Source organism: Halorhodospira sp. M38, from assembly GCF_022227985.1.
In the GTDB taxonomy this organism is placed as follows: Bacteria; Pseudomonadota; Gammaproteobacteria; order Nitrococcales; family Halorhodospiraceae; genus Halorhodospira; species Halorhodospira halophila_A.
Map to the genome: position 1 here is coordinate 56174 of NZ_JAJNQP010000009.1, position 41197 is coordinate 97370.

Annotated in this window: 32 protein-coding genes and 1 riboswitch (1 of these 33 only partly in view); of the genes, 13 read left to right on the forward strand and 19 right to left on the reverse strand. The window is 69.1% G+C overall.

What is annotated here, in order from left to right; all coding sequences use genetic code 11:
- Nucleotides 1-280: the 3' portion of a gamma carbonic anhydrase family protein gene (locus LRA98_RS07385; protein ID WP_201242679.1), read on the forward strand. It extends 251 nt beyond the left edge of the window; the window shows 280 of its 531 coding nt (coding positions 252-531); its start codon lies beyond the left edge, outside the window; the stop codon is at nt 278-280.
- A gap of 60 nt (nt 281-340) precedes the next feature.
- Here LRA98_RS07385 and LRA98_RS07390 read toward each other — a convergent pair whose 3' ends face one another.
- The 3 genes from LRA98_RS07390 to LRA98_RS07400 all read right to left on the reverse strand — a co-directional run bounded on the left by LRA98_RS07390 (nt 341) and on the right by LRA98_RS07400 (nt 3381).
- Nucleotides 341-1702, reverse strand: a complete 1362-nt coding sequence (locus tag LRA98_RS07390; RefSeq protein ID WP_201243102.1) for a sodium-dependent transporter — start codon at nt 1700-1702, stop codon at nt 341-343.
- A gap of 72 nt (nt 1703-1774) precedes the next feature.
- Nucleotides 1775-2608: an endonuclease/exonuclease/phosphatase family protein gene (locus LRA98_RS07395; RefSeq protein WP_201173534.1), complete on the reverse strand. Its 834-nt coding sequence runs from the start codon at nt 2606-2608 to the stop codon at nt 1775-1777.
- Between the two features lie 128 nt (nt 2609-2736).
- Complete coding sequence (locus tag LRA98_RS07400; RefSeq protein WP_201243101.1) at nt 2737-3381, reverse strand: c-type cytochrome; 645 nt, start codon at nt 3379-3381, stop codon at nt 2737-2739.
- Nucleotides 3382-3561: 180 nt separating this feature from the next.
- On the opposite strand from LRA98_RS07400, the gene yihA reads away from it, so the two are divergent.
- Nucleotides 3562-4182, forward strand: coding sequence for a ribosome biogenesis GTP-binding protein YihA/YsxC (yihA, locus tag LRA98_RS07405; RefSeq protein ID WP_238633397.1), 621 nt, complete (start codon nt 3562-3564; stop codon nt 4180-4182).
- A gap of 242 nt (nt 4183-4424) precedes the next feature.
- Here yihA and LRA98_RS07410 read toward each other — a convergent pair whose 3' ends face one another.
- From LRA98_RS07410 to LRA98_RS07425, 4 genes are all read right to left on the reverse strand, one after another.
- Nucleotides 4425-4670, reverse strand: a complete 246-nt coding sequence (locus tag LRA98_RS07410; RefSeq protein WP_201173519.1) for a hypothetical protein — start codon at nt 4668-4670, stop codon at nt 4425-4427.
- A gap of 265 nt (nt 4671-4935) precedes the next feature.
- Complete coding sequence (locus LRA98_RS07415; RefSeq protein ID WP_238633398.1) at nt 4936-5508, reverse strand: porin family protein; 573 nt, start codon at nt 5506-5508, stop codon at nt 4936-4938.
- Between the two features lie 185 nt (nt 5509-5693).
- Nucleotides 5694-7172, reverse strand: coding sequence for a sensor histidine kinase (locus LRA98_RS13160; RefSeq protein ID WP_238633399.1), 1479 nt, complete (start codon nt 7170-7172; stop codon nt 5694-5696).
- Nucleotides 7169-8536, reverse strand: coding sequence for a sigma-54-dependent transcriptional regulator (locus LRA98_RS07425; protein ID WP_238633400.1), 1368 nt, complete (start codon nt 8534-8536; stop codon nt 7169-7171). The genes LRA98_RS13160 and LRA98_RS07425 overlap by 4 nt, the downstream gene beginning before the upstream one ends.
- Before the next feature lie 608 nt (nt 8537-9144).
- Between LRA98_RS07425 and LRA98_RS07430 the strand changes: the two genes are divergently transcribed.
- Nucleotides 9145-10380, forward strand: a complete 1236-nt coding sequence (locus LRA98_RS07430) for a hypothetical protein (RefSeq protein ID WP_238633401.1) — start codon at nt 9145-9147, stop codon at nt 10378-10380.
- Nucleotides 10381-10461: 81 nt separating this feature from the next.
- Here LRA98_RS07430 and LRA98_RS07435 read toward each other — a convergent pair whose 3' ends face one another.
- Nucleotides 10462-11094: a hypothetical protein gene (locus tag LRA98_RS07435; RefSeq protein WP_238633402.1), complete on the reverse strand. Its 633-nt coding sequence runs from the start codon at nt 11092-11094 to the stop codon at nt 10462-10464.
- 267 nt (nt 11095-11361) lie between these two features.
- Between LRA98_RS07435 and LRA98_RS07440 the strand changes: the two genes are divergently transcribed.
- Nucleotides 11362-13410, forward strand: a complete 2049-nt coding sequence (locus tag LRA98_RS07440) for a BCCT family transporter (RefSeq protein WP_238633403.1) — start codon at nt 11362-11364, stop codon at nt 13408-13410.
- 56 nt (nt 13411-13466) lie between these two features.
- Here the strand turns inward: LRA98_RS07440 and LRA98_RS07445 are convergent, their stop codons facing one another.
- Genes LRA98_RS07445 through LRA98_RS07480 form a run of 8 tightly spaced genes read right to left on the reverse strand, consistent with a single transcriptional unit; the run spans nt 13467 to nt 24133 of the window.
- Nucleotides 13467-14582, reverse strand: coding sequence for a glycosyltransferase family 4 protein (locus LRA98_RS07445; RefSeq protein WP_238633404.1), 1116 nt, complete (start codon nt 14580-14582; stop codon nt 13467-13469).
- Between the two features lie 53 nt (nt 14583-14635).
- Nucleotides 14636-16426 (reverse strand): allophanate hydrolase, encoded by a 1791-nt coding sequence (atzF, locus tag LRA98_RS07450; protein ID WP_238633405.1) that lies wholly within the window; start codon nt 16424-16426, stop codon nt 14636-14638.
- Nucleotides 16423-20025 (reverse strand): urea carboxylase, encoded by a 3603-nt coding sequence (uca, locus tag LRA98_RS07455; RefSeq protein ID WP_238633406.1) that lies wholly within the window; start codon nt 20023-20025, stop codon nt 16423-16425. Before uca ends, atzF begins: the two co-directional genes overlap by 4 nt.
- 5 nt (nt 20026-20030) lie before the next feature.
- Nucleotides 20031-20672: an urea amidolyase associated protein UAAP2 gene (locus LRA98_RS07460; protein ID WP_443134944.1), complete on the reverse strand. Its 642-nt coding sequence runs from the start codon at nt 20670-20672 to the stop codon at nt 20031-20033.
- 14 nt (nt 20673-20686) lie between these two features.
- Entirely contained in the window at nt 20687-21424 is a 738-nt protein-coding gene (locus LRA98_RS07465) for an urea amidolyase associated protein UAAP1 (RefSeq protein ID WP_238633408.1), read from the reverse strand.
- Nucleotides 21421-22161 carry an ATP-binding cassette domain-containing protein gene (locus LRA98_RS07470; RefSeq protein ID WP_238633409.1) on the reverse strand — a complete coding sequence of 247 codons (741 nt, stop codon included), beginning with the start codon at nt 22159-22161 and terminating at the stop codon, nt 21421-21423. Before LRA98_RS07470 ends, LRA98_RS07465 begins: the two co-directional genes overlap by 4 nt.
- A complete protein-coding gene (locus LRA98_RS07475; RefSeq protein ID WP_238633410.1) occupies nt 22158-22982 on the reverse strand; it encodes an ABC transporter permease in 825 nt (274 codons plus the stop codon). The genes LRA98_RS07470 and LRA98_RS07475 overlap by 4 nt, the downstream gene beginning before the upstream one ends.
- Before the next feature lie 59 nt (nt 22983-23041).
- Nucleotides 23042-24133 (reverse strand): putative urea ABC transporter substrate-binding protein, encoded by a 1092-nt coding sequence (locus tag LRA98_RS07480; protein ID WP_238633411.1) that lies wholly within the window; start codon nt 24131-24133, stop codon nt 23042-23044.
- A 53-nt stretch (nt 24134-24186) separates the two neighbouring features.
- Nucleotides 24187-24289, reverse strand: a riboswitch (guanidine-I (ykkC/yxkD leader).
- 339 nt (nt 24290-24628) lie between these two features.
- Between LRA98_RS07480 and LRA98_RS07485 the strand changes: the two genes are divergently transcribed.
- A complete protein-coding gene (locus tag LRA98_RS07485; RefSeq protein WP_238633412.1) occupies nt 24629-26089 on the forward strand; it encodes an RtcB family protein in 1461 nt (486 codons plus the stop codon).
- A gap of 12 nt (nt 26090-26101) precedes the next feature.
- Here the strand turns inward: LRA98_RS07485 and cysN are convergent, their stop codons facing one another.
- On the reverse strand, nt 26102-28015 hold the full coding sequence (gene cysN, locus LRA98_RS07490) for a sulfate adenylyltransferase subunit CysN (protein WP_238633413.1): 1914 nt from the start codon (nt 28013-28015) through the stop codon (nt 26102-26104).
- A 2-nt stretch (nt 28016-28017) separates the two neighbouring features.
- The gene (gene cysD / locus LRA98_RS07495) at nt 28018-28932 is read right to left on the reverse strand and encodes a sulfate adenylyltransferase subunit CysD (protein ID WP_207190396.1); all 915 of its coding nucleotides are present in this window, start codon (nt 28930-28932) and stop codon (nt 28018-28020) included.
- 194 nt (nt 28933-29126) lie between these two features.
- Between cysD and LRA98_RS07500 the strand changes: the two genes are divergently transcribed.
- Nucleotides 29127-29366, forward strand: a complete 240-nt coding sequence (locus tag LRA98_RS07500; RefSeq protein WP_238633414.1) for a hypothetical protein — start codon at nt 29127-29129, stop codon at nt 29364-29366.
- A gap of 59 nt (nt 29367-29425) precedes the next feature.
- On the opposite strand, the gene LRA98_RS07505 is transcribed toward LRA98_RS07500, so the two are convergent.
- Entirely contained in the window at nt 29426-30592 is a 1167-nt protein-coding gene (locus LRA98_RS07505; RefSeq protein ID WP_238633415.1) for a Fic family protein, read from the reverse strand.
- Nucleotides 30593-30856: 264 nt separating this feature from the next.
- Between LRA98_RS07505 and cas3g the strand changes: the two genes are divergently transcribed.
- The 7 genes from cas3g (at nt 30857) to cas2 (ending at nt 40974) form a co-directional block, all read left to right on the forward strand.
- Entirely contained in the window at nt 30857-33361 is a 2505-nt protein-coding gene (gene cas3g / locus LRA98_RS07510; RefSeq protein WP_238633416.1) for a type I-G CRISPR-associated helicase/endonuclease Cas3g, read from the forward strand.
- Nucleotides 33358-33861 (forward strand): nucleotidyltransferase family protein, encoded by a 504-nt coding sequence (locus LRA98_RS07515; RefSeq protein WP_238633417.1) that lies wholly within the window; start codon nt 33358-33360, stop codon nt 33859-33861. Before cas3g ends, LRA98_RS07515 begins: the two co-directional genes overlap by 4 nt.
- A 193-nt stretch (nt 33862-34054) precedes the next feature.
- Nucleotides 34055-36244 (forward strand): type I-G CRISPR-associated protein Cas8g1/Csx17, encoded by a 2190-nt coding sequence (gene cas8g1, locus LRA98_RS07520; protein WP_238633418.1) that lies wholly within the window; start codon nt 34055-34057, stop codon nt 36242-36244.
- Between the two features lie 13 nt (nt 36245-36257).
- A complete protein-coding gene (cas7g, locus tag LRA98_RS07525) occupies nt 36258-37214 on the forward strand; it encodes a type I-G CRISPR-associated RAMP protein Csb1/Cas7g (RefSeq protein WP_238633419.1) in 957 nt (318 codons plus the stop codon).
- Between the two features lie 2 nt (nt 37215-37216).
- Nucleotides 37217-38746 (forward strand): type I-G CRISPR-associated protein Csb2, encoded by a 1530-nt coding sequence (gene csb2, locus LRA98_RS07530; RefSeq protein ID WP_238633420.1) that lies wholly within the window; start codon nt 37217-37219, stop codon nt 38744-38746.
- Between the two features lie 182 nt (nt 38747-38928).
- Nucleotides 38929-40680, forward strand: a complete 1752-nt coding sequence (gene cas4g/cas1g, locus LRA98_RS07535) for a CRISPR-associated endonuclease Cas4g/Cas1g (protein WP_238633421.1) — start codon at nt 38929-38931, stop codon at nt 40678-40680.
- 3 nt (nt 40681-40683) lie between these two features.
- Nucleotides 40684-40974, forward strand: a complete 291-nt coding sequence (gene cas2, locus LRA98_RS07540; protein ID WP_238633422.1) for a CRISPR-associated endonuclease Cas2 — start codon at nt 40684-40686, stop codon at nt 40972-40974.
- Nucleotides 40975-41197: the final 223 nt, after the last annotated feature.

Sequence of the window (41197 nt, forward strand, 5' to 3'; positions counted from 1 at the left end):
GACGGTGGGCCACAAGGCGGTGATCCACGCCTGCCGCGTGGGCGATCATTGCCTGGTGGGGATCGGCTCGGTGATCCTCGATGGGGCCGTGGTCGGCGCCGAGAGCATCATCGGGGCCGGCGCCCTGGTGCCGCCGGGCAAGGAGCTGCCCGGGGGCTACCTCTACCTGGGCAACCCGGCCAAGCCGGTGCGCGAGCTGACCGACGCCGAGCGCGAGCACCTGCGCTACTCCGCCAACCACTACGTGGGCCTGAAAGAGCGACACCGCGGCAGCGCCTAGGCGCCGCGCGGTGTCCGTTCATCCCGTGGCCCGGCGGAGCCGGGCTCCGGCGCCCACGGGCTAGCCGAGCAGCCCGAGGCTGTTGGCGAAGACCACCAGGATCGCTGCCGGCACGATGTAGCGCACCAGCACCAGCCAGGTCCGGTACAGCCACCCGGGCAGCGCCAGCTCCTCGCCGGTGACGCTGCGCGGCAGCACCCAGCCGGCGAACACCGCCATCAGCAGACCGCCGAGCGGCAGCATGATGCTGGTGGAGAGGTACTCGGCCAGCTCCTGGAAGTTCAGCCCGGCGATGGTGAACCCGGCCCAGACGTTGAATGCCAGCAGCGAGCCGATGCCCACCAGCCAGGCCGCGGCAGCCACCGCTGCGGCCGCCTTGGGCCGCCTCCAGCCGCGCGTCTCCACCAAGTAGGCCGTGGCCGGCTCCATGATGGAGATCGCCGAGGTGAGCGCGGCGAAGGAGAGCAGCAGGAAGAACAGCGTGCCGAACAGCGCGCCCAGCGGCATCTGCCCGAAGCCGTAGGAGAGGGTCACGAAGACCAGGCCCGGCCCACTGTCCGGATCGAGCCCGGCGGCCAGCACGATGGGGAAGATGGCCAGACCGGCGAGCAGCGCGATGACCGTGTCGGCGCCGGCGATCAGCCCGCTGTTGCCGGGGATCGAGGAGCGCTTGGACAGGTACGAGCCGTAGGCCATGATCGCGCCAAGCCCCAGGCTGAGGGTGAAGAAGGCCTGGCCCATCGCCACCAGCACCGCATCGCCGCCGATGGCGCTGAAGTCCGGCGAGAACATGAAGTCCATCGCCTCGACGAACGCCCCGGCGCCCATGCCGTAACCGACCATCACCAGCAGCAGCAGGAAGAGGATCGGCATGAGCAGGCGCACCGCGCGCTCCAGGCCGTTCTGCACCCCGCGCAGGACGATGTAGGCGGTGGCCCCCATGAACAGGGTGTGCCAGAAGAGCATCTGCCACGGGCTGGCCAGCAGGTTGCCGAACACCTCCTCCACCTGGCTGGTCTCGGCGCCGGTGAAGGTGCCGGTGGCGGTGTAGGGGACGTAGGCGAGCGACCAGCCCGCCACCACCGAGTAGAAGGAGAGCACCAGGAAGCCGGCGCAGACCCCCAGCCAGCCAAGGATCTGCCACCAGCGTCCGCCGCCGTACTCGGCGGGCAGGGCGCGCATGGTGTTGATGGGGCTCTGGCGGCCGCGGCGGCCGATGAGGATCTCGGCCATCATCACCGGGATGCCGATGGCGAGGATGCAGGCCAGGTAGATCAGGATAAAGGCGCCGCCGCCGTACTCACCGACGACGTAGGGGAAGCGCCAGATGTTGCCCAGGCCCACGGCGGAGCCGGTTGCCGCCAGAATGAAGGCCCACCGCGATCCCCACTCTCCATGGATCGACTGCCGCAAATCCGTCATGGCCATGCTCCCCGTCGGAACTTGACGCGGGAGCGTAATACAGTTCCGCGGGCGGCAACAAACCCCTGCGCGTTATGCCGCAGGCAGCCGGACTGCCTCGGGCAGGCCCAGCTCCATGGCGATGGGCAGGTGGTCCGAGAGGGGATATTCCAGCACGCGGGCCCGCTGCACCCGGAGCGTGGAGCTGATCAGGATGTGATCGATGTTGTGGCGCGGGCGCCAGCTGGGGAAGGTGTGCAGCCCGTGGATGGGCTCGGAGAGGTCGGTGCGCCGCCCCAGGCGGTCGAGCTCCGGGCTGTCCGTCCGGCAGTTCAGGTCGCCCATGACGATCACGTGCCGGTGGGCGTTGACCAGCTCGGCCAGGAAGTCCATCTGCCGGATCCGGGTCCGCCGGCCCAGGGCCATGTGCACCTGGATGACATTCAGCGCCTCGCTGCCCGCGCCGAAACGGATCTGCAGTGCCCCGCGCCCGGGGATCAGCCCGGGCAGGCGGTGCTCACGGATCTCCGCCGGGCGGTAGCGGGCCAGCAGGCCGTTGCTCTGCTGTGCCAGGCGACCCATGTTGCGGTTGGTCTGGATGTACCAGTAGGGGAAATCCGCCTTGTAGGCCAGGTGCTCCACCTGGTTCATGAAGCCCGTGCGGAAGCTGCCGGCGTCCACCTCCTGCAGCCCGACCAGGTCGTAGGGCTCGATCCAGCCGCCGATGCGCTCGAGGTTCATCTGCCGCTGCCGGTCGGGCAGCACGTGCTTCCAGCCCCGCGTGAAGTAGTGGTGGTAGCGCGAGGTGGCGATGGCGTTCTGGATATTGTAGCTGACCACCCGGATGGTGGCCGGCGCCTCGGGCGAGAGCGTCGGGTGGAGGGTGGCGTAGACGCCCTCGCGCAGACGGTAGGAGATGTTGGTCATGGGTGCCGAAGCCTCGGGCGACGGAGTGGCGTCGTTCCTGCCGGGTATAAAAAAACCCGCCTACCCCCGCGGATGCGGGGGAGAGGCGGGCTTATCCGTGACCTGGTCGGGACAGCGAGGCGTTGCGATCACTCGTCGTCGTCGTCGAGGAGCGTCATGCTCGCCATGTAGGCGGAGACGGCCTCGATGTCCTCCTCGGTCATGCGACCGGCCGTGTCGCGCATCATGCGGTTGCGGTCGCTGGCGCGGTCCTCATTCTTGAACGCGGTCAGCGCATCGTTGAGGTAAACCTCCTGCTGACCGGCCACCGCGGCGAACTGGCCACCCTTGATGCCCTCGCCGTTGGGCCCGTGGCAGGAGGCGCAGGAGGGCACGTTCCGCTCGCCGATGCCGCTGTGATAGATCTCACGGCCCTGCTCGGCCAGCTCCTCGTCCACGTCCTGTGCCGGCGGCGGGTCCTGCTTCTCGAGCCAGGCCGCCACGTTGCGGATGTCCTCATCCGAGAGCTCGGTGGCGTTGGGTGTCATCAGGAACTCCGGATCCCAGCGGTTCTCGTCCCGGAAAAGCTCCAGATGGTAGACGATGTAGTCCTTGTGCTGCCCGGCATGGCTGGGCCACTCGGGGACATCGCTGACACCGGTGACACCGTGGCAGGCCAGACAGACCTCGTTGTTCAGCTGCTCGCCCGCATCCAGGTCGACCTCGGCCTGGGCGGTGGTCGCGCCGAGCGCGAGGGCGGCGACCGTAAAGCCGGTCAGGGTGCGCTTGTGCATGACTTGTGTTCGCTCCGCTAATGGAGTGGGCTTTCCTTGTGCGTACCTTGGACGCAGAACGCTGCCACTTATAGCAGCAGCGTCCGCAAGCGTCAATTTGTCCGGCCACGCGCAGACCGGCGACGATTCGCGCTGCCTATGAAACCATGAAAGGACCGAATCGTGACACAAGAGGCAGGCATGACAGCAGACCGTATCTACCGGCGGGCGCAATTCCGGCTCAGCGCGCCCACCCCGGCGGACCTCGGGCCGGACGAGGGGATCGAGGTGGCCTTCGCCGGGCGCTCCAACGTGGGCAAGTCCAGCGTCCTCAACGCGCTGACCGGCCAGCGCAAGCTGGCGCGGACCAGCGGCACCCCGGGGCGGACGCAGACGATCAACTGCTTCGACCTCGACGAGACCCGCCGACTCATCGACCTGCCCGGCTACGGCTACGCCAAGGTCCCCCAGGCGGTGAAGCGGCGCTGGGAGCAGGCCCTGCCCGAGTACCTGCGCAACCGCCAGGCGCTCTGCGGCGTGGTGGTGATCATGGATGTCCGCCACGCGCCCACCGAGCTGGATCTGCAGATGCTGCGTTGGTGCGACGACGCCGGGCTGGTGCTGCACGGGGTGCTGACCAAGGCGGACAAGCTCAAGCGCGGCGCCGCACGCAACCGCTTGCAGGCGGTGCAGCGGGCCACCGCCGAGGCCGGCGTCACGCTGCCGAGCGTGCAGCTGTTCTCGGCGCTCAAGGGCGAGGGGATCGATGAGCTGACGGAGGTCCTCGATGCGTGGTTCGCGGTGGGGAACTCTTCGGCGTGACGGATGGTCGCACCTAGTGAGCGTCGCTGATGTGCGGTCCACAACCTCCTCTCTAGCGTGGCGCACACAACCCGGCAGCCCCCAAGGCCGGGTTGATCGTTGACCCTGGATCCGTTCCCCCTGGATCCGGGGTTTTTTTTTGCCCGGCGGCAGCATCTGCCGGGGCCCCAATGAAAAGGAGGCCCCATCCGTCCTGGATGAGGCCTCCCCATAGAGAGCCCGATAGGGGTTACACGGAGCCTTTACCAGTCAAGCTCCTCATCGCCGGCATCGGCGTCGTCGGCATCCTCGTCCCAGGGATCGATCTCGTCGTCCTGCTCCTCGAACTCGAGGCCGTCGTCGTCGAAGCCGTCATCCTCGAAGCCGTCGTCAGCCGGCTCCTCCCACTGGTCGTCTGCCTCGCCCTCGGTGTCGAACGCCATGGCGGCGGTGGAACCCATACCGACCATCAGGGCCAGGAGACCGGCGATCCAGTGCTTGTGTTGCATACGTGACCTCCGCTTTGGATTGCTTCGTTGCTCGATGTGATGAGTCGCTTGTCGTGATCGACTTCGACCACTCGTCCCTCCTGTAGCAGGGTGCGTGCCAACATGGGTGAAAACGTTCGAAAACAGAGGGTTACGGTGTCGTCGCCGGATCAGCAGGCGGGGAGCAGGCGCCGCCGTGTCGCCGAACGGCGACACCTGCGGGGGCAGGTCTAATGTAACCTTTTGATTTCCAATGCGCGCAGGGTGTCGCTGGAGGGCGACGGTCCTAGAAACGCAGCACGATGCCGCCGCGCAGCTGCCGCGTCTCATAACCCAGCGACAGGCCATCGGGCTCCGGGTCGGTGACCAGGCCGTCAATCTGAACCCCGATCCGGCCGGGGCCGCGGTAGCCGGCGACGAGCCCGGCGGTGAACCCCAGATCGCGGTCCGAGGCGCCCGCCGTCGGCTGGATGCTGGTGCGCGTCAGTGCCACGTGCCAGCCGAGGAACCAGGGCGACTCACCGAACAGCCGCCGCGCTTGGTAGTAGACATCGGTCTGGTTGGCCTGCACCGACACCCCGCCGGCGCCCTCCGGATGCGAGGCCGTCTGCGTGTAGGCCAGGCCGACCTCGAAGTCCCAGTACCGCCCGCGGTCGTTGATCACGTGGGCGCCATTGGCTAGGGCCAGGGTGTGCGCGGTGCCGCTCTCTGTGCCGTCGGCCACCTCGAGTGTGCCGGTGGCCACCGCCACCCGCCAGCCGTCGTCCAGCACGCCGCCGTAGGATCGCTCATCCCCGGCGCCGGCCGGGCCGCAGGCCACGAGCAAGCAGACCCAGACGGCTGGCCGCCACCCCCTCATGAGCAGGCTGCCTCTTCGGTCCGCTGCGGCGCCCCGGGGACCGGCATCGGGGTGGCGGATAGGGGCGGGTGCATCCTCATGGGCTGGCGCTCGTGGCAGTGGCACGGTGGATGGGCCGTGGGGCGTTCCGGGTGGACCCCGAGCCTATGCGCGGCCAGTGGCCCGTGCAACCGCAGGCGCCGCGATCAGGCGGGCGAGGCCTGGCCTGGGTAAGGGGTCGGTGAGCGGCCCGGTGCTTCGCCGGCCCCTGGCCAGTGCACCGTGAATGTGGTCCCGGCTCCGGGCGTCGAGTCGCAGGCGACCTCGCCGCCGGCTTCCTCCACGTAGCGCCGGACCAGCGCCAGCCCCAGCCCGGTGCCGTCGGTGCGGCTGGTGGCAAAGGGCTCGAACAGCCGCTCGCGCAGCGACGGTGGGATGCCCGGGCCGTCGTCCGCCACCTCCAGAACCAGCGTGCCGCGCTCATCCACACGGGCATCCACCTGCACCCGGCCGCCGGCGGGCACGGCCTGGACGGCGTTGCGCACCAGATTGGCGTAGACGATGCGAAAGCCCCCGGGCAGCTCCACCGGGGCGTCGGCGATCTCCGCGCTCAGGTTCACACCCTTGGCCTGGGCCTCGTTGCGCAGCACCGTCGTCCAGCTCTGCAGGATCTCGGTTAGCGCGCCGCTGCGCCGCTCGCTGCTGCGCCCGCAGCCGAATGCCATGAAATCGTTGACCAGCTCGTGGATGTGATCCAGCGAGCGGAAGATCGCCTCCCGGTCTTCCGCCTCCAGCGGGGCGACCTCGCAGAGCAGGCGCACCGGCACGATGCTGTTCTTGATGTCGTGGGCCAGCTCGGTGGCCATTTCCCCCAGCGTGGATAGGGCCTGGAGCTTCTCCAGATGCTCGTGGAGCCTGCGGTATTCGCTCAGGTCGGTGATCTTGATCAGGATCAGCTCACCCAGCACCCGGTAGGAGACCAGGGCGGGGCAATGTCGCCCCTCGAACGGGAGCTCCTGCTCGAAGGTGCCGGACCCGCTGCGCTCGATGCCGTTGCGGATGCGCAGCCATAGCCCGTTGCCGAGGATGTCCGGCACGCTGGCGCCCTGGCAGTCGGGGACCGGGCAGCTGGCGCAGCGGGTGCCGATGGCCGCGTTGCCGTGGCGGATGGTGCCGTCGGCCTCCACCAGCATGACCAGGTCCTCGACGCTGTCGAGCAGCCACTGCGAGCGCCCCAGCTGATCGACGGTGTTGAGCAGCTGCCGCTCGACGGTGTCCAGCTCATCCTCGCCCGAGCGCGGCTGCGGGGTGCCGGGGCAGTGGGCCGGGCGCGCGCCACCGCCCTGGGCCCGCCGGGCGCGGCGGTGGCCCTGCTCGACGAGACCGAGCATGCGCCTGCGCCAGCGAACGGCGATCAGCGCGCCGATGCCGGCGGCCAGCAGCGCACTCAGGCCGACCACCAGGATCGCCAGTCCCCGCACCCGGTCGAAGGCCTCGGAGACCACCGCGGCGTCGAGGATCACGCGCGCATCCGCCCCCTGTACGGCGCGCTCCACGCTCGCCTCGATCATGCCCCGGGCGTAGTGGTCGAACCAAAGGGTCAGCGGCAGGGCCACGAGCAGGGTCACCAGCAGGAAGGTGGCGCCCAGGCGTACCGCCATGTTGCGCGGCAGCCAGCACCTCACTCCGCCGTCTCCTCCATGGCCTGTAGCCGCGCGCGCAGGGTGTTGCGCGAGACGTTCAGGGCCTCGGCCACCCGGCTCTTGTTGCCGTTGTAGTGGGCCAGCGCCCGCTGCATGGCGCGGCGCTCGATCTCGTTGAGCAGCTCCGGCAGCTCCCCCTGGTAGAGGGCGCGGTCGAGCGCACCCTCCAGCGCTGCCTCGAAGTCGTCGCCGCCGGCCGGCTCGCCCTGTCCGGCGGCGAGTTCCAGGCTGTCGATCAGCCCGCGTTGCCGCTTGGCCGCGGCCCGGTAGACGGCGTTCTTGAGCTCGCGGACATTCCCCGGCCAGTTGTGCCCCTGGGCCTGGCGGCGCACCGCCGGGGTGATGCCGTGGATATCCAGATTCATCTCCCGGTTGGCGGTCTGGATGAAGGCCTCGATCAGCGACGGGACGTCCTCGAGTCGCTCGCGCAGCGGTGGGATGTGCACCGGGATCTGCGCCAGGCGGTAGTAGAGGTCGCTGCGGAACTGACCGGCGTCGGCGCCGAGGAGCTGGCGGTTGGTGGCGGCGATCACGCGCACATCGGCATGGCGCGGCGTCGACTCGCCCAGCCGATAGAAGCGCTTGTCCTCCAGAAAGCGCAGCAGTTTGGCCTGGAAGGCCAGCGGCATGTCGCCGATCTCGTCCAGGAAGAGCGTGCCGCCGTTGGCCGCCTCCACCTTGCCCTCGGCGGCGCGGCTGGCGCCGGTGAAGGCGCCGCTGGCGTGACCGAAGAGCTCCGCCTCGAGCAGGCTCTCCGGCATGGCGGTGCAGTTGATGGCCACGAACGGCCCATCCGCGCGGTGGGAGTGGCGGTGGACGAGCTCCGCCGAGACCTCCTTGCCGACACCGGTCTCGCCGGTGAGCAGGACGTTGAGGTCGTTGGCCGCGGCCACCCCCAACGCCTTGAAGACCTCCATCATCGCCGCCGAGGTCCCCAGCACGTCGTGGGCCTCGGCCGCCAGGGATCGCTCTGTATCAACCGTTTGTGCCGATTGGAGGAGGGCGTCATCGACAGCGCTCAGCAGGGCGTCGCTATCCAGCGGCTTACTTAGGATGTTTAAAGCGCCCCGTTTGGCGGCCTCGACAACGTTATCCGGAGCAGTGTGTGCGGACAGGACGATCGTCGGCGTCTCATCTCCGGCCTCGCGAGCTTCCTCAAGCAGCGTGAGACCGGAGCCGATCGTCAACTGAATGTCGAGGATGACCACGTCCGCATCGGCGAGCTGCGGGCGTGCCTCCTCCAGGTTATGAGCGCTAAGCACTTGCAGTCCCTGGCGCTCAAGTAGTCGGCGGACCGCATAAGTAATCTCTCGGTGATCGTCGACGACCAGGATCCGCCCACGCATGGTCGCCCTCCTTTGGGTCCGTGATGCAGATCGGATTGCGCCTCGAGGGCCGACTCGTCACGGCCCAGCGGGGGCCCGCACGGTTTTGGGTTGCCTGTATTGGTCGCTTCGCGGAAACCATGCTAGCGGTTGTCTTGACCATGATCAAAATTGCGACTCCGCTGCGGCGGAATGCCGCGAACCTATGCCATCGATTTGATCAATGAGCGGGTTCTTCGTTGATCGGGGCGGCGGCATCCTGGGCTGCTCTTGATCGGTTGGTTACCACCACTGGTCCGTTTCCGTTCGTTCATGTCCCGTGAAGCCGTACCCAGTCGAGGAGGGGGGTAGGGGACCGACACACGGTCGTTCGCCAGCGAGCCGAACGGGCAGCTGGTAAAAGTTTGACCAACGGCTGTTGCTCTCGCGCCTCCCCTGGTTGAAAGGTCTTTTAAAAACAGGATGTTACCGGAGGGAGGTGAGTTGGCCCGGTGATTGCTTCCCTGCGCTGCCGGCAACGGCAGCGACGCTGCGTTGCCCCGTGCGCTTGCCCCCCCCCGTTTGGGGAGCAGCTGACGAAAGGTGGTTCGAGGCCGAAAACCATTGCATTGATGACAGGGGGTAACTCGATGAGAGAACTGAGTGACATCACGCGTATCGGGGCCTGGGGCCTTCCGCTCCTCGCCCTGATCGTCGTTCTGGGCGCGTCGTTGTCCATCATTCCCAAGGACGCGGATGCGGTCCCGAGTCACTCCCGGCAGACGGGCCAGCCCTGCTCCGCCTGCCACACCCAGCCGCCGCGGCTGACCGAGTTCGGGCGGGAGTTCCAGATCTCCGGTTACACCATGGGCGCCGAGCCAGAGCTTGAACAGGCCAACATCTTCGAGAATATGCCCATCAGCGGCCGGCTGCGCGGCGATATTGACTACAACGAAGAGGATGAAAGCGAGGTCCGCCCGAAAAAACCTGACGTCCGGTTGTACTTCTCGGGTCGGCTGACCGATCACGTTGGCTTGTATACGCGCCTCGATAGTGACGGGATCGACGACGCGAAGGTGACCATTGCTGATGAGTTTGGCGACTATACCCTCGGCTTCGCCGGCGGCAACGTCGGCTTCGGGCGTGCCGATCCCTACGACACCCTCGGACGTGGCGGCGGTTTCCAACTCCAGCGCAATCTCGCCATCGATGCCGGCCGAGCCGATTTGCGCGGGGCCGCGTTGCGGAATCGAGGAACCGGGGGCACGGCTTACCTCCATGGCAACAACATCTATCTCGCCGCTGGTGCCTACGATCTGACCGGCGACGAGGGCGAGCTGGAGGACTTCGGTGTTCGTGCCGCCTACGAACTGCCGTTCGCCGACTCCCATGTCGGTGTGCATTGGTTGACCGCCGAGGAGGACTACGAGGGTAGCGATGGGCTGGATGACGGCAGTCGTGTAGGCCTGGATGCCGCCGCACAGTGGTCACTCAATGAGGACTGGCTCGCGGATGTTCAGGGTGTCGTCGTCTACAACGAGCAGGAGATATGGGGCGATACCGAAGCTGCAGCAGACACTGACCTCGGTGAGGACTACGATGTCGACCACTGGGGGTGGTCCATCTCGACGGCCCTGCACCGTGGTCCCTGGGCCTACGGGGTGAATTTCGGGCAATACATCTACGATGACGACTACTACGTAGAAGACGATGGCCTTGTCGAGTCCCCGGAGGTGACGTCGGTTAATCCCTTCATCTCCTGGATGTTTGCGGAGAACGCCCGTCTGGGCGTTGACGTGGAATATCTGGACAACGAAATCCCTGGTTTCGAGGAGGGGGAGTTCGACTACACTAGGGCCCGCATCCGGTACGACATCGGATTCTGATGGGTGCTTCCATGGGGACGGCTGGGGCTGGTCTTACCCAGCCGTCCGTCTTTTTTGGCAGCTGAGCGCATAGGCGGCTCGTCAGAGCGCCCCCCGATCACGGCGCCGGCGGTACTCCCGGTGGGCCGTCGCCAGGAACTCCGCCGAGAATGCGCTGAAAACGGCCAGCATAAGGCCGAGGACGCCCCCCAGCGCGAGAACCAGGCCGGCACGTGACCCCGCCTCCGCTGGTTCAGGTTCGGGGTCTCGATCGGTGAGATCGGCCAGCTCTTCGCTGGCACTCTCCCGCGCCGACTCAAGATCCTCCCGTTGTCCCTGAAGACGCTCATAGAGCCAAACGCCACCGGCGATCTCCGCGGCGCCGGCATCCTCCGGCGGCTCGGTCAGGCGCTCTTCCAGCCCCTGCGCGGCTTGCTCAAGACGCTCCAGCCGGGCATCGAACTTCGCGATGCGCTGCTCGGTGTCCTGGATCTTGGCCGTCGGGATCTCTGGGGGCTCGACCTCTGACTCGCCCGGAGCGGTCGCCGCCAGGTAGGTGGCGTAGGCCGCCGTCGCGCCGAAGACCAGCAGGAAGACCACCGCCATGGTGCGCCAGCGGCGCAGGAGGGTGAGATAGAGATCCACCAGCGAGATCTCGTCATCCTGCACGGCTCCCTGGGTCGGGCTGCGGCCCGTCTGTTCCACCGTTCCACGGTCCTGGTCCGAGGCGGTCATACCTCTCCTTCCTAGTGGGGCTGAGTGGCTGCCCGGGGTTGCGGCGCAGGGCAGCCCGCTGGTCCAAATGGGCGGCGCGTCATGGCTCCGGGTGGTCGAAAGATACAACGAACCCCGGGGCCCTGCAACGCAGTCGGTTAGCCCCACCCCGTTGTACGCCCCCACCAACCGGCATAAGCTTCCAGAGAAGCCTGTCCGGCCACCGCGCCCGAGCAGCGCATGGGCCTCGTGTCGGACCGGCGTCTTCGGCTACCACGAGAAGGGCCCATGACCGATCGCAAGCGCGCCTTCCGCACTGCCATCCTCGCCCCGGTCTTCTTCCCCGCCATCGCCGTCGCCCTGCTCTTGATCGTCGGCGCCATCAGCAGTCCGGACCTGGCGGGGGCGTTCTTCGAGCAGCTGCTCGCCTTCATCACCGAGACCTTCGGCTGGTTCTACATGCTGGCGGTGGGGGCGTTCCTGGTCTTTCTGATCAGCATCGCCTTCACCCGGTGGGGCAACATCAAGCTCGGCCCCGAGCACGGGGCGCCGCAGTACAGCTTCCCGGCCTGGTTCGCCATGCTCTTCTCGGCGGGCTACGGGATTGTGCTGCTCTTCTTCGGCGTTGCCGAGCCGGTGCTCCACTACGCCGATCCGCCCCGGGGGGATGCCGAGACGGTGGAGGCGGCGCAGCAGGCGATGCAGATCGCCTTCTTCCACTGGGGCTTTCACATCTGGGCCATCTACGGCCTGGTGGGCCTGGTGCTGGCGTACTTCTCGTTCCGCCACGGCCTGCCGCTGTCGATCCGCTCGGCGCTCTACCCGCTGATCGGCGAGCGCATCCACGGCCCCATCGGCCACACGGTGGATGTCTTCGCCATCCTGGGCACGCTGTTCGGCATCGCCACCACGCTGGGCCTGTCGGTGGCGCAGATCAACGCCGGCCTGAACTACCTCTGGCCGTCGATCCCCACCAGCACCACGGTCCAGGTCATCGTCATCGCGGTGATCACCGCACTGGCCACCATCTCGGTGGTGGCCGGGCTGGACAAGGGCATCAAGCGGCTGTCGATCGTCAACATGATCCTCGCCGCCACGCTGATGCTCTTCGTCTTTCTGGTCGGCCCGTCGATCCTCATCGTCGAGAGCTTCGTGCAGAACACAGGCAGCTACCTCAGCGGCATCGTCGAGCGCACCTTCAACCTGGAGGCGTACGACCGGCGCGAGTGGATCGGCAACTGGACGCTGTTCATCTTCGGCTGGACCATCGCCTGGGCGCCGTTCGTGGGCATGTTCATCGCCAAGATCAGCCGCGGGCGGACCATTCGGCAGTTTGTCTTCGGCGTGATGCTGGTGCCGACGCTGTTCACCTTCCTGTGGTTCTCGATCTTCGGCGGCACCGGGCTGAACCTGATCATGAACGAGGGCTACGAGCAGCTCATCGGCATGGTCCAGGACGACGAGGCGGTGGCGCTCTTCCAGCTCTACGACATGCTGCCCTGGAGCGCGCTGGCCTCATTCGTGACGGTGATCCTGATCATGACCTTCTTCGTCACCTCGTCGGACTCCGGCTCGCTGGTCATCGATCAGCTGGCCTCCGGCGGGCGGGCGGCCACGCCGGTCTGGCAGCGGGTCTTCTGGGCGGTGATGGAAGGCGCGGTGGCCGCGGTGCTGCTGGTCGCCGGCGGTCTGGCGGCGCTGCAGACCATGGCGGTGACCAGTGCGCTGCCCTTTGCCGTGATCATGCTGGTGGCGGCGCTCGGGCTGTGGCGGGCGCTGATCATCGAAAGCCACCACGACACCAGCCTGCAGAACCACGTCCAGCGCCGGCAGCGCTACGGCACCCTGCTGTGGAAGAAGCGCCTCTACGAGCTCTTCGACTTCCCCTCCCGCAAGGATGTCATGGCCTTCATCCGCGGGCCGGTGATCCAGGCCCTGGAGCACGTGCAGAAGGCGCTCCACCAGCGCGGCTGGCCCGCCGAGGTGGTCTTCGACGAGGAGCACGGGCGGGCGTACCTCACGGTCCACCGGGATGAGGTCATGGACTTCATCTACGACGTGCGCCTGACCGAGCGGCCGCGGCCGGCCTTCGCCTACCCGGAGATGGACCGCACGCCGGGCCCGGACGAGGTTTACTACCGCCCGGAGGTCTACCTGCGCCGGGGCGGGCAGTCGTACAGCGTCTATGAGTACAACGAGCAGGAGATCATCGACGACGTCCTCGACCACTTCGAGAGCTATCTGCAGTTCCTCGACACGGCGCCGGCGACCCTGCCCTGGGCCACCGAGGAGCACGACGAGATGATCGACGCCCCGGAGAGCGGCGGGAGCCGCTGAGGACCGTACACAGGGCGGCGTCGGGGCGCAGCGGCCCCGGCGCCTGCCCGCCGGGCTCAGTGCGCCGGGTGCTCCTCGCGTGCGCCCAGCACGTCGGCGTAGAGGGCCAGGGTCTCGCGGGCGGTGCGCTCCACAGTAAAACGTGTGGCGATGCGCTCGTGGGCCGCCGCGCCCATCCGCGCGCGCAGCTCGGCATCCGCGACCAGGTCGTGCAGGGCCTCGCCCAGGGCGGCCACGTCGCCTGCCGGTGTCACCCGGCCGCTGACGCCGTCCTCCACCAGCTCCGGATTCCCGCCGGAGTCCGAGACCACCGCCGGGATCCCCTGGGCCATGGCCTCGATGATCGCCCGCGGCAGCCCCTCGCGGCGCAGCGAGGGCAGGGTGGCGATGTCGAAGGCGCCGGCGATCTTCGGCGCGTCGGCCCGGAAGCCGGTGATGCGGATCCGCTCCGCCGCCGGGCTGGCCGCCGCCGCCCGCTCGATGGCCGGGTACTCGATGGGCCCGATGAGCACCAGGTGGGCGTTGTGCTCGGCGGGGATCTGCTCGAAGGCGCGGATCAGCTCGACGATGCCCTTGCGTTTTTTCATCCGCGCCACGCAGCCGATCACCGGCGCCCCCTCGGGGATGGCGAGATCGGCCGGTCGCTGGGCGTCGGGGTGCTGATACCAGGCCGGGCGGTGGCCCTTGTGGATGGTCACCACCCGCTCCGGGCGAAAGAGCCGGGTCCCGGGCAGGAAGGGCTTATCCAGGAAGTACTGGCGGATCGCCTCGCAGACGCAGACGATGCGCTCGATGCGCGGGTCGAGGAACGAGAGCCAGGAGAACGGATCCCAGTAGCTGAGGTTGCCGATGATCCCCCGGTAGGCCACCACCGGCAGCCGGGGCAGGCCCATGGCCGCCAGGTTGTAGTTGGTCAGGGCGATCTTGTAGTAGGCGTGCACCAGGTCAAAGGTGCGCTCCCGACGCAGGCGGCGCAGTGCGGCGATGGCCGCGCGGTCGGCCTTGCTGCGCATGCGCACCGGGATGACCTCCAGCCCGGCCGCCTCGAAGCGGCTGCGCATGGGCGCATCGGGCTGGCAGACGATGGTCGGCACCACGCCGTGGCTGGCCATCTCGATGACGCTCTCGCTCTCGGCGCGGTCGGTGGTGTCGAACAGATACAGGACTCGCACGGCAGGCCCTTCGGCGTCTGCGGGTGGTTGAACGCCGGCATGGTACCACCGCCTCAGCCGCCCACGTAGCGACGCCACCCGCCCAGGTGGGTGATCTCCTCGGCGCCCTCGAGCCCGGCGGCCTCACACAGAAAGCCCGGGATCCAGCGCCCGTCGGCCAGTTCCACCCGGCCGATGCCCAGTGGCGCGGGGATGCCGGCGATGAAGGCGCCCACTTCCTGCGCCGGCAGGCTCCACACCTCCACCTCGATGGCGCCGCCCTCCCGCCGGTCGCGGATCAGTCCGGGGCGCTGCGGCGCCTCGCCGGGCAGGGCGTAGAGCCGGTAGCGGGGCGCCGTCTGCATGGTGGCCAGCAGGCGGCCGCGGCGCTCGGTGAGCTGGTGATTGAGCGCCAGGCCGCTGAGGTGGGCGCCGCAGACGGCCAGCTCCACGGCGTGCCCCGGATCGGGGGGCGGCGGCTCGCTCGGCGGCAGCGGCCGGCCGGTGGCGCCCAGGGTGTCGACGCCGGTCTGATGGAGCTGTGCCGCCAGGCCGAGCAGGTCGGTGTCGTAGAACGCCGGGGCGAAGAGCGTGACCCCGAAGGGCAGGCCCTCGTCCTGGAATCCGGCGGGCACGGCCACGGCGCTGCAGTCGAGCAGGTTCATGAAGTTGGTGTAGTAGCCCAGCTCGCTGTTGCGGGCCACGGGCTCGGCGGCCACCGCCGCCTGGCTGGGGAGGGTGCCGGCGGTGGGGGTGATGGCCAGATCCACCTGCTGCCAGGCCGCCTGGGCCTGGCGGCGCAGGGCCTGCAGGCGGTAGGCCGCGGCGAAGGCGTCGCCGGCCCGGGGTTCGCTGCCGGCGCCGATGATCGTGCGGGTGACCGCCAGCAGGCTCTCCGGCTGGCGGTCGATGAAGGCGCGGATGGCGGCGTAGCGCTCGGCCACCCAGGGGCCCTCGTAGAGCAGGCGCGCGGCCTCGAGGAAGGGGCTGAAGTCCAGCTCCACCGGCACGCCGCCAAGCGCCTGCAGGCGCGCAACGGCCCGTTCGAAGAGCGCCGGCGTGTGCGCGTTGCCGAAGAAGGCGCGCTGCTCGGCCGGGGGTACGGCGAAGCGGAAGCCGTGGGCCGGGATCCGCCCCGGCCCCAGGGGCGGCGGCTGATCCGCGCGGGCGTAGGGGTCGGCGTCGTCGTACGCGCCAGCCACGGCGAGGATCCGCCCGGCGTCGGCGGCGGTGCCGGCAAAGATCGAGACCGCATCGAGGCTGCGACACGCCGGGACCACGCCGCGGGTGCTCAGCCGCCCGCAGGTGGGCTTGAGGCCGACGAGGTTGTTGAACGCCGCCGGCACCCGGCCCGAGCCGGCGGTGTCCGTGCCCAGGGCGAAGGGGACCTGGCCGAGGGCGACGGCCAGCGCCGAGCCGGAGCTGGAGCCGCCGGCGACGTAGTCCCGGTGAAAGGCGTTGGGGCAGGCGCCGTAGGGCGAGCGCGTGCCCACCAGGCCGGTGGCGAACTGATCCAGGTTGGTCTTGCCCAGGGGCACCGCCCCGGCGTCGATCAGCCGCTGGACGACGAAGGCGGACTCCGCCGGGGTGTAGGCGTAGTCCGGGCAGCCGGCGGTGGTCGGCACGCCGGCCAGGTCGATGTTGTCCTTGATGGCGAAGGGGATGCCGTAGAGCGGCAGCGACGCCGGGTCGAGCCCCGCCAGGCGGTCCAGGTAGGGGGCCAGCTGCGCCTCGTCCAGCACGTGGATCCAGGTGTGGTGGGTGTCGGCCAGGGCGGCGGCCCGGGCCCGGTGCAGTTCGCTGCGCGGATCCAGGGTGCCGTCGCGGTAGGCGGCCAGCCGTTCGGTTACGGTCAGCGGGGTCATGGCGTGCTCCCGTCGCGGCTTAGGGTCAGGAGGGTCTGCCCCGGGGCCACCTGGGCCCCTTCGCTGCACAGCAGGCGGCGGACCGTGCCGTCCTGTTCGGCGCAGATGGGGATCTCCATCTTCATCGATTCGAGCACCAGCAGGGTCTGGCCGGCCTCCACGCGCTCGCCCTCGCGCACCTGCAGCGACCACAGGTTGGCGTGGACGTGCCCGGTGACGGCCTGCTCGTCGGCGGCGAGTTCGACGCCCTCGGTGGCGGGCGGCGGCGGTTCGCTCTCGGCGTCGTAATCCGCCTGGCCGTTGGCGATCCAGCGCTGGCGCTCGGCCTCGAAGGCCTCCTGCTGGCGGGTCTTGAACGCCTCGATGGAGGCCTGGTGCTCGGTGAGAAAGCGGTTGTAGCGCTGCAGCGAGAAGGTGCTCTCCTCGATCTCCAGCGCCAGGCCGCCGCGGGGGAAGGCATCACGCATCTCCAGCAGTTCTGCCTCGCTCACCTCGTAGAAGCGGATCTGGTCGAAGAAGCGCAGCAGCCACGGCTTCTCGAAGGCCGGGGTGATGTGGTAGCGGTTCCAGATCTGCAGCGTCCGGCCCACGAACTGGTAGCCGCCGGGCCCCTCCATGCCGTAGATGCACAGGTACGAGCCGCCGATGCCCACCGCGTTCTCCGGCGTCCAGGTCCGCGCCGGGTTGTACTTGGTGGTCACCAGTCGGTGGCGCGGGTCCACCGGCGTGGCCAGGGGCGCGGAGAGGTAGACGTCGCCCAGGCCCATGACCAGGTAGGAGGCGTCGAAGACCGTCCGCTTGACCGCGGCCTCGTCGGGCAGGCCGTTGATGCGCCGGATGAACTCGATGTTGTCCGGGCACCAGGGGGCGTCGGCGCGCACCGACTGCATGTACTTCTCCGTGGCCAGGCGGGTCTGGGAGTCGTCCCAGGCCAGGGGGAGGTGGACGATGCGCGAGGGCATCTCGGCCTCGGAGAGATCGCGCAGCTCGCCCTCGGCCTGCTCGAGGATCGCCACCAGCCGCTCCTGGGGCAGGTGCCGGGGCTCGTAGTGGATCTGCAGGCTGCGCACGCCGGGGGTGAGTTCGAGGATCCCCGGGATGGCCTGCTCGGTCAGCCACTCGAGCAGGGCCTGGACGCGGAAGCGCAGGTTCAAATCGAGCACGATGGGGCCGTACTCCACCAGCAGGTAGCGCTCGCCGGCGCTGCGGTAGGTCACCGAGACCGGGGTCGTGGTGGCGTTCGCCGGGGCGCGGGCCGGATCGACCCGGCCCGGGTTGGTGGCGGGCAGGGGCGGGTCGGCCGGCTGGCCGGCGGCGATGGCCGTCTCCTGCGCCTCGGCCAGGTGCTGCCCGGTGGCGGCGTCGACGGCCTGGAAGCGGACCCGGTCGCCGGGGCGCAGCTGCCCCACCTTCCACAGGTCGGCGCTGACGATGGTCGCCGGGCAGACGAAGCCGCCCAGGCTCGGCCCGTCGGGGCCGAGGATCACCGGCATGTCGCCGGTGAAATCCACCGTGCCGATGGCGTAGGCGTTGTCGTGGATGTTCGACGGGTGCAGGCCGGCCTCGCCGCCGTCCGCCCGCGCCCACTCGGGCTTGGGCCCGATCAGGCGCACGCCGGTGCGGCTGGAGTTGTAGTGGACCTGCCAGGCGGTGGTGAAGAAGCGCTCGATGTCCGCCTCGGTGAAGAAATCCGGCGCGCCGTGGGGGCCGTAGACCGCGCGCAGGGTCCACTCGGTGGCGTGGGCGGGGATGGCCTCGGCGGGCAGGCGGGTCGGCGGGTGTTCCGGCGCCGGGCCGAGGTGCAGCACATCGCCGGTCTGCAGGGCGCGGCCACCGTGGCCGCCCATGCGCCCTAGGGTGAAGGTGGCGCGGCTGCCCAGGTGGCGGGGGACGTCGATGCCGCCGCGCACGAGCAGATAGGTGCGCACTCCAGGGCCCTCGGCGGTGCCCAGGCGCAGCCGCGCTCCGGCCGGGACGCTCACCGCCTGCCAGAACGGCACCGGGGCGCCGTCGAGCTCGGCAGCCATGGCCGCGCCGGTCAGGGCGATGGTGGCCTCGGTGTGGAAGCGCAGGTCGGCCCCGCTGGCGGTCATCTCCAGCCCGGCGGCCTGCTCGGCGTTGCCGACGATCCGATTGCCCAGGCGGAAGGCCAGCGCGTCCATGGGGCCCGAGGGCGGGACGCCGACCTCCCAGTAGCCCACGCGCCCGGGCCAATCCTGCACCGTGGTCTGGGTGCCCGGCTGGAGGACGTCGATGCTCGCCGGCTGGTAGGCGAAGCGATCCAGGTAGCGGGTGGTGGCCCGTCCGGCGGCGAAGGTGGCGTCGGCGGCGATGGCGCGCAGGTAGGGCAGGTTCGTCTCGACACCGTGCAGGGCGGTCTCGGCCAGGGCCTTGCGCAGGCGCGTCAGGGCATCGGCCCGGTCGGTGCCGTGGACGATGAGCTTGGCGATCATCGGGTCGTAGTGCGGGGTGATCGTACTGCCGCCCTCGACCCAGGTCTCGATGCGGGCCGTCTCCGGGAAGCGGACCTCGGTCAGCAGTCCGGTGCACGGCTGGAAGCCCTTGCCGGGGTCCTCGGCGTAGACCCGCGCCTGGATGGCGTGGCCGCGGGGCTCGGGCCGGCGGGCGGCGAGGTCGGTCAGGGTGCCGGCGGCGGCCTCGAGCATCCACGCCACCAGGTCGATGCCGGTGACCGCCTCGGTGACGCCGTGCTCGACCTGCAGCCGGGTGTTCATCTCCAGGAAGTAGAAGGCGCCGGTGTCGGCGTCGAGGATGTACTCCACGGTCCCGGCACTGCGGTAGGCCACCTGGCGGCCCAGCCGCTCGGCGGCGTCGAGCAGGGCCTGGCGGGTCTCCGCATCCAGGCCCGGGGCGGGGGTCTCCTCGACCACCTTCTGGTTGCGCCGCTGCAGCGAGCAGTCGCGCTCGCCCAGGGCGATGACGGTGCCCTGCCCGTCGCCGAAGAGCTGCACCTCGATATGGCGGCCGTGCTCGACGTACTTCTCCAGAAAGAGGCCGTCGTTGGAGAAGTTGTTCGCCGACAGGCGGCGCACCGAGTCGTAGGCCTCTTGCAGCGCGGCGGCGTCGTGGCAGAGCTGCATGCCGATCCCGCCGCCGCCGGCGGTGCTTTTGAGCATCACCGGGTAGCCGATCCGCTCGGCCTCGGCCACCGCCTCGGTCACACTGCTGAGCAGCCCGGTGCCGGGCAGCATCGGCACGTCGCTGGCCTCGGCCAGGGCGCGGGCGGTGTGCTTGAGGCCGAAGTCGCGCATCTGCTGCGGCGTCGGGCCGATGAATGCGATCCCCGCCGCCTCGCACGCCTCGGCGAAGGTGTCGTTCTCCGACAGGAAGCCGTAGCCCGGGTGGATGGCCTCGGCCCCGGTCTGCCGCGCGGCGGCGAGGATGGCCTCGTGGTTGAGGTACGACTCGGCGGCACTCGCCGGGCCGATGCAGATGGCCTCGTCGGCCTGGCGCACGTGCAGGGAGTGGCGGTCGGCCTCGGAGTGGACGGCCACCGAGGCGATGCCCAGCCGGCGCAGGGTACGCAGGATCCGGCAGGCGATGGCGCCGCGGTTGGCGATCAGGACCTTGCTGAACATGGCGGTCACTTCCAGACGATCATCTCGAGGGGGGTGGGGTTGTAGTCGCTGCACGGGTTGTTGAGCTGCGGGCAGTTGGAGAGCAGGACGAGGACGTCCATCTCGGCGCGCATCTCGACGTACTTGCCCGGCCCGGAGAGGCCGTCCTGGAAGCTCAGGCCGCCCTCGGGGGTCAGTGGGACGTTCATGAAGAAGTTGATGTTCGGGCCGATATCCCGCTTGCCCAGGCCGTAGTCGCTCTCGGCCAGGGCGATGAGGAAGTTGTCCCGGCAGTTGTGCATCGGCTTCTTGTCCAGGGCGTAGCGCACCTGGTTCGACTCCGCCGCACAGGCCCCGCCCAGGGTGTCGTGCCGTCCGCAGGTGTCGGCGGTGATGGTCAGCATCGGCCGCCCGGCGGTGGAGCGCAGGCAGCTGCCGGTGCTCAGGTAGGCGTTGCCTTGCTCGCGGATGGTGTCCACGGCGCTGTAGCGCTCCCCGCGCGGGTCGTGGAGGTTGTAGAAGAGGGTGTCGGCGGCCTGGTTGCCCTCCAGGTCGACGATGCGCAGGGTCTGTCCGCGGCGCAGCTCCCCCAGCCACGGCTCGCCGGCGGGGACGGTGACGCGAGAGAGGGCGTCGCAGGGATCGAGCGGGCTCTCGACGAGGTTCATGCCGGTCATGGCGCTTACTCCTGGCTGTGGTAGGCGGCGGTGTTGGCGTAGGCGCGGGCGTTCTCGGGGTGGCTGACCAGGCACGGATCCTCCGCCGCCACCGGCTCCGCCCGGTAGACGGTCAGATCCACCGCGCCGGGGGCGTACTCCGGGCCCGGGGCCATGGGGTGGGGGGCGGTCTGCAGGATGATCAGGGTGTCCATCTCCGCGCGCAGGTCCACGCAGGCGCCGGCGTGGCTGTGTCCGGGGCGGTAGCGCAGGTTGCCCGCCTCATCCGCCTGGACCTTGCTGAAGAAGTTCACGTTGGGGAGCAGATCGGCGCGTCCCAGCCCCCACTTGGCCAGCTCGATGAGAAAGAGCTCGCGGCCGCTGCGGTGGAAGTCGTTGAGCCGCTCCTGGTAGCGGGCCTGGCCGTAGGTGCCGCGCACCGCATCGGCGTCGCTGATGCCGCCGATCGGGTCGTGCCAGTCGAGGCTGTCGGCGGTGATCGAGAGCATCACCCGGCCCATGTCCGAGTAGAGCATGTGGCCGGCGGTCAGCCGCGCGGTGTGCTGCCCCTTGAGGGTGTCCGGGGCGTTGTAGCGCTCGAGCAGGTTGTGCGGGTTGTAGAGCAGCACGGCGGCGTTGGCGGTGCCATCGACGTCGGTCAGGCGCAGGGCGAAGCCGCGCCGGAGGATCAGCGAGGCGTAGCGGGCGCCCGGCACGCGTTCCTGATAGACGATGCGCTCCGGCGACAGCGAGGGGGTGCTCATGGGGAATCCTCCGCGTTGCGGTCGAGGGGGATGTCGTAGGTGATCTGGGCCCCGTAGGCCTCGGGGGCGTGGGGGTCGTGGCGGACCTTGTCAAAGACGAGCAGCCGGCTGCCGAGGGTGAAGCCCTCCTGCAGGTCGTGGGTGACCATGAAGACGGTGACCCCGGTGCGCTGCCACAGGCTTTGCACCAGGGCGTGCATGTCCTGCCGGATGCCCGGGTCGAGGGCGCCAAAGGGCTCGTCGAGGAGCAGCACCCGGGGGTTCTTGATCAGGGTCTGGGCGATGGCCAGCCGCTGCTGCATGCCGCCGGAGAGCTCCGGCGGGTACTTGTCCAGCGCGTGCCCCAGGCCCACCGACTCGAGCGCGGCCACCGCCTCGGCCCGGGCGTTGCGCCGTGCGGCACCGAAGAGCCGCCCCAGCCACGGGGCGCCGGCCAGCTCCAGGCCGAGGAGCACGTTCTGCACGGCGGTCAGGTGCGGGAAGACCGAGTAGCGCTGGAAGACCACGCCGCGGTCCGGGCCGGGCTCGCCGGGCAGCGGGGCCTCGTCCAGGAGCAGGCGGCCGCGGCTCGGCGCCTCCTCGCCGAGGAGCAGCTTGAGGAAGGTGGTCTTGCCGCAGCCCGAGGCCCCGACCAGGGTGACGAAGGAGCCGGCGGCAACCTCCAGCGACAGGTTCTCCAGGACGACGTCGTCGCCGTAGGACTTCCAGACGTTCTCCAGGCGGATGGTGGCACTCATGAGCGGGCGCTCCTTGCGGCGTACCAGGGGAAGAACCAGCGATTGACGCCGCGCAGGGTCAGGTCGATGAGGAAGGCGAGCAGGGTGATCCACGCCACGTAGGGGAGGATCGTCTCCATATCCAGGTAGCGCCGGACGAGGAAGATCCGGTAGCCGAGCCCCTCGGTGGCGGCGATCGCCTCCGAGGCGATGAGAAAGAGCCACGCGGCGCCGAGGCTCAGTCGTGTGGCGTCGATCAGCCGCGGCAGGGTCTGCGGCAGCACCACCCGCAGCACGATCTGCCAGGTGGAGGCGCCCAGGGTCTGCGCCTTGATCAGCTGCTCGCGGGGCAGCTCTTCGACCCGTTGCTGGAGGTCGCGCATGATGAACGGTGCGATGCCGAAGACGATCAGCATCACCTTGGCCAGCTCGCCGACGCCGAAGGCGATGAAGAGGATGGGCAGGACCGCTAGGGGCGGGATCATGGCCACGGCGGTGACGAAGGGGGCGAAGGTGCGCCGGGCGTAGGGCAGCGAGCCGTTGAGGACGCCGACCAGCAGACCGGCGGCGGCCGCCAGGGCCACGCCGAGCCCGAGCCGGGTCAGGCTGGCGCCGGTGTCCAGCCACAGCAGCACCTCGCCGGTGCGCCGGCTCTCCTCGCTGGCCAGGCGCAGGAACGATTCGGCCAGGGTGATCAGCGACGGCAGCACCGGGTCGTTGGGGTTCTCGGCCAGGCGCTGGGACGAGGCGATGGTGTAGGCGACCAGGGCGAGGACGAAAGGGAGCATCGCCAAGGCGACCCCTCCCACCCGGCCCGGGTGGCGGTTGATCAGGCGTTTCATGGATGACGCTCCTGCGGCCGATGGGGCCCGGGGCGGGCTGATCCGCCCCGGGCGGGGCGTTACAGCTCGCCTTCGGCGGCCTTGCGCATGAACCGGTCGGTGAAGCGCAACTGGACGTTGGCCTCATCGCCCAGGGTGGAGCCGTCGGCCAGCTCGATCCCGACGAAGTCGGGGCTGGGGGCACGCTCGCCGAGCAGCCCGTGCTTGTAGGCGAACTGGCGGACGTTCTCCATGGTCTCGGCGGGCTGTTCGCTGGTGACGAAGTCCACCGCCTCGGCGGGGTCGTAGAAGAAGGTGGTGGAGGCGAGCTGCGCCTCGTAGCCGGCCAGATCGGTGCCGGCCGCCTCGGCCATGGCGGTGCGGGCAGCCTCACCGGCGGCATCGTCCCCGGACATGACGTCCATGATCTCGTACCAGGCCCCGGTCAGTGCCTTGCCGAGTTCCGGGTGCTCTTCCAGCACCTCGGTGCGCACGCCGAGCAGGTCGATGATCTCGCCGGGGATGTCCGAGGAGTCGAACACCACGTGGGCGTCCTCGTGGTTGCGGATCTCCCCCAGTTGCGGGTTCCACGCCACGGCGGCGCGGACGTCGTCCGAGCGGAAGGCACCGACGATGTCGGCGTCGGCGGTGTTGACCACCTGCACGTCCCGCTCGCTCAGCCCCACCGAGTCCAGGGCACGGGCCAGCAGGTAGTGGGAGACGGACAGCTCCACCAGGTGGATGCGCTGCCCTTCGACGTCGGCCAGGTCGTCGGTCCCTTTCAGTACCAGGCCGTCGTTGCCGTCGGAGAAGTCGCCGGCGATCAGCGCGGTGGTGTCGACACCGCTGGCCGCCGGGATGGTCAGGGCGTCCATGTTGGTCAGGGTCACGCCGTCGAAGGAACCGGCGGTGTAGAGGTTGATCGACTCGATGTAGTCGTTGATCTGGACCACATCGATCTCGATGTCGTACTTGTCCGCCCACTTGTCGACGATGCCCTCGGCCTCGCCGAAGTCCCAGGGCATCCAGCCGACGTAGATGCTCCAGGCGATGCGGAAGGAGTCGCGTTCATCCGCCGAGGCGGCCAGGGGCAGTGCGGCGGTGCTAAACAGGGCCGCGGCGGCACACAGGTGGGTGAGTCGTTGGCGCAGGGGGTGCTGGTTGCGGCTCATGGGATCTCTCCCTCGGGGTTGCCGTTGGGTACAAAGCGGGAGCATCGATCGCGATCTCCCGGGCTTTTGTCCCTCCGTGTAACCCCCCTGAGAGAGGTCGGCGACTCTCGGACCAGGCCCCGCGGATGTGCGGACGGAACCCTAGTCGCCCTTTTGGCCAGATTGTCTGCGGTGACGCGTCGGGCCGGATCCTCCGAGCCGTAGCCCTTCGCGGTCGATACTGCCGCTGCCTGTACCACAAGCAAGACGCGGGCCAGGTCGGCGAGGCATGGGGAAACAGTCAGTTACGGGCCGAGGCAGCCGGGTCGTCCCGGTCAGCCCGGTCCGCGCGCCCGATGCGGGGGCACCACCCCGGGGCGAATGCACCGCCATGGTGCGCGCCCGAGGGTCTAACCTTGCGGAGGGGGGAGGACGAGGCTGGCCGCGCATGCGACCTTGGGGGCTGGGATCGGCCCGGGATCACGGGGCACGGCAGCAACCGTTGAGGAGGCGGGCATGGCGAAACACATCGAGGCTACCGATGGCCTGGTGCTGGAACGGCTCAACGGGTGCCGCTGGCGGGTGCCGCGACAGGGGCGCATGCGGGTGGACGGGCTGATCTTCGCCAGCGACGCCCTGATCGAGGATATCCGCGACACCGAGGCCGTGCGCCAGGTGGCCAACGTGGCCTGCCTGCCCGGGGTGGTGGGCCGTTCCATCGGCATGCCGGATATCCACTGGGGGTTTGGCTTCCCCATCGGCGGCGTGGCGGCTTTCGATCCGGCCCAGGGTGGTGTCGTCTCGCCCGGCGGGGTCGGATATGACATCAACTGCGGGGTCCGCCTGCTGCGCACCCCCCTGCACGCCGAGGATCTGGGCGGCCATCTGCCGGCGCTGATGGACCGGCTCTTCCAGCGCATCCCGGCCGGGGTGGGGCGGGGCTACGGCGATCGCCTGCTGCGCAACCGGGACATGCGCCGGCTGCTGCGCGAGGGGGCGGAGTGGGCCGTCGAGGTGGGGCTGGGCGAGCCCGCGGACCTGGCGCGGATCGAGGATGGCGGCCGGCTGCCCGGGGCGGACCCCGAGGCGGTCAGCGATCGGGCCATCCAGCGCGGTCGGGATCAGGTGGGCACCGTCGGCTCCGGCAACCACTTCATCGAGATCGGCTGCGTCGATGCCGTCTACGACGAGCCCGCCGCCCTGCGCCTGGGGCTGGAGGCGGGGACGCTGACCGTGCTCATCCACTCCGGCTCGCGCGGGCTCGGCCACCAGGTCTGTGATGACTTTCTGGTGACCATGGAGCGGATCACCGGGCGCAACAGCATCGAGCTGCCCGATCGCCAGCTCGCCTGTGCGCCGCTGAGCTGCTCCGCGGCGCGGGACTACCTGGGGGCCATGCAGGCCGCCGCCAACTTCGCCTACGTCAACCGCCAGGCCATGACCCAGCAGGTGCGCCAGGTCTTTGCCGAGGTCCTCGGCGAGACCGCCCACCTGAAGCTGGTCTACGACGTCTCGCACAACATCGCCAAGTTCGAGCGCCACCGGATCGACGGCGAGGAGCGCGAGCTGTGCGTCCACCGCAAGGGGGCCACCCGCGCCTTCCCGCCGGGGCATCCGGAGCTGCCCGAGGACCTGCGCGGGCTGGGGCAGCCGGTGCTGTTGCCCGGCGATATGACCCGCTACTCCTACGTCCTGCTCGGCACCCAGGGCGCCTACGCCGAGACCTTCGGCTCCTGCGCCCACGGCGCCGGGCGCCGGCTGAGCCGCCGTCAGGCCAAGCGGGCGGCCAAGGGGCGCGACCTGGATGCCGAATTGGCCGCCGCCGGCATCGAGGTGCGCGCCTCGTCGCGGGATACGGTGGCCGAGGAGCTGGCCGAGGCCTACAAGGACGTGGCCGACGTGGTGGACGTGGTCGCCCACGCCGGCATCGGCCGCCGGGTGGCCCGGCTGCGTCCGCTCGGCGTGCTCAAGGGGTAGGCGCGGGGCGGGCTAGCGCAGCACCCCGCGCTCCTCCAGGGCGGCAAGGATCCGGCGCACCGAGGTCTCCAGATCCTCCGCCACCGTATCGACGTGGACCTCGGGCTGCTCCGGCGCCTCGTAGGGGATATCCACACCCGGCAGCCCCTGGATCTCGCCGGCGTCGGCGCGGGCGTAGAGGCCGTCGAGGTCCGCAGCGCGGCACGCCTCGATGGGGGCGTCCACGTACACCTCGATGAACTCGCCGGGCTCCACCCGCTCGCGGACCATGGCGCGGTCGTCGCGGTAGGGCGAGAGGCTGGCGCAGACGGTGATCAGACCGGCGTCGACGAACATGGTGGCCGTCTCGGCGATGCGGCGGATGTTCTCGGCCCGGGCATCGCGGCTGAAGTCCAGGTCGTGGCTCAGGCCGTGGCGGACGTTGCCGGCGTCGATCAGGTAGCTGTGGTAGCCGCGGCGAAACAGTGCCTGCTCGAGGGCATTGGCCAGGCTCGACTTGCCCGAGCCGGACAGGCCGGTGAGCCAGACGATGCACGGCCGCTGGCCCTTCTGCCCGGCGCGCTGGGTCTTGCTCAGCGCCAGCTGGCGGCGCGGCACGTCGGTCTCGGCGCCGGCGGCCTCGGTGGCGGCGCGGGTGACCATGCCGGCGCCGACGGTGTGCAGGCTCATCCGGTCGATGACGATGAACGCGCCGGTGTTGGCGATCTCCTCATAGGGGTCGAACGGCACCCGCGCCGAGAGCTGGACGCGGCACAGGCCGATCTCGTTGAGCCCGAGCTCCTCCGCCTGGTGGTGCTCGAGGGTGTTGACGTCGATGCGGTGGTGGATGCGCTCGACCACCGCCGGGACGGTGGCCGTGCCCAGCTTGATGTCGTACTGGCGTCCGGGCAGCAGGGGTTGCTCGGCCATCCACACGATGCGCGCATCCAGGGTGTCGTCCACCGTCGCCGGCCGCCGTGGGCTGGCGAGGACATCCCCGCGGGAGATATCGATCTCGTCGGCCAGGGTGACGGTCACCGACTGCGGCGGGAAGGCCACATCCAGGTCGCCGTCGTAGGTGACTACGCGCTCCACGCGGCTGCGCAGTCCGGAGGGCAGGGCGACGACCTCATCGCCGGGGCGGACCGTACCGGCGGCCAGGGTGCCGGCGAAGCCGCGGAAATCGTGGGAGGGGCGGATCACGGTCTGTACCGGCAGGCGCAGATCGCGCAGGTTGCGGTCGGCCTTGGCCTCGACGGTCTCGAGCAGCTCCATCAGCGTTGGGCCGTCGTACCACGGCATCTGCTCGCTGCGGTGGACGACGTTGTCGCCCTTGAGCGCGGACAGCGGCACGCAGCGCACGTCGGGGATGCCGAGCCGGCGCGCGAAGGCCGTGTACTCGTTCCGGATGCGCTCGAACGCGCCCTGATCCCAGTCGACCAGGTCCATCTTGTTGATGGCCAGCACGACGTGGCGGATGCCCAGCAGCGCGCAGATGTAGCTATGCCGCCGGGTCTGTACCTGCACCCCGTGGCGGGCGTCGACCAGGATCACCGCCAGCTGCGCCGTCGAGGCACCGGTGGCCATGTTGCGGGTGTACTGCTCATGGCCCGGGGTGTCGGCGATGATGAACTTGCGCTTATCGGTGGAGAAGTAGCGGTAGGCGACGTCGATGGTGATGCCCTGCTCGCGCTCGGATTGCAGGCCATCGACGAGCAGTGCCAGGTCCACGTCGTCGCCGGTGGTGCCGTAGCGACTCGAGTCCTGGCGCACCGCAGCGAGCTGGTCCTCGTAGACCAGCGCCGAGTCGTGGAGCAGCCGCCCGATGAAGGTGCTCTTGCCGTCGTCCACCGAGCCGCAGGTGATAAAACGCAGCAGATCCTTGTGCTCGTGCTGCTTGAGGTAGGACTCGATGTCGGTGGCGATCAGATCGGAGGCGTGGGACATGATCAGAAATACCCTTGGCGTTTTTTCTCTTCCATCGACCCCGCCGAGTCGTGGTCGATGACCCGCCCCTGCCGCTCGGAGGTGCGGGTGAGCAGCATCTCCTGGATGATCTCCGGCAGCGTGTCGGCCTCGGAGCGGATCGCGCCGGTGAGCGGGTAGCAGCCGAGGGTGCGGAAGCGGACCTTCTCGTAGCGCGGCTGCTCGCCTTCTTCCAGCGGCATGCGCTCGTCATCGACCATGATCAGGGTGCCGTCGCGCTCGACCACCGGGCGCTCGGCGGCGTAGTAGAGGGGGACGATGGGGATGTCCTCCAGGTAGATGTACTGCCAGATATCCAGCTCGGTCCAGTTGGACAGGGGAAAGATGCGCATGCTCTCGCCCTTGTGGACGCGGCCGTTGTAGAGCTGCCAGAGCTCCGGGCGCTGGCCCTTGGGGTCCCAGCGGTGGTGGCGGTCGCGGAAGGAGTAGACGCGCTCCTTGGCGCGGGATTTTTCTTCGTCGCGGCGGGCGCCGCCGAAGGCCGCATCGAAGCGGTGCCGGTCCATCGCCTGCTTGAGCGACTGGGTCTTCATGACGTCGGTATGGACCTTGGAGCCGTGGCTGAACGGCCCGATGCCCTGCTCGACGCCCTCCTGGTTGATGTGGACGATCAGCTCCATGCCCGACTCGCGCGCCATGCGGTCGCGGAAGGCGATCATCTCGCGGAACTTCCAGGTGGTGTCCACGTGCATCAGGGGGAAGGGCGGTTTGCCCGGGTAGAACGCCTTGAGCGCCAGGCGCAGCATCACCGAGGAGTCCTTGCCGATGGAGTAGAGCATCACCGGGTTGTCGAACTCCGCGGCGACCTCGCGGATGATGTGGATGCTCTCCGCCTCAAGCTCCTTGAGGTGGGTGAGCCGTGCCTCGCTGATCTCCATACCGTTGATCACCTGACCGAAAGCCCGCGTTGGCCGAGCATTGTAAAGGATGTGCCGGCCGCCGCGTCAGAGCGGATGGTCATGTCGTTATAACGGTGGCCCAGCTGATGCGTTCGGCTGCAAGGTACTTCTCGGCCGGCGCGCGGTGTGCCAAGTTTTGATGCAGGACCAAGTCAGAAACAGGAGAGGCCGTCATGACCGTGCTCGCACGCAAGACGGAGTGGAACGAGGTGCGCCTGCCGCCGGAGATCGCCGGGCAGTTCTCGGATGTCGATTACTTCGAGGTGGTGGTCACCCGCAAGGGTCGGCTGCTGCTCTCGCCGGTGAATCCGGAGGAGAAAAAAGAGCGCGTCAAGGAAGAGATCCAAGAGCTCGGCGTGGCCGAAGACGACCTGCGCGCCGCGGCTGCTGCGCTGCTGGGCCGGCGCGGGTGAGTGCGGCTATACGAGGGCTTGCGAGGCCGCGGTAACCGGGTCTGGCCCGGGGTGGTTGCTCACAAGGGATCGGCGCCTTCATTGAGGATCTGGATGTACCGCTCGTAGGCGAACACCCGGTCGCGGCGCCGCCCGGTCACCTCCCGGAGGATGCCCAGGCGTTCCAGCGCCTCGACCGCCCGCGCAGCTGTCGGGTAGGCCACCCCGCTACGCTGGGCGAGATCATTGATCGAGGCCAGCGGTCGGGTGCCGAGGGCATGGTGAACGCGCAAGGTATTGGCGGCGGCGCGCCCCAGTCCCTCCACACGTTGCTGATCTTCCCGGAAGACGCCCAGCAGTCGGTGCGCCGTCTCTACCGCTCCGTTGGCGGTGGTCAGAACGCCCTCCAGGAAGAAATCGAGCCACGCTTCCCAGTCGCCGTCACGGCGCGTCACGTCGAGCAGCCGATAGTACTCATCGCGGTGCTGCTTGAAGTACAGACTGAGATACAGCAGGGGCTGGTGGAGGATTCCTTCCTGATGAAGGATCAGGGCGATGAGCAGCCGCCCGATCCGCCCGTTACCGTCCAGGAAGGGGTGAATGGTCTCGAACTGCGCATGAGCCAGTGCTGCTTTGATCAGTGCCGAGAACGGTAGCTCGGCCTCATGGATGAACCGCTCCAAAGCAGCCATATGTTCCCCCACGCGCTGGGGTGGTGGCGGGACGAAAAGCGCATTGCCCGGTCGGGTTCCCCCAACCCAGTTCTGGATGCGGCGGAATTCGCCGGGCTGCTTGTCGGCGCCACGGCCGCGGGCCAGTAGCTGCTCGTGCATTTCGCGGATCAGGCGATTCGAAAGGGGAAAGCCTGTGCCCAGGCGCTGCAGTCCATGCTCCAGCGCGGCGATGTAGTTGGAGACCTCCACAACATCGCTGAAAGGCACGCCGGGCTCCTGCTCGAGTTCGAAGAGCAGCAGATCGGATAGTGAGGACTGAGTTCCCTCGATCTGGCTGGAGACCACCGCCTCGCGACGGACGTACGCGTATAGGAAGAGTTCCGGCTCCGGGAGCAGTGCGGTGATGGCGTCCAGACGCCCGCAAGCCAACAGCGCCTGATCGTGCAGCCGCCCGCGTGCTCCCTTCAGGTCCGGAGGCGGCTGCGGGGGCAGTGCTGAGGGGATGAACGCCCACGCCTCCTCGTTGGCGGCGGAGGAAACGCGAACGTAGCTACCGGTGGGCCCGCGCTGCATGCTTGTTCTCACGAGTGTGAATAGCCCTGAAGACTATTATCATTTCGGCGCCTATGTGTTAATAGACGCCGGGGTTCCAGGGGGTGGCGATCGGAGCACGGGGCACTGCGGCTGCTGCGCCGGCGTTCTTAATCCCTGTGACGGTGGGTGGTAATGTGGATCCCACAGAGGTTTTCGTGCTGGTCGCGACGCCATCTGTCGTCGCTTCAGGATAGCGTCGGGATGTGCCTGGGTGGGCTGACCCGCCGGCTAGGGAGAGCTTGAATGAGTTACGACACCTTGTTCGCTGCCGCGCTCGGCCAGGCGCGGCGTCCTTACCCCTACCAGCGCCGCCTCGCTGAGGGCTCCTGGCCCGAATGCCTCGAAGTTCCTACGGGGTTGGGCAAGACCGCCGCCGTCACCCTGGCGTGGGCGCATCGCCGCGGTATCCGGCCCGATGGGCTGCAGGAGGCGCCCGATCCCGAGACCCCACGACGGCTGGTCTGGTGTCTGCCGATGCGGGTGCTGGTCGAGCAGACCGTCCAAAACATCCGGAACTGGCTCAGTCGCCTGGGCGTGCTCGGCGATGCCGGGGAACCGGATCGGGTGGCCGTGCATGCGCTGATGGGCGGTGAGGCAGATTTGCGCCGCGGGGTTTGGGCGGCGTATCCGGAGCAGGACGCCGTGCTGGTGGGCACCCAGGACATGCTCCTCTCCCGCGCGCTGATGCGCGGCTACGGCATGAGCCGCTACCAGTGGCCGGTCCACCACGCCCTGCTGCACAACGACGCCCTGTGGGTGTTCGACGAGGTCCAGCTGATGGGCCCGGCCCTGCCCACCACCGCGCAGCTGGAGGCCTTCCGGCGGGATCTCGATACGGCCGGGCCGGCGCGCAGCATCTGGGTCTCCGCCACCCTGCAGGCGGAGTGGCTCGATACCGTGGACTTCCGCCGCCACCGCCAGGATGGGGTGGCGCGGCTGACGCTGGACGATACGGATCGCTCCGAGCCAGCGGTGGCCGCCCGCGTGGGCGCCCCGAAGGCGCTGGAGGCCGCCGCCACTCGCCTCGATGATGTTACGAAGAAGGGGCAGGACGCCTACGTCGCCGCCCTGGCCGATGAGATCCGTGCCGCCCACCACCCCGGCGAGCAGACGCTGGTCATCGTCAACCGCGTCGAGCGGGCGCAGGGGCTCTACGACGCCCTGGCGGACGCCGACGCCGATCGGCTCCTTCTGCACGCGCGTTTCCGCCCGGCCGAGCGCGCGGCGATCGAGGAGCAGCTGCACCACGCGCCACAGGGGGGCGGGCGGATCGTCATCGCCACCCAGGCGGTGGAGGCCGGGGTTGATCTCGACAGCCGCGTGCTCTTCACCGAGCTGGCGCCCTGGGCCTCCCTGGTGCAGCGTTTCGGCCGCTGCAACCGCGCCGGCCGGTTTGCAGATGCCCGCGTCTACTGGATCGACATGGACGAGACGGCCAAGGGCGTGGCGCTACCCTACGCGCCGGAGTCGCTGAGCCGCGCCCGGGAGCAGCTCCAGGCGGCCCCGTCCGCCGCTCCACAGGATCTGCCCCCGGTCACCGAGCCGCCGGCCGCCGCCCAGGTGCTCCGCCGGCGCGACCTGCTGGAGCTGTTCAATACCGATCCCGACCTCTCCGGCTTCGACGTGGATGTTTCGCCCTACATCCGCGACACCGGCACGCCGCAGGTGCACCTCTTCTGGCGCGACGTGGATCGCGAGGGCGCGGCGCAGCAGCCGGCGCCCGAGCGCGCCGAGCTCTGTCCGGCCTCCGTCACGCAGGTTCAGGAGCATCTTATGAAAAAGCTCCCCGCGGCGCGGAAAAAGGCGGTCCATCGCGAAGCGCCAGCGGCCTGGCGTTTCGACCCGCTGGCCGGGGAGCACCAGCACGGGGGTTGGACGCCGGTTCGCCGCGCCGAGGAGGTCCGTCCGGGCCAGACCCTGATGCTGGCCGCCGGCGACGGGGGGTACGATCCCCACCGCGGCTTCGTGGCGGGCGCTGCCGCCCCAGTCGATGTCATCGCCGAGGCCGCTGGCAGTCAGGCCGATGAGGGCTACGGCGACGACCGGCTGACCGCCACCGGGCAGGCGGTCGCGCTGGCCGACCATCTGGACCACGTCGCTGCGGCTGCGCGGGAGCTGGCCGACGCCCTGGCCCTGGATGAGGCCGAGCGTGCGCTGCTGGAGACTGCCGCTTACTGGCACGACGTGGGTAAGGCCCACGAGGCCTTCCAGCGCGGCATCGGTGCCACGCCCGACGATCCGGACGGCCCGTGGGCCAAGTCTACCGGCGGCGGTCGGCCGGACTACCACCGGCTGGATCCAGAAGGCCGGCGGGAACCACGGCCCGGTCTCCGCCACGAGCTCGCCTCGGCGCTGGCGTGGCTGGAGCACGGCGCCCCGGAGCGATCGGCCGCGGAGCGGGATCTGATCGCCTACCTCATCGCCGCGCACCACGGGCGTGTCCGTCTTGGCCTGCGCGCCCTGCCCAACGAGCCGGAGCCCCCGGACGCTGCCGACACCGGCCGGCTGTACGCCCGCGGCGTGTGGCACGGCGATCGCCTGCCGGCGCTTCAGGCGGGACCGGAGTCCCTGCCCGCCACCGAGCTACGATTGGATCTCATGCGCCTGGGGCGCGGCCCCCAGGGCCCGTCCTGGAGCGAGCGCACCCGCCGCCTGCTGGAGGCGCACGGCCCCTTCCGGCTCGCGTGGCTGGAGGCGCTGCTGCGCATCGCCGACTGGCGCGCGTCGGCGCGGGAGGGGGAGGCATGAAGCTGGAGAGTTTCAAGGCGATCGCCGAGGCGCTGGAACGTGCGGAGGTGCGCTACCTGGTCGCCGGTGGACTCGCGGTGAACGCCCATGGCTATCTGCGCTACACCAAGGATGTGGACTTGGTGATCGAGCTCGTTACCGACAATGTCCTGCGCGCCATGGATGTGCTGGAGGGGCTGGGGTATCGCCCTGCGGTGCCCGTCGACAGCCGCGAGTTCGCCGACCCCGACCAGCGTCGCCGCTGGATCGAGGAAAAGCACATGCAGGTGTTCCAGCTCTGGAGCGACAGCTATCCGGATACCCCGATCGACATCTTCGTGGAAGAGCCGTTCCCGTTTGCCGAGGAGTACGCGGCCGCGTTACGGAAACCGCTCTACGGCACCATCGACGTGCGCTTTGTCCGCCTCGAATCATTGATCCGCATGAAGGAGGCGGCTGGTCGTGATCAGGACCGAATCGACGTGGAGCACCTGCGCATGAGGCTGGACGACGATGAATGACCGGGACAAGGGTCGAGATGATCCGTGGGAAGCCGCCACCTGGGATGGCGCACGACGAGTGGAGCTCCGTCGCTGGGCGGCCTTGCCACTGGAGGAGATTCTCGCCGCTCAGGAGGAGATGCACACCGTCGCGGACGCGCTGGCCGAGGCTGCCAAACGGCGGTCCCTCGAAGGTACACAACGGGGGAGCCCTATGGTCGAAGAGCCCGCACCCGACTACCAGGCCGCTGACGCCTACCATGCCACACCGCTGCCCGGCTGCACGCCGGTCCCTCTGGCGAGCTACCTCAAGGCCCTGGGCATCCTGCGCCTGGTCGTCGAGCAGGCCGACCCGGAGGCCCGCGGCTGCTGGCAGAACGAGCAGTTCGTCCTGGAGAGCCGGCTGGATGCGGAGGAACTGAAGCGGTTCTTTCTGGAGGAATATCGGCCGACGCCGATCCTGGCGCCTTGGAACGGTGGCAGCGGGTTTTATCCGAAGGACAACCAGGACGGTATCGAGCCCCTGTCCAACGCGTCCGCGCAGAGGCTCGATCCGCTGCGTGCCACCATCACCGGCGTTCAGGGAATACTGAAGGCGCACGGCTATCAAGAGCGCCCGGCCGGTGACGACAAGGCAGCGTTGTTGGCGGAGCTCCGAGCGGAGTTGCCCGAGGCGGCGCTGGCCTGGCTGGACGCCGCGGTCTTGCTCACCGAGGACAGCCCGCACTATCCGCCCCTTCTGGGCACCGGGGGTAACGACGGTCGGCTAGACTTCACCAACAACTTCATGCAGCGGCTGGTTGCCCTGCTGGATCCGGAAACTGGTCAGGCCCGGCCAGAGGCGGTCGGTTGGTTGGACGAGGCCCTTTTCGACCGCGCGGGGCCCGGTCTGCCCACCGCCAAGGTGGGGCAGTTCTCTCCGGGGGAGGCCGGTGGTCCGAACCAGACGGCCGGTTTCGACATCGATAAGCCGCTGGTCAATCCGTGGGACTTCACCCTCATGCTGGAGGGGGCCCTGCTGTTTGCAGCGACGGCCACGCGCCGGCTGGAAGGCTCCACCCCCGGCGCGCTGAGCTATCCCTTCACCGTACGCGCCACCGGTGCTGGCAGCGGCGGCGCCGCCCTGGGCGACGAGGACAACGCACGCGCTGAGTTCTGGGCGCCCCTGTGGAGCGCGCCAGTGGGGCTTGCCGAGTTGCAGGGTGTCCTTGCGGAGGGGCGTGTCACCCTGGGGCGCCGGCCTGCCCGTGATGGCCTGGACTTCGTGCGGGCGGTCTCGCATCTCGGCGTGGAACGGGGACTGGAAGGCTTTCAGCGCTACGCCTTTCTGATGCGCTCGGGAAAGGCCTATTTTGCTACGCCCCTCAACCGCGTCACCGTGCAACGCAACCCGGCAGCCGACCTGATCGACGAGCTGGATGCCGGCGGTTGGCTGGATCGCTTCCGCCGTCATGCGCGCGGGGATGGTGCGAACCGGATGGCCTCCCTGGCCCGGCGCCTGGAGGACGCGGTCTTCGAGCTGGCTACGCGTCGTGACGACACGGCTCCCGCCGTGCGCCGGCTGCTCGCCGTGCTGGGCGCCATCCAGCTCCACCTGGCGCGCAGCCCGAAAGCGCGTGAGGCGTGCCCGCCGGTGCCGGCGCTGTCAGCGCAGTGGCTCACCCGCGCCGACGATGGCAGTCCGGAGCTGGCTCTTGCTGCCGCCCTGGCCGGGCTCCATGGGCGCGATGGCAAGGCGGGCGAGCGGATGCCCATGCGCGCTCATCTCGCCCCGGAGACGGCAAGCCGATATCCGAGCTGGGCCGCGGACGACACCCACACCGTCACCTGGGCCGTCGGTGCCTCGCTGGCCGACAACTTGGCCGCCACCCTGCATCGCCGCCTGCTCGAGGCCCACCAGGGCGAGCTTGCCGACAAGCCGCTGCGGGGCTCCCGAACCGCCCCGTTGGCCGACGTAGCTGCCTGGCTCAGCGGCGATCTGGATGAGCAGCGCCTGGCCGAGCTCCTGCTCGGACTGATGCTGGTACGGATCCCGCCAGGCCCGCCGCGAGCGCAGCGCGAGGCGCCCCTGCCCGCCGCCTACCGCCTGCTCAAGCCGTTGTTCTGCACCGACGAGCAGCTCCGCCGTGCCGGGGTGCTGCCGCCGGATCGAGCGCTGCCGCTCAAGGCGGATCTCCTCCGCCGTCTGGAGGCCCATGATGTTGCCGGCGCCCTGGAGCTGGGGCGGCGCCGTCGCCGCGCCGCCGGCATCGGCACCGGCTTCCAGCAGGTGGCGCCCGGAATCGCTGATGGCCGCCGCCTGCTGGCGGCGCTCATGGTGCCGATCTCCGATGCCGCCCTGAAGGCGCTAGCGCCGGGTAGCGTCACTGAGCCCGCTGCCGCCGAAACCAACGAGAACCACTGACAGGAGTCCTGCTATGCCCCTCAGTCTCGACACCCTCGCGGACACGCCACGCCTGCTCTTGGAGGCGGACCTGCAGCCCCTCCAGGGGACCCGATTCCAGCCCACCGGCTTCCCCGACCTGGGCGCTGCCGAGTACCCCGCGCCCGACGGCAACGGCCGGATACTGCTGGTGGAGTCGGCCCAGAGCATGGCCAACCGCTTGGAGGCGGTGTGCTGGGACGACGCCAGCGAGGACTGGGTGGCGCCGTTACAAGGATTGCCCTATGTCCGTGTCAGCAACGCCAACGGCGAGCTGCTGACCACTTCCGTGCTTGAGGCGCATCGCCTGAACTCGCCCTACATCCTGGAGGGCAAGGACACCACGGTCCTGAATATGCTCAAGGAGGAGCTGGCCGGCATGGAGCAGGGCCGGGTGGATATCCGCAAGCTCGCCGAGACCCTGGTGCGGGTGGATACCAACGCCGCCCTGCACGGGGTGTTCCTGGCTAAGAAGGAGCTCGCGGGCGGTCGGTTGCGGCTGCCCCGGGCGCTCTCGGCCTTCATCGAGGCCGAGGATGTCCAGGTCGCCCCGAGCGGCGGGGTGAAGGTGGATACCGTGGATCCGAGCGGCGATACCTCCAAGGGCTTCGGCAACGTCCCCTACGCCCGCGACGAGTATGTCGCCCCGCGCATCACCGCCTACTTCAACCTGGACCTGGCGCAGATCCGCGCCTTCCGCCTGGGCGAGGCGGCGGAGCGGCTGCTGGTGGCGTTGGCGTTGTTCAAGGTGCAGCGCTTCCTCGAGGCGGGGCTGCGGCTGCGCACTGCCTGCGACCTGGAGTGCCAGGCGCTGCGGGTGACTCGGCCCGAGGGTTTCGAGGTGCCCGCATTGACCGACCTGGAAGCGGCGCTTCCGGGCCTGATCGAGGCCGTGGGCCAGGAAGGTCTCCTCAATGACCCGCGGATCACGGAAGTCACCTACAGGAAGTAGCCATGGTCACCATCGCCTTCCGCTTCCCCGCCGGGCGCTACCACGCCACGCCCTGGGGCCGGCACGTCAACGAGGCCGAGGTGGAGTGGCCGCCGTCGCCCTGGCGCATCCTGCGCGCGCTGGTGGCCACCTGGCACCGTAAGGCCGACACCGAACGCCACCCCGAGTCGGTACTCACTGCGCTGGTGGAGCGGCTGGCCGGGACGCTTCCCCGCTACCGACTCCCGCGCGGCGTGCGCGCCCACAGCCGCCACTACATGCCCCAGGGCCGTTTCAAAAGCGGTCGTGAGGACACCTCGCTGATCTTCGACGCCTTCCTGCGCCTGGAGCCGGAGGCCGAGCTTATCGCCCACTGGTCCGATGTGACCCTGGAACCGGAAGAGCGCGCGCTGCTCGATGACCTCCTCCGCGATCTGGGCTTTTTAGGCCGCGCCGAAAGCTGGGTGGAGGCGCGGCGCCTGGAGGGCTGGGAGGGCGAGCTGGACTGCTATCCCGCGGAACTCTCCGTCGATCCCGAGACGGGTGAGGCGCTGGATCCGGTCCGGTTGATGGCCCCTGCGCCCCCGGAGGATTATCCACCTTGGCGGGCGGCCGTGATCGACGCCCACGGCCTGGATGCCAAGAAGCTGAAGAAGCCCCAGCGCGAGATCCTTGCCACCCTGCCGGAGCGTTTCCTGGATGCCCTCCGCCTGGAGACGTCGGAGCTGCAGCGGGCTGGTTGGAGCCAGCCCCCGGGGGCGCGGCCGGTGCTCTACCAGCGTCCCTCCGATGCCTTCACCCAGCGCGGAGGGCGGGTTGCACGCCGCCCCCGACGCCGAGCGCACGCCACCACCGCCCGCCTGGCACTGGCCGGCAAGCCGCTCCCCCGTCTGGAAGACGCGGTCCGGATCGGCGAGATCACGCGCCTGGCGGCCATCGAGAAGGCCAAGCAGGCCAACGGCGGCCATGTGCCCGCTGTGCTCTCGGGTCACGGCCTGCCCGCCGGTAACCGCCACGGCCACGCCTTCTACCTGCCGGAGGACGCCGACGGGGACGGCAAGATCGACCACGTCTTGGTCCACGCCCCCGATGGCCTCTCGGCGGAGGCGCTCCTCGCGCTGGATCGCATCACCCGGCTCTGGGAGCGGGACGGTGGCGAGTGGCAAGTGCTGTTCGAGGGGGGCGGTACTGCCGATGGGCTGGAGTCTTCGTATCTGGGCCGGGCGCGGACCTGGTCCTCGGTCACGCCGTACCTCCACCCCTGGTACGCCAAGAAGCGTTTCGGCGTCGCCGAGCAGATTGCCCGCGAGTGCCGGGAGCGCGGCTGGCCGGAGCCCGAGGTCCGTATCGAACAGGCGCGCTGGGAAGGCCCGGACGGGCGCCCGCGGCGTCCCGTCCATTTCCACCGCTTCCGCAGCAAGGCGGGTTTGCGGCAGCCGGACACCCGGGGTCAGTTCGTGCGCATCACCTTCCCGGAGCCGGTTGATGGTCCGGTGGCGCTGGGGTTTGGGTGTCATTTTGGGTTGGGGTTGTTTCGGCCAACGCATGATTGACGTCTAGCGCCTGCTATTAGCCGTGGACGGCCGAGTGGTTATGCGCAAGGTGCAAGAAGCGCCAGAAGGCTCTGACGGAAAGGATCATTCACGTAGCCGTCCGCCTCGGTGGCGTGGAGATCTTCGTGACGCGGGGGAAGGGTTTGCGCCCGGGCTCGATCCCATGACACAGGAGGTGTGCCGTGACGGAACACACCGATGGCCCCCAGCAGCAGGAACTACCCCTGCCGTTTCCGGAGTTCACCGCCGACGTCCCGTTGCTGCCGGCTCGGATGGTCAACGAGTTTGTCTACTGCCCGCGGCTCGCCTACCTGGAGTGGGTCCAGGGCGAGTGGGCCGATTCGGCGGACACCGTGCAGGGGCGATACGGACACCGTCGGGTCGATCAGGCCCAGACCAGCGGGCGGCGCAGCAAGGATCCGCTGCCAGCGGGGGGTGACGCCGAAGAAGGCGAGCGGATCCACGCCCGATCCATCACGCTCTCCTCCAACCAGATTGGCCTGATCGCCAAGATGGACCTGGTCGAGGGAAACGGGGATGGCGAGGTCACCCCGGTGGATTACAAGCGGGGTAAGCGCCCCCACGTGGCCAAAGGCGCCTACGAGCCCGAGCTCGTCCAGTTGTGCGCCCAGGGCTTGCTCCTGGAAGAGCATGGATACGAGTGCCCGAGCGGCTACCTCTACTTCATCGGGTCCCGCGAGCGGGTCTCGGTGCCCTTCGATGCAGCGCTCAGGAACCAGACCCTCTCGGCAATCAACGGCCTGCGTTTGCTGGCGGCCGGGGGCCGGATACCACCGCCGCTGGAGGATAGCCCCAAGTGCCCCCGCTGCTCCCTGGTAGCCATCTGCCTTCCGGATGAGGTCAACTTCCTGCGCCGGCAGGATGATCAACCGCTGCGCCCCATCGCCGTCGCTCGCGACGAGGCGCTGCCGCTCTACGTGCAGGCCAACCGGGCCAAGATCGCCAAAAAAGGGGAGAACCTGGAGGTTCGTGTCGAGGACGAGCGCCAGGCCTTGCCTCGTCTGATCGACATCTCCCAGGTCGTGGTGATGGGGAACACGTATATCACGACGCCGACCCTCCACGAGCTGATGCGTCGCGAGATCCCGGTAACCTGGCACTCCTACGGCGGGTGGTTCCTGGGGCACACAAGCGGCCTCGGCCACAAGAATGTGGAGCTGCGAACGGCCCAATACCGTGGCAGTTTCGATGAGCAGGTATGCCTGCGCCTGGCGCGGGGACTCGTGCGCGCCAAGATCGTGAACAGCCGCGTGATGATGCGGCGAAACTGGCGGAGCGAGGACGACAACCGTCAACCGTTGCGCGAGCTTAAGCGCCTGGCTGAGCAAGCGGAACGAGCCCGCAGCCTGGCCGAGTTGCTGGGCATCGAGGGGAATGCGGCGGCCATCTACTTCGGCCGGTTCCGATGCCTGATCAGGCGGGATGGCGAGAGTGACGGGCTACCCTTCGATTTCACGACTCGGAACCGCAGGCCGCCCACGGATCCCGTCAACGCCATGCTCTCCTACGGCTACTCGCTGCTGACGCGGACCTGGTCGGTGACCCTCTCCGCGGTCGGATTCGACCCGTACCGGGGCTTTTACCATCAGCCCCGCTACGGCCGCCCGGCCCTGGCGCTGGATATGATGGAGCCGTTCCGACCGCTGCTGGCTGACTCCGCCGTTCTCATGGCGATCAACAACGGGGAAGTGCGCCCGAGTGATTTTATCGCCGCCGGGTCCGGCGTGAATCTCACCCCGGATGGACGGAAGCGGTTCATCGCGGCGTACGAGCGCCGCCTGTCCCAGGAGGTGACCCATCCGCTGTTCGGTTATCGGATCAGCTACCGTCGGCTGCTGGAGCTGCAGGCACGTCTGCTAGGCCGTTTCCTGCTCGGTGAGCTGATGGACTACCCCAACTTCACCACGAGGTGAGCCATGGAGGAGCGCTTATACGTGGTCGCGTACGATATCCGTGACCAGAAACGCTGGCGCCGGGTCTTCAAGATCATGAAAGGTTACGGTGAGTGGCTGCAGCTGTCCGTCTTCCAGTGCCGGTTATCGCAAAAGCGGCACGCAGAGCTGATCGCCCTGCTCGACGGAATCATCCAGCACGACGTCGATCACGTCGTCCTGCTGGAGGTTGGGCCCGCGGATCGGGTGGAGCCCAAAGTCACCAGCCTGGGCAAGACGTTCGAGCCGGTGGAGCGCGAGCCCACCATCGTGTAGCGTTACGGGTGTGGGCGCTAACGCGCCTCTGGCGGGCGAGGGGTCCAGTGGTGGGCGATCCCCCGGGCACCCCTCGCGTCACATAAACTCTTTCATAATCAGATGGGTAGGAGTTTGCGATGCAGCCCTTCTCGCGACCCGGGCAGCCCGGGAGAGTGTCGCATGCGGGACCGCTCGCAAGGCACCGCTGTAATCTGCCCAGCATGCGGGTCTCCAAGGGGGC

Bases quoted from the DNA above. Each gene is read 5' to 3' on its own strand.
- cas7g (WP_238633419.1), top strand. From the start codon at position 36,258: ATGCCCCTCAGTCTCGACACCCTCGCGGACACGCCACGCCTGCTCTTG.
- atzF (WP_238633405.1), bottom strand. From the start codon at position 16,426: ATGACCCCGCTGACCGTAACCGAACGGCTGGCCGCCTACCGCGACGGC.
- uca (WP_238633406.1), bottom strand. From the start codon at position 20,025: ATGTTCAGCAAGGTCCTGATCGCCAACCGCGGCGCCATCGCCTGCCGG.
- cas2 (WP_238633422.1), top strand. From the start codon at position 40,684: ATGGAGGAGCGCTTATACGTGGTCGCGTACGATATCCGTGACCAGAAA.
- LRA98_RS07395 (WP_201173534.1), bottom strand. From the start codon at position 2,608: ATGACCAACATCTCCTACCGTCTGCGCGAGGGCGTCTACGCCACCCTC.
- yihA (WP_238633397.1), top strand. From the start codon at position 3,562: ATGACAGCAGACCGTATCTACCGGCGGGCGCAATTCCGGCTCAGCGCG.
- LRA98_RS07460 (WP_443134944.1), bottom strand. From the start codon at position 20,672: ATGAACCTCGTCGAGAGCCCGCTCGATCCCTGCGACGCCCTCTCTCGC.
- LRA98_RS07515 (WP_238633417.1), top strand. From the start codon at position 33,358: ATGAAGCTGGAGAGTTTCAAGGCGATCGCCGAGGCGCTGGAACGTGCG.
- LRA98_RS07500 (WP_238633414.1), top strand. From the start codon at position 29,127: ATGACCGTGCTCGCACGCAAGACGGAGTGGAACGAGGTGCGCCTGCCG.
- LRA98_RS07415 (WP_238633398.1), bottom strand. From the start codon at position 5,508: ATGAGGGGGTGGCGGCCAGCCGTCTGGGTCTGCTTGCTCGTGGCCTGC.
- cas8g1 (WP_238633418.1), top strand. From the start codon at position 34,055: ATGGTCGAAGAGCCCGCACCCGACTACCAGGCCGCTGACGCCTACCAT.
- LRA98_RS07435 (WP_238633402.1), bottom strand. From the start codon at position 11,094: ATGACCGCCTCGGACCAGGACCGTGGAACGGTGGAACAGACGGGCCGC.
- LRA98_RS07505 (WP_238633415.1), bottom strand. From the start codon at position 30,592: ATGCAGCGCGGGCCCACCGGTAGCTACGTTCGCGTTTCCTCCGCCGCC.
- LRA98_RS07440 (WP_238633403.1), top strand. From the start codon at position 11,362: ATGACCGATCGCAAGCGCGCCTTCCGCACTGCCATCCTCGCCCCGGTC.
- csb2 (WP_238633420.1), top strand. From the start codon at position 37,217: ATGGTCACCATCGCCTTCCGCTTCCCCGCCGGGCGCTACCACGCCACG.
- LRA98_RS07475 (WP_238633410.1), bottom strand. From the start codon at position 22,982: ATGAAACGCCTGATCAACCGCCACCCGGGCCGGGTGGGAGGGGTCGCC.
- cysD (WP_207190396.1), bottom strand. From the start codon at position 28,932: ATGGAGATCAGCGAGGCACGGCTCACCCACCTCAAGGAGCTTGAGGCG.
- LRA98_RS07430 (WP_238633401.1), top strand. From the start codon at position 9,145: ATGAGAGAACTGAGTGACATCACGCGTATCGGGGCCTGGGGCCTTCCG.
- LRA98_RS07390 (WP_201243102.1), bottom strand. From the start codon at position 1,702: ATGACGGATTTGCGGCAGTCGATCCATGGAGAGTGGGGATCGCGGTGG.
- LRA98_RS07480 (WP_238633411.1), bottom strand. From the start codon at position 24,133: ATGAGCCGCAACCAGCACCCCCTGCGCCAACGACTCACCCACCTGTGT.
- LRA98_RS07485 (WP_238633412.1), top strand. From the start codon at position 24,629: ATGGCGAAACACATCGAGGCTACCGATGGCCTGGTGCTGGAACGGCTC.
- cas3g (WP_238633416.1), top strand. From the start codon at position 30,857: ATGAGTTACGACACCTTGTTCGCTGCCGCGCTCGGCCAGGCGCGGCGT.
- LRA98_RS07470 (WP_238633409.1), bottom strand. From the start codon at position 22,161: ATGAGTGCCACCATCCGCCTGGAGAACGTCTGGAAGTCCTACGGCGAC.
- LRA98_RS07410 (WP_201173519.1), bottom strand. From the start codon at position 4,670: ATGCAACACAAGCACTGGATCGCCGGTCTCCTGGCCCTGATGGTCGGT.
- LRA98_RS07425 (WP_238633400.1), bottom strand. From the start codon at position 8,536: ATGCGTGGGCGGATCCTGGTCGTCGACGATCACCGAGAGATTACTTAT.
- LRA98_RS07400 (WP_201243101.1), bottom strand. From the start codon at position 3,381: ATGCACAAGCGCACCCTGACCGGCTTTACGGTCGCCGCCCTCGCGCTC.
- cysN (WP_238633413.1), bottom strand. From the start codon at position 28,015: ATGTCCCACGCCTCCGATCTGATCGCCACCGACATCGAGTCCTACCTC.
- LRA98_RS07465 (WP_238633408.1), bottom strand. From the start codon at position 21,424: ATGAGCACCCCCTCGCTGTCGCCGGAGCGCATCGTCTATCAGGAACGC.